At 39.3% G+C, this 57,671-nt stretch carries 41 protein-coding genes (2 of these 41 running past the window's edge); 37 read left to right on the forward strand and 4 right to left on the reverse strand.

Annotation, left to right across the window (positions count from 1 at the left end; translation table 11 throughout):
- The 30 genes from asnB to NTX44_07080 form a co-directional block, all read left to right on the forward strand.
- Nucleotides 1-1,156: the 3' portion of an asparagine synthase (glutamine-hydrolyzing) gene (asnB, locus tag NTX44_06935; protein ID MCX6121340.1), read on the forward strand. It extends 746 nt beyond the left edge of the window; 1,156 of the gene's 1,902 nt are visible here — the last part of the coding sequence; its start codon lies off the left edge, out of view; it ends in the stop codon at nt 1,154-1,156.
- A gap of 134 nt (nt 1,157-1,290) precedes the next feature.
- Nucleotides 1,291-2,874: a glycosyltransferase family 4 protein gene (locus NTX44_06940; GenBank protein ID MCX6121341.1), complete on the forward strand. Its 1,584-nt coding sequence runs from the start codon at nt 1,291-1,293 to the stop codon at nt 2,872-2,874.
- Nucleotides 2,861-5,065: a heparinase II/III family protein gene (locus NTX44_06945; GenBank protein MCX6121342.1), complete on the forward strand. Its 2,205-nt coding sequence runs from the start codon at nt 2,861-2,863 to the stop codon at nt 5,063-5,065. The genes NTX44_06940 and NTX44_06945 overlap by 14 nt, the downstream gene beginning before the upstream one ends.
- Before the next feature lie 18 nt (nt 5,066-5,083).
- On the forward strand, nt 5,084-6,511 hold the full coding sequence (locus NTX44_06950; GenBank protein ID MCX6121343.1) for an O-antigen ligase family protein: 1,428 nt from the start codon (nt 5,084-5,086) through the stop codon (nt 6,509-6,511).
- A gap of 29 nt (nt 6,512-6,540) precedes the next feature.
- Complete coding sequence (locus tag NTX44_06955; protein MCX6121344.1) at nt 6,541-7,821, forward strand: glycosyltransferase; 1,281 nt, start codon at nt 6,541-6,543, stop codon at nt 7,819-7,821.
- Complete coding sequence (locus tag NTX44_06960; protein ID MCX6121345.1) at nt 7,818-8,945, forward strand: glycosyltransferase family 1 protein; 1,128 nt, start codon at nt 7,818-7,820, stop codon at nt 8,943-8,945. The genes NTX44_06955 and NTX44_06960 overlap by 4 nt, the downstream gene beginning before the upstream one ends.
- Nucleotides 8,946-9,117: 172 nt before the next feature.
- Nucleotides 9,118-10,446, forward strand: coding sequence for a right-handed parallel beta-helix repeat-containing protein (locus tag NTX44_06965; protein MCX6121346.1), 1,329 nt, complete (start codon nt 9,118-9,120; stop codon nt 10,444-10,446).
- Between the two features lie 34 nt (nt 10,447-10,480).
- The gene (locus tag NTX44_06970; GenBank protein ID MCX6121347.1) at nt 10,481-11,581 is read left to right on the forward strand and encodes a DUF1972 domain-containing protein; all 1,101 of its coding nucleotides are present in this window, start codon (nt 10,481-10,483) and stop codon (nt 11,579-11,581) included.
- 417 nt (nt 11,582-11,998) lie between these two features.
- Nucleotides 11,999-15,325 carry a putative Ig domain-containing protein gene (locus NTX44_06975; GenBank protein ID MCX6121348.1) on the forward strand — a complete coding sequence of 1,109 codons (3,327 nt, stop codon included), beginning with the start codon at nt 11,999-12,001 and terminating at the stop codon, nt 15,323-15,325.
- Nucleotides 15,326-15,608: 283 nt separating this feature from the next.
- A complete protein-coding gene (locus tag NTX44_06980; GenBank protein MCX6121349.1) occupies nt 15,609-17,051 on the forward strand; it encodes a sugar transferase in 1,443 nt (480 codons plus the stop codon).
- Between the two features lie 747 nt (nt 17,052-17,798).
- Nucleotides 17,799-19,106: a UDP-glucose/GDP-mannose dehydrogenase family protein gene (locus tag NTX44_06985; protein MCX6121350.1), complete on the forward strand. Its 1,308-nt coding sequence runs from the start codon at nt 17,799-17,801 to the stop codon at nt 19,104-19,106.
- Between the two features lie 163 nt (nt 19,107-19,269).
- Nucleotides 19,270-20,235: an NAD-dependent epimerase/dehydratase family protein gene (locus NTX44_06990; GenBank protein MCX6121351.1), complete on the forward strand. Its 966-nt coding sequence runs from the start codon at nt 19,270-19,272 to the stop codon at nt 20,233-20,235.
- Nucleotides 20,236-20,373: 138 nt separating this feature from the next.
- Complete coding sequence (locus NTX44_06995) at nt 20,374-21,522, forward strand: adenylyltransferase/cytidyltransferase family protein (protein ID MCX6121352.1); 1,149 nt, start codon at nt 20,374-20,376, stop codon at nt 21,520-21,522.
- Between the two features lie 93 nt (nt 21,523-21,615).
- Complete coding sequence (gene gmd, locus NTX44_07000) at nt 21,616-22,662, forward strand: GDP-mannose 4,6-dehydratase (GenBank protein MCX6121353.1); 1,047 nt, start codon at nt 21,616-21,618, stop codon at nt 22,660-22,662.
- A 1-nt stretch (nt 22,663) separates the two neighbouring features.
- Nucleotides 22,664-23,590, forward strand: a complete 927-nt coding sequence (locus tag NTX44_07005; GenBank protein ID MCX6121354.1) for a GDP-L-fucose synthase — start codon at nt 22,664-22,666, stop codon at nt 23,588-23,590.
- Nucleotides 23,587-24,525 carry an SDR family oxidoreductase gene (locus NTX44_07010; protein ID MCX6121355.1) on the forward strand — a complete coding sequence of 313 codons (939 nt, stop codon included), beginning with the start codon at nt 23,587-23,589 and terminating at the stop codon, nt 24,523-24,525. The genes NTX44_07005 and NTX44_07010 overlap by 4 nt, the downstream gene beginning before the upstream one ends.
- Nucleotides 24,522-25,340, forward strand: a complete 819-nt coding sequence (locus tag NTX44_07015; GenBank protein MCX6121356.1) for a WecB/TagA/CpsF family glycosyltransferase — start codon at nt 24,522-24,524, stop codon at nt 25,338-25,340. Before NTX44_07010 ends, NTX44_07015 begins: the two co-directional genes overlap by 4 nt.
- Before the next feature lie 23 nt (nt 25,341-25,363).
- Entirely contained in the window at nt 25,364-26,728 is a 1,365-nt protein-coding gene (locus tag NTX44_07020; GenBank protein ID MCX6121357.1) for a flippase, read from the forward strand.
- A 25-nt stretch (nt 26,729-26,753) separates the two neighbouring features.
- The gene (locus NTX44_07025) at nt 26,754-27,830 is read left to right on the forward strand and encodes an SGNH/GDSL hydrolase family protein (protein ID MCX6121358.1); all 1,077 of its coding nucleotides are present in this window, start codon (nt 26,754-26,756) and stop codon (nt 27,828-27,830) included.
- Between the two features lie 30 nt (nt 27,831-27,860).
- Nucleotides 27,861-28,955 carry a UDP-galactopyranose mutase gene (glf, locus tag NTX44_07030; GenBank protein ID MCX6121359.1) on the forward strand — a complete coding sequence of 365 codons (1,095 nt, stop codon included), beginning with the start codon at nt 27,861-27,863 and terminating at the stop codon, nt 28,953-28,955.
- A gap of 1 nt (nt 28,956) precedes the next feature.
- Nucleotides 28,957-29,880, forward strand: coding sequence for a glycosyltransferase family 2 protein (locus tag NTX44_07035; protein MCX6121360.1), 924 nt, complete (start codon nt 28,957-28,959; stop codon nt 29,878-29,880).
- An 11-nt stretch (nt 29,881-29,891) separates the two neighbouring features.
- On the forward strand, nt 29,892-31,220 hold the full coding sequence (locus tag NTX44_07040) for a hypothetical protein (GenBank protein ID MCX6121361.1): 1,329 nt from the start codon (nt 29,892-29,894) through the stop codon (nt 31,218-31,220).
- 253 nt (nt 31,221-31,473) lie between these two features.
- Nucleotides 31,474-32,793 carry a glycosyltransferase gene (locus tag NTX44_07045; GenBank protein ID MCX6121362.1) on the forward strand — a complete coding sequence of 440 codons (1,320 nt, stop codon included), beginning with the start codon at nt 31,474-31,476 and terminating at the stop codon, nt 32,791-32,793.
- A complete protein-coding gene (locus NTX44_07050) occupies nt 32,790-33,890 on the forward strand; it encodes a glycosyltransferase family 4 protein (GenBank protein ID MCX6121363.1) in 1,101 nt (366 codons plus the stop codon). Before NTX44_07045 ends, NTX44_07050 begins: the two co-directional genes overlap by 4 nt.
- Nucleotides 33,891-34,195: 305 nt before the next feature.
- Nucleotides 34,196-39,391: a C25 family cysteine peptidase gene (locus tag NTX44_07055; GenBank protein ID MCX6121364.1), complete on the forward strand. Its 5,196-nt coding sequence runs from the start codon at nt 34,196-34,198 to the stop codon at nt 39,389-39,391.
- 9 nt (nt 39,392-39,400) lie between these two features.
- On the forward strand, nt 39,401-40,135 hold the full coding sequence (locus tag NTX44_07060; protein MCX6121365.1) for a glycosyltransferase family 2 protein: 735 nt from the start codon (nt 39,401-39,403) through the stop codon (nt 40,133-40,135).
- Entirely contained in the window at nt 40,120-41,859 is a 1,740-nt protein-coding gene (locus tag NTX44_07065; protein ID MCX6121366.1) for a hypothetical protein, read from the forward strand. Before NTX44_07060 ends, NTX44_07065 begins: the two co-directional genes overlap by 16 nt.
- A 74-nt stretch (nt 41,860-41,933) precedes the next feature.
- Nucleotides 41,934-42,491 (forward strand): sigma-70 family RNA polymerase sigma factor, encoded by a 558-nt coding sequence (locus NTX44_07070; GenBank protein MCX6121367.1) that lies wholly within the window; start codon nt 41,934-41,936, stop codon nt 42,489-42,491.
- A complete protein-coding gene (locus NTX44_07075) occupies nt 42,463-43,107 on the forward strand; it encodes a zf-HC2 domain-containing protein (GenBank protein MCX6121368.1) in 645 nt (214 codons plus the stop codon). Before NTX44_07070 ends, NTX44_07075 begins: the two co-directional genes overlap by 29 nt.
- Nucleotides 43,104-43,592, forward strand: a complete 489-nt coding sequence (locus NTX44_07080; GenBank protein MCX6121369.1) for a hypothetical protein — start codon at nt 43,104-43,106, stop codon at nt 43,590-43,592. The genes NTX44_07075 and NTX44_07080 overlap by 4 nt, the downstream gene beginning before the upstream one ends.
- A gap of 6 nt (nt 43,593-43,598) precedes the next feature.
- Here the strand turns inward: NTX44_07080 and NTX44_07085 are convergent, their stop codons facing one another.
- From NTX44_07085 to dacB, 4 genes are read right to left on the reverse strand one after another with little or no spacing between them, the layout of a single operon-like run.
- The gene (locus NTX44_07085; GenBank protein MCX6121370.1) at nt 43,599-44,567 is read right to left on the reverse strand and encodes a Ppx/GppA phosphatase family protein; all 969 of its coding nucleotides are present in this window, start codon (nt 44,565-44,567) and stop codon (nt 43,599-43,601) included.
- On the reverse strand, nt 44,537-45,400 hold the full coding sequence (gene prmA, locus NTX44_07090) for a 50S ribosomal protein L11 methyltransferase (GenBank protein ID MCX6121371.1): 864 nt from the start codon (nt 45,398-45,400) through the stop codon (nt 44,537-44,539). Before prmA ends, NTX44_07085 begins: the two co-directional genes overlap by 31 nt.
- A complete protein-coding gene (locus NTX44_07095; GenBank protein MCX6121372.1) occupies nt 45,397-46,074 on the reverse strand; it encodes a hypothetical protein in 678 nt (225 codons plus the stop codon). Before NTX44_07095 ends, prmA begins: the two co-directional genes overlap by 4 nt.
- 40 nt (nt 46,075-46,114) lie before the next feature.
- A complete protein-coding gene (gene dacB / locus NTX44_07100; GenBank protein MCX6121373.1) occupies nt 46,115-47,617 on the reverse strand; it encodes a D-alanyl-D-alanine carboxypeptidase/D-alanyl-D-alanine-endopeptidase in 1,503 nt (500 codons plus the stop codon).
- 126 nt (nt 47,618-47,743) lie between these two features.
- On the opposite strand from dacB, the gene secA reads away from it, so the two are divergent.
- From secA to NTX44_07135, 7 genes are all read left to right on the forward strand, one after another.
- The gene (secA, locus tag NTX44_07105) at nt 47,744-50,827 is read left to right on the forward strand and encodes a preprotein translocase subunit SecA (protein ID MCX6121374.1); all 3,084 of its coding nucleotides are present in this window, start codon (nt 47,744-47,746) and stop codon (nt 50,825-50,827) included.
- Nucleotides 50,828-50,855: 28 nt separating this feature from the next.
- Nucleotides 50,856-51,194: a P-II family nitrogen regulator gene (locus NTX44_07110; protein MCX6121375.1), complete on the forward strand. Its 339-nt coding sequence runs from the start codon at nt 50,856-50,858 to the stop codon at nt 51,192-51,194.
- An 82-nt stretch (nt 51,195-51,276) separates the two neighbouring features.
- Nucleotides 51,277-52,188, forward strand: coding sequence for a GTPase Era (gene era / locus NTX44_07115; protein MCX6121376.1), 912 nt, complete (start codon nt 51,277-51,279; stop codon nt 52,186-52,188).
- Nucleotides 52,189-53,118, forward strand: a complete 930-nt coding sequence (locus NTX44_07120; protein MCX6121377.1) for an EamA family transporter — start codon at nt 52,189-52,191, stop codon at nt 53,116-53,118.
- A 63-nt stretch (nt 53,119-53,181) separates the two neighbouring features.
- A complete protein-coding gene (uvrC, locus tag NTX44_07125) occupies nt 53,182-55,083 on the forward strand; it encodes an excinuclease ABC subunit UvrC (protein MCX6121378.1) in 1,902 nt (633 codons plus the stop codon).
- Between the two features lie 131 nt (nt 55,084-55,214).
- Nucleotides 55,215-56,972, forward strand: coding sequence for an ABC transporter ATP-binding protein (locus NTX44_07130; GenBank protein MCX6121379.1), 1,758 nt, complete (start codon nt 55,215-55,217; stop codon nt 56,970-56,972).
- On the forward strand, nt 56,973-57,671 hold the 5' portion of the coding sequence (locus tag NTX44_07135) for a glycosyltransferase family 9 protein (GenBank protein MCX6121380.1). The gene runs 405 nt beyond the window's last position; only the first 699 of its 1,104 coding nucleotides appear in the window; it begins with the start codon at nt 56,973-56,975; the stop codon falls past the right edge of the window.

Here is a 57,671-nt window from a genome sequence, read left to right on the forward strand (position 1 = left end):
TCTTGATGAACTTAGTACATCAGTCAAACTTCGCAAGGTAAGTGATGTACCGGTAGGTGTGTTTCTTTCAGGAGGCATCGATTCCAGCACTAATGCAGCTCTTTTTTCTGAAGGTGAAAAGAGTGAAATAAAAACATTTACTATTGGATACGACGGCAATTATGAAACCGCACGCAATGAAACGGAATATGCCAAAACGATGGCATATCGAGTCGGCGCACAGTACTACGAACATCTATTAACAGTTAAAGATCTTATCGATTTTATACCAACTATGGTGTATTTGCAGGATGAACCGATCGCTGATCCGATCTGTGTACCGATTTATTACGTTTCCAAATTAGCAAGAACTAATGGAGTCATTGTTTGTCAATTAGGCGAAGGAGCCGACGAATTATTTATAGGATATTCTGGTTGGAAAAAGATATTGTTTTTACAAAAGTGTGTTTCGCGGTTTTCGAAGATTATAAAGAAATTGCTTATGTTAGGGATACAGTTATTCGGAAAGCAAGATACTTTATATTATGAATTTCTCCGTCGCGATTGCGAAAACATACCGATGTTTTGGAGCGGTGCGGAAGCATTTTCTGAAACACACAAAAAACGAATCATTTCCATGCGCCTGCAAAAAAAGTTTGAACATCGTACTTCCTGGGAAGCTATACAGCCAATATGGAATGTCTTTAAGGAAAAATCGAAGGACAAATCCAATTGTCAATGGATGAGTTACATAGATCTCAATTTGCGATTACCTGAACTACTTTTGATGAGAGTAGACAAAATGGCTATGGGCGTCAGTCTTGAGGGTAGGGTGCCTTTCCTCGATCATAAATTTGTCGAACTGGCCATGAGTATTCCGGATTCCTTGAAGATGAAGAATGGAATACTGAAGTATATGCTGAAAAAAGCCGTAAAGGGTCTGATCCCGGAGGAGTTGATATCTAGAAAAAAACAAGGTTTCAGCGTACCAATTTATGAATGGATGTCCCAGCAGCTTGGCGAGAAGGCTAAAAAAGAATTAACTGAATTTTGCGATCAGACTGATTTTCTCGATAAAGCAGAAGTTATGCAGTTGCTTGAACATGGAAAAGAAACAGAGATATGGTGTTTGCTAAATTTTGCACTCTGGTGGAAACAGTATATTCATAATTCTTAGTCAGGTGTATCGAAGAGTTCGGTGCAAAGCAAATGCGAATATGATTTGGAATATTCGAAGCTTCGCATGGATGTGAATAGTATTCTTGAGAATACAATTATTAAAAAGTGTGAAAGACAGATAAATTGAGAAGATTGGTCATACTAAAAGGAACATCGAAGCCCTACCATAAGCTTGACAATGAAATACTGATCCTATTCAAAGATCTCAAGAATGAAATTAAAGAAGGTCACTTCATTACACATATTGTACATTATCGAAGTGTCCAATTAATTACATACAAAAAAGAGACATTGACGAATCCTCTCTTGACTATGATTTTGCTGAGGGCGCTTAGTATCGGTTCATGCAGTATTGCTGATGAGTTCGGCCGACGTGAGGATGTGACGTGGTGGAGAATTACTAGACAAGCTAAAACTGCGTTTATCGAATATTTCAAAATCAGAACGTATTTACGAGGGATCAAACAAGAGATCAGTTCCTTAGAGGTGACGCCTGAGAAAGCAATCAAGGTTTCCTTAGATCTTAGAAGAAACCCAATCTATTTGAGGACCGATCTTTGGTTCGGAGTACATTCCGGCGGTTCAGTAGGCCATATTGCTGGAGTTTTAAATCGACTGAATCTTTTTTCTGGAAAACCATTATTCTTCTCTACAGATACCATACCTACTGTTGATAAAAGCATTGAGACACATATCGTTCTTCCGCAGAAAATATTTTGGGATTATTCTGAAATGCCCAGCTTTACTCTGACAAAAGAAGTAGTGAGCGCAATAGAGAAGAAATGTCCGGAAAATAGTATTTCATTTATTTACCAGAGATACAGCCTCAATAATTATGCAGGCGTTAAACTATCGAACACTTTTCGCATTCCATTTGTGCTTGAGTATAATGGCTCAGAAATATGGATAAGCCGAAATTGGTTGAAATCATTGAAGTATGAAACGCTCTCAGAGAGAATAGAAATGTTAAATTTGAAGAGCGCCGATATTATTGTTGTTGTCAGCGATGTCATGAAAAAAGAACTGAAACAGCGAGGGATCAATGATACAAAGATATTGGTGAATCCTAATGGAGTTGATCCTGATAAGTATTCTCCCAACATTGACGGCGGTGCTGTGCGTACGACATTTGGATTGATGGATAAATTCGTAGTAGGATTCATTGGTACCTTTGGCCCATGGCACGGTGCGGAAATATTGGTGGATGCGGGAAACGAATTGTTAACTATGAATCCCGAGTATTGCCGAAAAGTTCATTTTCTCTTTATAGGCGACGGAAGTTCCCGAAGACAATGTGAAAATATGGTGAATACCGCATATAGGAATAATTTTACCTTTACCGGCTTGGTTCCTCAGGATCAAGGTCCGCAGTATCTTGCAGCTTGTAATGTTCTGGTCGCCCCTCATGTGCAAAATCCCGACGGTACAAAATTTTTTGGAAGTCCTACAAAACTTTTTGAATATATGTCAATGGGTAAGCCCATTATTGCAAGCAGATTAGAACAGATCGGTGAAGTACTCGAGCATAATAAAACGGCAATATTAATAGAATCAGGAAATATAAGCCAACTTGTTCATGGATTGGAATTGCTTATGTGTCAGCCCGAGTTATGCAGAATTCTGGGAATGAATGCACGAGAAGAAGCTCTATTGCATTACACATGGGATAAACATGTAAAAAAGACCATTGATGCGCTTACGTATGTTCTACACTAAGAAATATTTTAAAAATATTATTTCTACTCCTCCTCACCTTCTTTTTCAACGGGCAGCTTTAAAATATAATAGATTTGTTCAGCAGAAAAAGGTGAGGGAAAGAGATTTACATTTCGCGACAAGAGTTCAAACAGATCTATTACCAGCACAACCACTTCTTTTAAAGACTGCTGAACTGGATACATCTTTACTAGACAAAAATGTATGTTTGTATTTGGCAAGTATGTACTCCAAACACAAATTTGATCTTTTGGGAAGCGGATGGGTAAAAAATAGTTACACATCTCAAGCAGCCGGACTTGAAGGATATCGTTATGAAATGAATGTACCCATCGATGATTTTGATCCAAGCGGTGCATGGTTGAGCAAGATTCTCTTGCAGCCTCATGTGGATTCCGGTAAGAAGATATGGAACTATATCGAAGGCACTTATGAACCTATCGATTGGCAAAAAGATTATAAAAGCGGCTATCGTTGGAATAACAAAAGATGGTATAAAGATGTTCGGTACGGCAACATTATGGGGGCAGATGTGAAGGTTCCATGGGAACTGGCACGACTACAGCACTTACCTCAAATGGCAATCTTTGCAATGGCGCTGCCAGAAAGACGAGATCAACTATTAAGGGAATTCAAAAATCAAATCTTAGATTTTGTTGCTACAAATCCTCCACGGATGGGCGTTAACTGGGTAAGCACCATGGATGTAAGTATCAGAGCCGCCAATATGCTGATATCGTTTGAAATGTTTTCTCAGCTTGCTCCTGCGGGAATGATTGATTTAGAGTTTAACAAAATATTTGTTAATTCAATCTATGAACACGGCCTGTTTATTGCGAGTAATCTAGAATGGTCGAGACATATTACATCTAATCACTATCTATCCAATATTGTCGGCTTATTATTTATCGCTGCATTTCTGGACCGGAGTCCACTCGTTGATTGTTGGTTAGGTTTCTCTATTCAAGAAATAATTTCCGAATACAAAAAGCAGTTTTACACCGATGGCGGAAATTATGAGTCATCGACATCCTATCATCGGCTCAGTGGAGAAATGATCGTCTATGCTACCGCACTTATTCTTGGATTGAGCGCAGAAAAGAAAAGGGCTCTTCAGGAATATGATTCACACTTGTGGAATTCTATTCCAAAACTCAATGACTCTCAGTGCCAAAGTTATTTTACGGAGAGAGAAGAGTTGTTACCTGAATGGTATTGCCATAAATTATTCCGTACACTTAATTTTACATTAGATATAACAAAGCCTAATGGCAATATCCCTCAAATAGGAGATAATGACAGCGGAAGATTTTTTCGATTGTCGCCCAATGGATCTCTGTTGAAAGAACATGAAGCAAAGAAGAAATACAAAAACTTAAGCGCTGTATCTTTAACAGACAAAAGCTATTGGGATGAAAACGATCTAAATCATGCAACTTTTATTTCAGCGGGCAGCGCTCTCTACAGGACGGAAATATTTCAATCAGCCGAATCTAAATATCCATTGGAATATTCAATAGTGAGTTCATTAGCGAAGCATAATTTTTTTAAAGATATTGATCAGGAACCAAAACAACATTCAAGGATCTACAACGCGAATGACTCCTTCATCTCATCAGCGACAATGCCTTGCGTATCCCAAGAAATCATTAAGCCTACACGGAAAAGCAAAACCTCTTTAATTTCACAATTACGATTGATTTGTTATAAAGATTCTGGAATATATATTTATAAGGCCGATAGATTATATCTTTGTATCTATCTTGTTCCAAAGGGACAGGAGGGATTCGCTGGGCACAATCATAATGATATTGGATCATTTGAACTCAGCATTGACGATGAAGATATTAACATAGATCCCGGTACGTATATTTATACACCTTTGCCGATTAAAAGGAATCTTTTTCGGTCGATTCGATATCATAGTGTGCCGGTAGTTGAGGGAAGAGAACAATATATTTTCGACAATGATAATGTTTTTCTAATGAGAGGGAATGTCTCGGTCCAAATATTGCGGTCTGATGAAACAGAATTTTCATTTATAATATCATACGCTTCGATACACATCGTACGTTCATTTATATTTAAGGATGATTGCCTTAAAATTACGGATAGATGTAATAAACCTTTTTGCAGTCAGATGAATAAATTCCAATTGTATTCCAACGGATATGGGAAAAGAATTAATTGATTTAATAGAACAACGAAAATGAATTTTATTTTGGCGCTTATATTGTTGATAGTGATTATCTTTGCCTACAGACAGAATACCGTTCGATCTCTTTTTTTATTTATAGTTCTTTTATTGCTGCTTCCATTGGCATCACGGCTTAGTTTTCTCACTTCCTGGCAGATTGGCCAATCTGATTATGTCTTATCATTGTATAGCTGGCTCGGATTAGCTTTTTTCCTGCTCTATTTTAAACGTTTGCTATCACATCTGAAACGTTTTAACAACTTTCTTTACTCGATATTTATCTTATATAGTATCATTTTATTTCTCCAGTTTGTTAATCCCCTCAATTATACAATTCAAGAAAGAGTCTGGGGTTTGAGAGATATTGCAGCGTGGATAGGCTTTGTCAGCGCCTATATCGTGTGGATTGAAAAAAGGCCGATTTATCAGATTGACCAAGATAATATTTTTAAAGGCATATTCATATTAGCAATTATTGCAACTCTTTATTCAATGTATCAGGTGTTCTTTGGATTCACTTCTATGGATGAAACATTTCTCAAATATCATGGATTTGCCATTGATAACGAAGCACAACCATTCAACTGGTCCATTATGCTTGATGGCCGCCCGCGTTTTCTTCAGACGAGTTTTCTTTCAAACAAATATCTTATTCAGGTGTATCTATTATTATACCTTGTCGTTTTCCGGAAGACAATGAAGTATAAAATCTTGGGATATATTTTCGGCGTAATTCTTATTCTCGGTTTAACCATAAATCTTGAACGCTCTCCCATCATGTTGATTATTATTTCTATAGTTTTAACCAATATTTTAACGTATCTAATATCAGAAAATAAAATGAAGAAGGTGCTTGTTTCAGTCGCAAGTATTGTCGTAGTGGTTTCGATCTTTCTTTCATTGGTTAGTGGTCCATGGCTCAATGAATTGGCAGAATCAAATATTATTACAAAAAGATTCGTTAATATAACAAATTATGAAAGTGACCCAGCGTTTTACGGTAGGATTGTTTGGTGGATAGAAATATATATTCCTAGAATTATTTCCAATCCTCTGGGATATGGTTTAGGATCAACGAGTGACCGAGATCCGGAAATTATAGCAGACCTTCGTCCACCTCCGCACAATTTCTATATTTATTATGCCTATGAAATCGGACTCATAGGATTGTTCATTTTTCTTCTTATTATCTTTTATATGATCTATCATTCTCTGAAAATGAAGAAGGGAAAACCCATAGGTGAACAATTAATTATCACATATTTTGTTTCAGTGGTTATCGTAAATCTCGCAGAAGGAGTCGCTAATATTCCATTTTATGAGAACGATATCGTTCTCTCAAGTTATATAATCGCAATGTATTTGGCTTATCAGTTCAAATTAATAAATAGAGGCAATGAAGATGCATCGATTCTTCATAAGACTCCTGTGTTAATATAATATATCGTTCATGGTTCGTATTCAGTATTATGAAAAAATTGTTTTTTATCTCTTACAATTTTCCTCCGTTTTCTTCTGGAGGTGTTATTCGGGCGCATTCATTTGTTAAATATCTCCCCAAAAACGGGATCATACCATTTGTATTATCTGCAAGCTTAGATGATGTTCCTGAAGGTAGAAAGGATAATTCATTTCTTCCGCAATATGATCCGTCAGTCCAGATATTTCGAACAAAAGGGCAACATTTTTTCGAGAAATTTATATTTAATCCTTACGCCTTCCGTCCTGGTCTGACAAATAAAGGATCCTTAAAAGGCAAATTACTTAAAATAGTTAAAAAGATGATTTTCCCGGATCCGGAAATATACTGGCTGTTGCCAGCCATGGTTTTGGGGAACCGGATTATAAAAAAATATAAATGTTCAATCATATTCGTTACTGCTCCACCGCATAGTACAATGATCGCTGCGTACCTTCTCTCTGTTTTCCATCGTATTCCCCTCATTATTGATTTACGGGATGATTGGGTTGGGAATCCATTTTATACGAGAACAGTTGTTGGTAAATTAGTTGCGGAGCTGTTGGAAAAAGTAATAGTACGCCGAGCACAATCTGTTATAACGGTCACAAAAATATCGTACGATTTATTGGTGCAAAGACATAACAAATATCAAAAAAAGATCGAACTGATACCAAACGGATATGATCCAGAATATATCAAACCAGTTCAACCACGAAGAAGAAAAAATATTGTCTTTCATTATGGCGGCACTTTAACAAGAAACAGAGATCCCCGTACGTTTTTAAGAGCTGCAAGTGAATATTGTGCCGAACACAAACTAAATTCCGATGACATTAGTTTTGAATTTGTTGGTAATGTGGTGGATCCTGAATTCTTGCCATCACTTCAAAGCTCCGAATTATTCCGAATAATTCCAAATATGGAATATGTGACCTATCAGAGACATATCTCAGAAAATGTTGATATTATCCTCATCTTTCAGAGTAAAACAGACGGCGGGGAGACTGCTATCCCAGGTAAACTGTACGATGCGATTATACGTCAGAAACCGATTCTCAGCATAACGGAAGGCGGAGCGGTCGATGATTTTTTAAAAACATATCCAACAGCAGCAACAACTTCTATTACAGATATACAGGAAATTAAAAATTCAATCGACCTTGTAATCGGTTATTGTGGAACAAAAGGACAAATGGATACATTGCCGAGTAAGGAATTTTCACGGATAGAACAAACCAAAAGACTGGCTCATTTAGTCATGATGAATCCTCAAACGAGGAAACTTTGATAATCGGTTTTGATGCGAAATGGTTTTTTGATGGACATCCAAGTGGTAAGCGTATCACTCAGAATATTGTTGCGGCATTTGCCGAGCTAAATCTTATCCATGAGGTGGTGATATTTTTAGATAAGAAATATCAACGTTGTTCCATCCGTAATCCAAAACCGAATATTCGATATGTTTATATTTGGGCAGGGAATAATTTGTTATCGAATCTATTCATTTTACCTTTTCATGCAAAAAAAGAAAGAATTGATGTATTATTTTCCAATAATTTTTCTCCGATTAGTGGAAGATATATGCGTGTGACTTGGATATTGGATGTCATCTTTAAATCGCATCCTAATTACTTTACACTGAAGGAACGGTTTTATTTTTCCTTTATCAAACCCCTTGCCTTAGCCGCAGATCATCTTTGTACTATCTCTTTTTCAGAAAAAAAAAGGATGCTCAAATATGGGTTTAGTTCGACATCAGATAATATTGATGTAATTTATTTAGGCATAGAGAATAAATTTAAATCAAAAGAAAATCATGACCGCGCTTATTTAGAATTTGTAAAAAAAGAATATGGATTACCTGAACGATTTTTGCTTTATGTCGGACGACTTAATCAGCGGAAAAACCTTGATAGTCTCTTAAAAGCTTATGCTTTTCTTGAAAACTCACCGGAGCTAATTCCGCTTGTTCTTGCTGGGTCTCCTGATTGGAAAATGTTCGATATCAACAAGATTTTAGAAGAATTGAATATTAAAAACAAAGTAATACTCACCGGATTTGTTGATGACGAGTATCTTCCGGCTATCTATGCTCTAGCTACGGTGTTTTGTTATGTTTCCTATGAAGAAGGATTTGGTTTACCACCGTTGGAATCGATGGCCTCTGGCATTCCGGTGATAGCCTCGAATTCTTCTTCATTGCCTGAAATCTGTGGTGATGCAGCAATATATGTTGATCCGCATGATGTAAAAGATATTGCTCGTGGTATTAAAGAATATTTAACGAATCAAAATTTATGCGATGAGATGAAGAAACGAGGATTGTTTCAAGCATCAAAATATAAATGGGAATATTCTGCTTTGAAAATTATTGAGTTAGCGAATAGCATATTTAAGAAGAAGCTGCATTAATACGATTGTAAACATTTTTGTACACTAAAGGTTGCGGCAATTCATGGCGGACAATTCAAGCATAGATATCCCTATCTATCGTATTTTGACGCGATGTCTGTATTTGGACAACAGATTCTCCCATCCATTACGCAAAATGAATAAAATACTAATATTCATGTCGATATTGCTTATGCGGGGGTCTGCGTCCGCTGATTGGATTAATGTTACTCAAGCTCCTTATTTTGTACGACCTAATGATTCCGTATCATGTGAAAGAGCAATACAAAGCGCTATTGACACTGCTTACAGTAAAGGGGGAGGGTTTGTATATATCCCAAAAGGATATTATTTGATCTCTGCCAAGATTATTGTAAAGGAAAATGTCTCATTATTAGGTGATGGTGAATTATCTGAACTTAGGGTGAAAGACGGTACGTCCTTATCTAATTTCGGGCCCTATCCCCGCATGATTGAACTAGAACAAAAAACATCCCTTGAAAAGCTATACTTCAATGGGAATAAAGCATCTTCATCTCCTCCTGCGATTTGGGGTATTCTTGCATATGGTCCCGGACTTGGATATGTTCAAATACGAAATTGCAGAGTTAGCAATTTTAAGCTTGCTGCCGTGGTAGTTGCAAATACGGAATATTTTACGTTAGATAATAATATTATTTCCGATAATGATCGTGATGCATTTTACGGTTCAGGAAATTATATGACAATTACAAATAATGTAATAAAAAACAATATCGAGGATTACGGCATTGCAATTGAAACTAATGAAGCATATTCAGCCCCACATCATGATATTCTCATTTCCGGGAACGTTATTGAGAATTGCAAAGTCGGAGTTGGATTATCTCAAAAGTACGATGACAAGACTCCTGTAGGTTATAGATATGGCCCAACGAAAACAGTCATTTATAATAATAGAATTTCCAACACCTATGAAAATGGAATATTTATTGGTGATGCAAGCCCAAATGATATTCCAAAGGAATATTCAGCAAATGGTATTTTAGTAGATGGAAATATTTTATATGATTGCGGCGGTTGTAATCAACTTGTTGGGGCAGGCATTGTCTGCTCAAGGTCCTACAAAATAACAATTAGTAATAATACTATAGATCGAAGTAATTCTGAAGTACATACTAAATGGGGGATTATAATATCAAATTCAGATACAATATCGTTATCAAACAATAATGTTTCAAGGGCTCAACAGCATGACATATTTGTCATAAATGGCAAATTCATTTCTATCGTATATAATACTATTAAGGATGCCTTATCCGCAGGTTTGTATTTTATAAATAGTACCCATGTTACTATGATCGGGAACAACGTCAAGAGCAATACTACTGCAATGATGTTTGAATCCGGTTCAAACTTTGTAATTTTTGATAATTCGTTCAGCCTAAACAAACATATTATTTACCCAGCCATATCTTGGCCGGAATTTAGCCAACCATCAAAAAGTACGGAACTAAGTTTAAATAATTATATAGGCAATTAGAATTCCATTTAAAGTTGACCAATATAACGACAATATGAAAATAGCAATTCTTGGAACTCGCGGTTATCCTTATGTCTATAGTGGTTATGAAACATTTGTAGCAGAATTAGCTCCAAGACTTGTAGCGCGAGGACATACTTTGACAGTTTATTGTCATCGTGGGCTATTTAAGAGTTTTCCAAAAATTGTCCATGGAGTACGATTGCTATATATTCCTTCTGTTAATTCAAAAATACTAAGTCAATTAACAAATTCATTTCTTTCTACTCTTGACGCATGTTGCAGAAACAATGATGTTCTATTTTATGTCAACTCGGCCAATGGTCCTTTTGGCATCATAACCAAAATATTTAAGAAGCGAACAGCAATAAATGTCGATGGTTTAGAATGGCTGCGTCCTAAATGGAAAGGGCTTGGCGCTAAGTACTTCTACACAGCATCCAAACTTGCCACAAAGTATTTTGATGTTGTTGTCTCAGATTCAGAGCGGATGGCAGAAATTTATGAAAAGGAATTTGGGGCGGCAAGCGTTGTCATTGCATATGGTGAAAATCTCTCCAACAGCCAGAAACCGGAATTACTGCAAAAATATGGTTTAGCTTCTGGTGATTATTATCTTATTGTGGGAAGATTGATCCCTGATAACAATTCAGCTATTATTGCCGAAGGATTTAAACAATCTAAGACGAAAAGAAAACTTGTAATTGTTGGTGATGTCCCATACAAAGATATATATGCAGAGTCAGTAAAACAAATAAAGGATTCCCGGATTGTTTTTACCGGCTACGTGCGAGATGCAGAGATGCTTAGTGAGTTGTATTGCAATGCTTACGCCTATATACACGGCCACGAATTTGGCGGAACAAATCCGACGCTTCTCAAAGCTCTTGCTAGTGGTTGTTGTGTGTTTGCCTTAGATACTGTTTTTAGTCGTGAAGTGTTAAACAACACGGAACATGGAATTTATTTTTCAAAAGATACGGTTGAAATATCTCAGCTTATCGACAAAATAGATAATGATGAATCAACTGTTCAGGTGTTCCGCGATAAGGCAAGAAGGCGAATAACAGAACGATATACATGGGAGAAGATTACGGATCAATACGAATCCTTGTTTAAAAAAATGGTTGATTAAAGCGAAGACAATCTGCTTAACTACAAGAAAGGGGTTTTCTTCCCCAGCAATACAGTAGCAGGTTTGTAATGACGAAAAAGAAGGAGAACACAATACTGCACATCCATTTTTCAGTGCGAGGAGACTACCTGCACAAGGAAAAGAGAGATTGCTTTTCTCAACTACGTCGGGAGAAGCAATGGCGAGCGTGAAATAAAGGGATATTAAATCCTGCCCTTGAGGGTAACTTCATGTGTTTTGTTACTGTCGGAAAAATTAGCGGTAGAAATTATTTCCTGATGCTAACAAACATAGTCTCCTAAAGCCCTACGGTAATATTTGCTATGTCCGCTAATGACTATTACAAATACTATAATGAAAAATAATATCGGTGATCAATCATGCTTTTGAATATTTATTTTTGATATTATACTTAGAATGTCATCAGTATTAAGAATTGCTATATGTCTCCTCTTTGTTTTGGGCACTGCTAAGTCGCAAGAAATTACTCTGCTTCAACCAACGGACGGATTAAAACACCAGAATTCACGATCAGTGACATTTCGATGGGAAGGCAACTACGAATACTATCGTCTTTTAATAGGAAAGAATATTGAGTCTTTAAGTTTACACGGCGATAAAATTACCATCCCTGAATACACTGTATCCGAATTAGATACAAATCAGATTTACTATTGGCGGATTATTGGTTTTAATAATGCCCAAATTGACACAAGTATGGTAATTAGTTTCTCAACGGACGATGCAATACTGAAAATAACAAAATCATACATTACTGATAATACCGTAAAGATAGATTCCGCACTTATCGACCTACTTCCCAGTAAAACTGCAATAGTACTTGTCGATTTTGTGAAACAAACGCTCCCTCCTGACAGCATTCTAAGTCCCGCTATGCAAAATGCGATAGAGTTAATAGAATCCTCTCGGCGTCATGGAATATTAGTGATACATGTGATTCATGATTACGATTATTATGTGAAGCCTAAAAAAGGTGAGATTGTTGTTAAGAGTGATCCGATTCATTGGAAAGGTCAAGTATTTAAAGTTATTGATGATAATGTAAATTTACAGTTACTATATGATGATCCTGGAATTGAATCATATTTAAAGAGTGTTGGTATTAATAATCTGTTATACTTTGGATTTTCACCCTCAGAATGTGTTCTGTGGTCTCGTTACAATAGTGTTTATAATGTTCATAAAAGGAATCCTGATATTTTCAACACTGTTTTGGTGTCTGATTGCAGCGAAACAGATAGCTCTCAATATGAGTGGACTCTGGACATCTTTAGAGAACGATATAGTCTGACCAATCTGTCCGAAGTAGCAAAAGCTCTTGGTGATTCGATTAATGTTAAAAAACTTATATTAGAAAATAAAAGTGATTACAACAATAATTTTAATGGAAACATCGGTTCCGATATCAGAAAAAACACGGCAATAATAGTATTGAACTTGTCCAATGAATATCTGGAAAAAAATTCTGCTTCAACTCAGAGGTACGAAGCATCTATTCAATTAACAAAAGGCCTTATCAGCTTTGCACGGGTTTATCAATTGCCGATCGTATTCATAAATAATTATTCGCAAGGCAATTTAGGCATTACTCCTGAACCAGGTGATATTTCTATCTTTGGTAATTCTTTTAAAGATGAACAATTATTATGGAATTATCTTAATGACTTTGGTATTCAAGATATGATTGTTACCGGAGTGATATCAGACAAATCTTCACTATTTCCAATGTCTGACCCAGGCTCCTTAACATTTCACCGGAACGGCGGGTATTTCGCAGAAGATAAGAGTTGGAGAACATTTTTTCTTGAGGATTGTATTTACGCTGATACTATACAATTCAATTTATCGAGTGATACTATAAAGGCGATTTATTTACATCTTGCCACCGGAGATGGATTATCTGTTGATCAATATAAAACCTCAATGTTCTCAATCCTAAGACATAACACTAATAAGCTTCCTTCGATTATACCCATTCCAAATCAAGTTGCTGTTGAAGATAATATTTTTGAATATCATGTTAGTGCTTTTGATCCAGACAGTGCTCAAGATAATGATTATGTTACTTTTAGACTGGTCCACAAACCAAGTTGGCTCAGCATTGACAGAATTACGGGAACCATTAGTGGTACTCCACTAATATATAATCTCTATGATACAGTGGTTGTAGTAGAAGCGCTTGATCAATATAGTGGTGTCACATATCAACAATTTTCAATTTCAATTACTCATGTAAACCATATTCCCGAGATTGTCTCAATCGGAAGTTTTGTTGCACAAGAAGACTCGCTCTATACTTATCAGGTGAGGACTGAAGACCCTGATACACTCGTTGGAGATGTGCTTACCTATTCGCTGACTAAAAAGCCAAGCTGGTTGAGTATTCATAGCGGCACAGGGTTGATCAGTGGAATACCGCGCGGACACAATGTTGGAGATACATTGGTGACGGTACGTGTGGCCGACGGTAAAGGTGGAATTGCTAGTCAGGCGTATCCTATTTCTGTCCGCCATACTAATCACGCACCGGTGTTTGTGACCCAAGTGGACACGACAGCAATAGAAGATTCACTCTATGTCTACACAGTCAGAGCCAGCGATCAGGATAGTGTGTTATTTGGAGATATCGTTCGATATCGTTTATCCGTGAAACCGAAGTGGCTGCGGATTGATAGTGTAAGCGGAGTGATCACGGGTACACCTGCAGGGATGCAGGCGCGAGACACTGTTGTAGATATTCAGGCTATTGATAACAAGGGAGGAATAGGAGAGCAGAGCTTTACATTGCATGTGCAGCACGTGAATCATCCACCGGTTATCACAAGTTTGCCCGATACGGTTGCCTCTGAAGATTCTCTGTACACATATCATATAAAAGCATCTGATCCTGATGTAGTATTTTTCGGAGATTCACTTCGGATTAAAAATATCATTCTTCCATTATGGCTAAAAATTTACGGGGATAGTTTGGTTGCGGGAACACCCGGATGGCTAAATGTCGGAGATACACTTGCAGCATTTGTACTGAGTGACGGCCGGGGAGGAGAGATTTTACAAAATTGGGTAATACGTATCTTTCATATAAATCACAAGCCAATAGTCGGCAGCCTCCTTTTCCCACAGCCTGAGGATACAATTATATTGAAGGAACCGCCAGTTCCAATTAAGTTTGTTTGGAACAGTGCAAAAGATAAAGATATCGTCGATACGTTACACTACATCATTACCATTCAAGGGCCTGGATTAGATACAACAATTGCAGGTATCAAAGATACTATGGTATCGATGACATTTATGAAGAGATTAAAACAATCATCGCGATATAGATGGTGGATCGAGGTCAACGACGGTTATGCGACTGTTGCTTCTTATGACACCAATAAGTTCAAGACAAGTGATAAAATAACTTCTGTGTTTGTAAAAGGTTCTGCAATACCTAAAATGTATGCTCTTGCTCAAAACTATCCTAATCCTTTCAATCCAACAACGATGGTCCAATATGATCTCCCGGAAGAATCTCAGATCCGATTAACAGTCCATAATCTCCTCGGTCAAATTGTGGGAGTAATTTTTGATGGTATACAGCATGCTGGACGTTATGAAATCAATTGGAGGCCAGCGTCTGCCTCGAGTGGTATTTATTTTCTCATTATGGAAGCAAAAGGTCAAACAGAAAACCAAACGCACTTTCGCGCTGTGATTCGGATGTTACTTCTGCGTTGATATTTCATTGTTTATAAGCCCTCCTTCTAGGTGTGATAAAACGCACTTAATCTAAAGAAAAGACCTTGATACATTGCTTTTCAAGAAGTTTTTTATCAAATTCAAAATGTATATTGTTCGCCTTAATCTCTTGCCAGATATACAAAGATTTAAGTTTTAAATAATAGAGACTGCTAAAAGCCATAATGATGATACCTATGAATTATGGAGAGTTTAAATATTATGGTTAAATTTGCTTTTCGATTAGCATCATAGTGGGGGAAAAGGGCTGGAGGCGTTTAGCATGATACGGAGAAATTGGCGGTCAATATTAATTATTACTGCAATTGTTACTGATATCGTTGCGATTGTCCTTTCTGGATTCGTAGCTTATTTCATCCGAAGTTTTATTAGCAATTTACCTATTCTTCCTTTTAATGTTTTTTTTCAGCATAGTATTCTTTTTGGGTCTGTTTTTATATTGCTTGCATTAATTCTTGGTATCTATCGAGCGACATTACATAGTAATTCCATTCTTCTGTATTTCATAGCAGCGAAGGCATATTTGTTTGCAGTTTTCTTTTCATTAGCAATTCTCTATATTTTCGAAACAACTGTATTCCCCCGCAAATTTACGCTTTTATTCTTTCTCATTTTTCCATTTTTATTCCTTCTCGGCCGGTTCATCTTTAATGGTTTTATACGTACGATGCAGCAATATGGATATGGAGTGCATAATGTCCTCATCGCCGGATATGATAATGGTGGAATGGCAATTATCAGACGTTTCAAGAATTTTCCTGAATTGGGATATGCTCTTAAAGGAATTATTACCAATCAGAAGCATCACTCTCTTGTACCCATGGAAATTCATGGAGTCCTCGTTCCGCGATATTCCCTTACTGAGCTTGAACGAGTTATTACAGAACATAATATTGATAGAACATTTGTCCCTTCGACTGACGTAATCACAAACGGTTATGCTTCAGTATTTGATATTTGCAAAAAAAAGAACGTTAAATTGAAAGTATTATCCGAAAATTCCGATTATCTTCTTCGGCACTCGCATATCAATGATATTGCGGGAATTACGTTGTATGCACCACCGAGAACTCGAGTTGATGTACTAAAACGAATCATGAAGCGAATATTTGATCTTGTTGTTGCCAGTGGAGTGCTGATTATCGTAAGCCCAATTCTTATTCTTACTGCATTAGCCATTTGGATCGAGTCAGGACGTCCGATATTCTTTATCCAAAAACGCGCTGCAATAAAAGGTGGAAAGACATTTAATTTCCACAAATTCCGCAGTATGGTAAAAGATGCCGATGAAATGAAAGAATCACTGTTTGATCTGAATGAGACGGATGGCGCACTTTTTAAAATTAAGGATGATCCACGCAATACCCGGGTTGGGAAATTCATCCGGCGATATAGCATTGATGAATTACCGCAACTTATTAATGTATTTAAGGGAGAGATGAGTATTGTGGGTCCCCGTCCATTGCCAATAGGAGATCTTCGAAAATTAAAGGAATCTAAAGAGTATTGGCATTCTATCCGAGATCGTGAAAGAATGAAACCTGGAATCACAGGATTGTGGCAAATTTCAGGCAGGAGTAATGTAGGATTTCGGGAAATGATATGGCTCGATCTATATTATATAGAAAATCAATCGTTGTTATTTGACATAGAAATACTCTTCGCAACAATTCCAACAGTGCTGTTTGGAAATGGAGCATATTGAAGAGAGAAGTAGATGCGATGTCGAGTCTATGAGTATTTGAGAGCTTTGATGAATTTTACAGGTTCAAGAAATTCATTGCAGGTAAGTTCAGCAACCGATTGAAAAAAACATTGTATGGTGTGTAGTCCATTGTTGACGTAAGATGGAGAGGGGAGAACAAGAAGTTTGAAAATTGATTAATACGTATTTTGAATATATCGACTCAAAAAGTGAGTTACCCTCCATATTTACTAGGGAAGTTTTAGCATCTTTCTTTAGGTAACCCCAAAAAAGGATGTTACAGTATAGGCACGTGAGCGGACGTGAATATTTGACAGCCATTCTGAAGTGTTATCACCGAGCAAATAATAAACTTAAGCAAAACATCTTAGAACAGATGAATTAGAAAATCAATTCACGTTTCGTTCTGGTAGATTCTCTGCTTCGCTATATCTTTAAACAACTGTAATCACAATAATTTCCAGTTCTCTTTATTGATAAGACAATATGTAGCTGAAAGCTGATTATGTGCGCTTGATTGCTACAACAATTAGTTGTAAGACACGAACATCTATAGTACTCCCCAAATCCCGTAAATAATTTATTGCCTTGGTATCAATGGAATACAGACTTGCTCTGTATCTTCAGTCTCGCTATTGCATTTTTTATCGTTTCTTTTCTCTACTTAATTTCTTATTCTTACATTGTACATAATTGAATTGGGAACGATCCAATAAAGATCAACCCTATAAAAAGAGGTGATTTGCAATGAAAATTTCAATAATCGGAACAGGGTATGTCGGACTTGTACAGGGAGCATGTTTTGCTGATTCAGGTAACAATGTTATCTGCATGGATGTGGATGAAAAGAAAATAAACAGCTTGAAGAAGGGCATTATCCCAATTTATGAACCAGGATTGAACGAAATAGTAAGGCGTAATTCTCAAGATGGGCGGTTGGTCTTCACGACGAACCTGAAGGTTGCAGTGGAGAACTCAAAAGTGATATTTCTTTGTCTGCCGACGCCGCAATCGGAAGATGACTCTGCGGATCTTTCTCGTGTTTTATCCGTCTCCGAGAATCTTGCTGAATTAATTAATGAATATAAGGTCATTGTGAGTAAAAGCACGGTGCCAGTAGGGACCGTCGATAGGATTAAACAAGTTATACGCAAAAAGAGCAAATATGAAGTGGAAGTTGTCTCAAATCCGGAATTTTTAAAGGAAGGTTCAGCGATACAAGATTCAATGAAACCAGACCGAATCATTATCGGCACTCGCAGTAAAAAAGCCATTGCAATACTCAAAGATTTGTATGCTCCTTTTGTGCGCACGGGGAATCCAATTCTCATTATGAATGAACGTAGTGCTGAAATGACAAAATACGCCGCAAATGCATTTCTTGCCACAAAGATTTCGTTTATGAATGAGTTATCAAATTTATGCGAAGAAGTGGGAGCAGATATAGACTGGGTACGGAAAGGTATTGGTAGCGATCCGCGGATCGGCAATCAATTTCTCTTTGCCGGGCTTGGTTATGGTGGATCATGTTTTCCGAAGGATGTAAAAGCGTTGGTGAAAACATCGCAGGAGAACGCGTGTGATTTAAAGATTCTTAGAGCAGTGGATGATGTTAATGAACGACAAAAAAAGACATTGGTGCGAAAGCTTGTGAATTATTATAAAGGTCAATTAAAAAATAAAGTTATTGTTTTGTGGGGATTGGCGTTTAAACCCCAAACAGACGATATGCGAGCGGCACCATCCATTGAAGTAATTAACGCATTATTAAAGTTGGGAGCGCGTGTGCGTGCGCATGATCCCATTGCGCTTGCAAGAGCCAAAATACTATATCCTACAGGTGTGGAATTTTTTGAGAACAGTTACGACGCATTAAAAGGCGGAGAAGCTTTGCTCATCATTACAGAGTGGAATGAATTTCGAAGACCCGACTTCCAGCGCATAAAATCTCTCATGAAATCACCGGTTATTTTTGACGGAAGAAACATTTATGATCCGAAAGAGTTAAAAGAAGCTGGATTTACGTACTTTGGCATGGGGAGAAAAACGGAATAACAGATAGCAATGAGCAATGATTCATGATGAAGGATGAAGGAGTACGTAAAAATATTGATATCAGAATCATTGACGTTTAAATTTGAATGCGGAAGGCTGATACAGAATTCTGACGATTGAAAACTATAATTTCTATTCGCTATTTAATAATTCAAGGTTCAATATGAAAAAAGCTTTAGTATGTGGTGCTGGTGGTTTTATAGCTTGTCATCTAGTGAAAAAACTTAAAAGCGAAGGATACTGGGTACGCGGTGTCGATATTAAAAAACATGAATGGTCTCCGAAAGCGGCTGATGAATTTCTCTTACTTGATCTTCGGATAGAAGAAAATTGTCGCAAAGCGTTAACGGTTAATGGCGGTACATTTGATGAAGTATATCAACTTGCCGCAGATATGGGGGGAATGGGTTTTATTCATTCTGCAGAGACTGAAATTATGCACAATAGTGCGCTTATCAATATCTATATGACAGATCTCTCTGCACGAATGGGAGTCCCGCGATATTTCTTTTCATCTTCCGTCTGTGTTTATCGCGATATGAAACAGGGCGAGCCAGAAATGAAGGAGGCCGAGGCGATTCCAGCACATCCAGACAACGAGTACGGATGGGAAAAACTTTACTCTGAACGAATAGCGATGGCGTATGAACGCCGATTTGGTATGCAAGTACGCATAGCTCGATTCCAAAATTGTTATGGCCCTGAAGGAACATGGACGGGCGGCAGAGAAAAAGCTCCGGCTGCAATATCGCGCAAAGTAGCGGAAGTTGAAACTGGCGGTACAATTGAAGTTTGGGGAGACGGCACAGCAGTTCGTTCTTACACCTACGTGAGCGATATGGTAGACGGCATTTATCTCTTGATGCATTCTGATTTGACGGGTGCCGTAAATATTGGATGCCCGCAGTACGTCACCGTAGACGAGTTAGCTAACACAGTCGCAAAAGTTTCAGGAAAGAAAATCAACATCAAACACGTGCCTGGACCGGTTGGTGTTCAATCACGGAATTTTTCCAACGAACGGGTTTATTCGCTTGGATGGAAACCAAAAGTATATCTTGAAGATGGGGTCAAGTTGACGTACCCTTGGATAGCAACTCAAGTGAAGGCAAATAATGCTCGGGAGTAATATTCGTTTTGAAAAAAATTTTCGTTGAGCAAAGAATATTTAATGTGGATGAAAAATACATTTTTAGATATTCTCTCGATCATCCTAACTTTATGAGAACATTTATTCTATCCTTATATATGTCTTTTATCGGCGGTTATGAGCAATAAGAAAAAAGTCTTTGTAACAGGATGCTTTGACATGCTCCATAGTGGTCATGTTGCTTTTTTCAAGGAATCAGCCAGCTATGGTGAAGTGTATGTTGGCTTAGGTTCCGATGAAACTGTTTTCAATCTTAAGGGACGTTATCCGATCAACAATCAAAATGAACGAAAATATATGATTGATGCATTGGCCTGTGTAAAAGAATGTTTAATCAATACAGGCTCTGGCATTATGGATTTCATAAAGGAAATTGATATTGTGAAGCCGGATATCTTTGTGGTGAATGAAGAGGGAAACACTCCGGCGAAAGAAGAACTGAGCAAAAAGCTTGGAATTGAATATTTAGTTTTAAAACGGCTCCCATTCGAAAATTTACCAATCCGGTCCTCAACAGCATTAAGAGAAGAGTTAACAATGCCGTTTAGGCTTGATTTGGCTGGCGGATGGCTAGACCAACCTTATGTCGGCAAAATTGCAGCTGGTCCCGTGCTCACTATTTCGATTGAACCAACTATTGAGTTTAACGAGAGAAGCGGAATGGCAACGAGTACGAGAAGAAAAGCAATCGAATTATGGCATACTGACGTTCCACCTGGTAATAAAGAGAAGCTTGCAAAAATTCTCTTTAGTTATGAAAACCCGCCTGGAACAAAAGTCATTTCAGGCTCTCAGGACGCAATTGGAATTGTTATGCCTTGCTTCAATAAACTCGATTATGATGGAGGATTTTGGCCGACAAAAATTACTTCAGTTCTTGACGAAGATATTTTATCATGGATCGAAAATCACCTGAGTCTAATTACTCTTGGTCCACGGGATGATCTTTATGATGTTCTAGAAAACACACAAATTAGCAAAGAGAATGCAGAAGCTCTCAGCTCTGCAGCAGAACAGTGTTGGGATTCGATACTAAGAAAAGATTTACAAGGATTTGGAAAATATTTTAAAAAATCATTTGAAGCACAAATAAAGATGTTCCCGAACATGGTCTATGATGATATTTTTAAAACAATCGAACGATATAAGAATTCTGCGTACGGTTGGAAATTATCTGGTGCAGGAGGAGGGGGATATTTGGTGTTTGTCACCGAACACACTTTGAGTGGAGCGATTCAATTAAAAATAAGAAGAAAGACATTGTAATTTTATTATAATTATTACTACGAAGGTCGCAAAGATTATTTTACACAATACACTTTTTAGCTTGTGTTTAATGAAGTCAAACGAAAGAAAAACATGACGATTAAAAAAGCTTTAATCACCGGAATAACCGGCCAGGATGGTTCTTATCTCTCGGAACTCTTACTTGAAAAAGGATATGAAGTTCACGGCATCATTCGAAGGAGCAGCTCTTTTAACACGGGAAGAATTGACCATTTATTTAATAATCCCGAGATTCAGGGAAAAACGATGTTTCTCCATTATGGCGATCTTACGGATACGAGTAATCTTAATCGTCTTCTCGAAAAAATTGAGCCTGTAGAAATTTATAACCTTGCTGCACAAAGCCACGTAAAAGTATCATTTGAAATGCCCGAATATACTGCTGAAGTAGATGCGGTAGGTACATTGCGCTTTTTGGATGCGATTCGAGAAACAGGACTTCGCACGAAATTCTATCAGGCATCGACAAGCGAATTATTTGGTAAAGCGCAGGAAGTTCCACAGACAGAAACAACTCCTTTTTATCCTCGCAGTCCGTATGGTGTTGCGAAATTGTATGGGTATTGGATTATTATTAATTATAGAGAAGCATACGGATTATATGCCTGTAACGGTATTCTCTTCAATCATGAATCACCGAGACGCGGGGAGACATTTGTTACAAGAAAAATATCACTTGCAGCAGCTCGTATCAAATTAGGATTGCAAGATAAGCTCACGGTAGGAAATTTGTATTCCAAGCGTGACTGGGGATACGCACCTGAATATTGCGAAGGGATGTGGCGTATGCTTCAACAGGAAAAACCGGATGATTTTATTCTTGCGACGGGAGAGACGCATACGATTAAAGAATTCGTTGACGCGGTATTCAACGAACTGGAAATGGATTTAACCTGGAAAGGCGAAAAAGAAAACGAAGTAGGATTATTAAAAAAAGACGGGCGCGTATGTGTAGAAGTGGATCCGCGATACTATCGTCCCACGGAAGTTGAATTACTGATTGGAAATCCTGCAAAAGCAAAAGAAAAATTGGGATGGATTCCGAAGACCACATTCCGTGAGTTAGCAAAAATGATGGCAAAAGCAGATTTTGAAAAGGTGAAAAGAAGAGGTTATTAAGATGAAAATAAATGCGAAGATATATGTTGCCGGTCATACAGGCTTAGTCGGATCGGCTATTATGCGTTCGCTCAAAGCGCAGGGATATTCCAACTTCTTGCTTCATACGATAGAAGAATTGGATTTAACGCGCCAGTCGGCGGTGGAAGATTTGTTTAAACAAGAACGTCCTGAGTACGTCATACTTGCCGCAGCAAAAGTAGGCGGCATACAGGCAAACAATACGTATCCGGCTGATTTCATCTATGTAAATCTGCAGTTAGAAAACAATATTATACATTCAGCATATCAGCAAGGTGTAAAAAAACTTTGCTTTTTAGGGAGCTCGTGTATCTATCCGAAGTATGCTCAACAGCCGATGAAGGAAGATTATTTGTTGGATGGTAAGTTAGAGCCCACAAACGAACCCTATGCGATTGCAAAAATCGCTGGAATAAAAATGTGTCAGGCATATAACAGGCAGTATGGAACGAATTTTATTTCTGTCATGCCGACCAATCTTTACGGACCTCACGATAACTTCGAACTGCAGAGTTCTCATGTGTTACCGGCGCTTATAAGAAAATTTGTGGATGCAAGGAAGGCATCAGCTGCTTCTGTGACTGTTTGGGGAACAGGTTCCCCAAAACGGGAATTTTTATTTGTGGATGATCTTGCAGATGCGGTTGTTTTCTTAATGAATCACTATGATGACGGCGAAATTGTGAATATAGGCACGGGAAAAGATATTTCAATCCTCGAGCTTGCCCATGTCATCAAAGAAGAAGTTGGTTTTACCGGCTCCATTGAATTCGATGCAACGAAACCCGATGGCACACCGAGAAAATTACTTAATGTCTCGAAAATTAACGCACTTGGCTGGACAGCCAAAACCCCGCTGCGCGAAGGTATTAGAAAAACAATTCAGTGGTATTTGGAGAACAAATGAAGCGATCATTAGTCACAGGCGGCGCAGGATTCCTTGGCTCGCATTTATGCGACCGTCTGCTTGCTGAAGGGCACGAGGTTGTTTGTCTCGACAATCTTATTACGGGTGATATAAATAATATAGCTCATTTGATGGGAAATAAAAAATTCAGTTTTATCAACTATGATGTAACGAATTATCTTTTCGTGGATGGAAAGATAGATTACATTTTTCACTTTGCATCTCCGGCAAGTCCAATTGATTATCTCAAGCTGCCGATCCAAACGCTCAAGGTTGGTTCATTGGGAACACACAAGGCGCTTGGTCTTGCAAAAGCAAAAGGCGCACGCTTTTTTATTGCTTCGACATCCGAAGTCTATGGCGATCCGCTGATTCATCCTCAGACAGAGAATTACTGGGGCAACGTAAATCCTGTCGGTCCGCGTGGTGTCTATGACGAAGCCAAGCGCTTTGCAGAAGCTATGACAATGGCATATCATAAATATCATGGAGTAGAAACGCGCATTATACGTATCTTTAACACGTATGGCGAACGAATGCGGATGAATGACGGCAGAGCAATACCGGCGTTTATGTCTCAGGCACTTCACAATGAAGATGTCACTGTGTTCGGAGACGGCAGTCAAACAAGGAGTGTCTGTTATGTTTCAGATCTCATTGAAGGTATTTTCCGATTAATGATGTCTGAGTATGACGCACCGATGAATATCGGGAATCCAGAAGAAGTAACGATACTGAACCTTGCAAAAGAAATTATCCAATTAGCCGGAAGCCGCAGTAAAATAGTTTTCAAAAGCCTTCCACAAGATGATCCAAAAGTACGCCAGCCAGATATCACGAAAGCGCAAACAATTCTTCACTGGAAACCTGAAGTGCATAGAGATGACGGCTTGCGAAAAACGCTCAATTATTTTAAAGCGAAATTAGGCGTGTGAGACAATCTGTGGGTGAATATCAAATCAAAACGCCATCAGCTGTGAAACAAAATGATACACAGAACCCCGGTCTCGAAGTCAAAACGGTGAACGTTTTAGGAGTGTCTGTTGATGGCTATACTAAAGCGGAACTGACAGCTTCTTTCCTGGCGATATTGAAAAGTCACCAGCGCGGCTGGGTCAGTTATGTCAATGTGCATACTATTGATATTGCAAATCACTTGCCTTGGTACAAGCAGTTCATATTGGATGCGCTCATTCGATATTGCGATGGAGAGGGAGTTCGTTTTGGTGCTTATTTATTGGGAGAACATATTCCAGAGCGAATTACTTTATCATATTACATCAACGACCTTGCCAGTGCGGCCGTTGCACATAATTTGAACATATTCTTGCTTGGCGGTACGCAGGCTGTTGCAGAACTCGCGGCAAAACGACTCAAAGAATTATATCCTACTATAAAACTCTCCGGATATCATCATGGCTATTTTTCCGAGCGAGAAAATAATTCTGTGATCAATATGATCAATGCCACCCAGCCGGATATCCTGCTGCTTGGCATGGGAGTTCCCAAGCAAGAAGAATGGACAAAAGAAAACTTTGACAAATTGAATGCAAAAATTATCTGGATGGGTGGCGGCTTTCTTGATACGCTCTCAGGTAAAATAAAACGATGTCCACAATGGCTGAGTGAAATTGGATTTGAATGGTTGTTCCGATTTATACAAGAACCAAGGAGATTATGGAAACGATATTTAATTGGAAATCCATTGTTTCTTATGCGTATTCTCCAAGCTCGAATACATAAACGCTAGAGCGAATTGTATTCACCGACTACATGCGAAGTGCCGCAAAGAATTTTATTCTTTTATCTTCTTCCGAAATTATTTCGAAGGCATTAGGATTTCTCACGACTGTTCTCATCGCTCGAAGAGTGGGGGTCGACGGATTAGGTGATATTGGATTCGTTTTGGCTGTGTATACCTATTTTACATTTCTGGCAAATCCCGGGTACGACACTATCGGAGCACGTGAAATTGTCCGGAAGGACATTGATTCAAGTCGTATTATCAACTCAATCTTCATTTTAAAATTCTGGTCTTCCATTCTTGCATTTCTTTTTTTATTAGTTGTCTGCTTTCTGATTCCGTTTTCTCCTTCTGTGAAACAATTATTGATGCTTCAAGGATTGTCCCTTTTAACAATACCGTTTGCGTTCCAATTCTTTTTCCGCGGTGGGAATCAAATGCAAGTTGTGGCATTTAGCCGCTTGCTACAAAGCGGCATGTATTTTATTACTGTTTTTATCGGAGTACACGGGATAAGCGATTTGATACGGGTACCTATTGCTTTCGGTATTTCCACAGTAACTGGATTCCTTCCGATGTTCGGGCTAATCCGACAGCATTGTTCATTGCATCTCAAAGTGAAGGTGGAGCAGTTACGGTCAATATTTATTGCAGCACTCACGGTCGGTGCGGCCTCAATTTGCGTTCAGGTCTATTTGAATATGGACACGGTACTGCTCGGATTTTTTAAAACAAGCAGGGAAGTGGGCCTCTATATCAGTGCTTATAAGATCGTTACGCTCGCTTCAGTAATTCCTAGTCTTGTTTTTGCTTCGTATTTGCCGTATCTCGTTTCATTAAAAAACACAACGGCAAAAGAATGGAGGACGTTTGTTTTAACAATGTTTATCATCGGATTGCCTACCGGTATCTTTATAGGCATCTATGCACCCGAATTAATTGCAATGCTTTATGGCTCGACGTATAACGATGCGGTACTTCCGCTTCGCCTTCTCTCACTAGATATAATAGCTGTTTTCCTCAGTGTTACATTTGCCCAACCGCTCCTTTTGCTGGGCAAGGAAAAAAAATACTTATCGATTGTTGCCTGGAGTGCTGGACTGAATCTTCTTCTCAACCTGTTCCTCATTCCACTCTACGGAATGACCGGAGCAGCTCTGACAACAATCTTTGCCGAGACAATGGTTGCAGTGCGTTCGTGGAGGGCGCTCACACTTGAAGTTCCAATGACTTTCATGAAAGAAGTATTTAACATTCTAAGGATCACGGTCATTGGGCTTATGGTTATGGTGCTCTGCGTATTCCTTTTTTCTTTCAGTTTAAGATTATCAGGTATAGCTTTTATCGCCGTATATGGTATCTTGATGACGAGATGGTATCGGAATTTAAAGTAAAGAAACGAGAAGCAATGGATCCTAAATGTCCAATAGTTTAATTATTAAAAAAATATTCTCAATAATCTTTGGTTGTTGTATTGGACTGTTTTTAGCAGAAACGGCAACGAGAATTCTACTTCCGACTTCTCATCCTTCAAAAGGCTTATTACGGTCTGTTCCGAACGATGCTATTGCCTTTGAATATATTCCTAATATAGAAATTGGCGATGTGAAAATTAATGACCTCGGTTTTCGAGACGATCCGTTTCCTTTACAAAAAGATGCTTCTGAAGTAAGGATACTTTGGTTAGGTGATAGTATCGTTATGGGATGGGGAGTTGCTAAAGAAGAGAGGTTCACCGATATATTGAATTTTAAATTGAAAGAACAAAACCCTAAAATACGAACAATAAATATGGCGGTAGAATCTTATAGTAATTATCAGGAATTATTAGTGCTACACCGAAGGGGAATAACGGCAAATCCTAATGTAGTTATCCTTGGTTTTTGTTGGAATGATATATTGAAGTATGAACACTTTGTGGATACATCTGGTACTAATAGGTTTGTTTTACAAAATGATTCTAAAGGTATTGAAAATGGTAATTTACTAAGAGTACGATCCTTTCAATATATTTTTAAATATAGCAGATTCTTAGATTTGGCAAGAAATTCAATCTCTAAATTAGTTCGCAATCTACATCACAGTGATAATAAAGATAAGAATAAAGCAACATTTTCTGAATTTTTAGATTGGTATTTAAATGCATGGGAATCTCAACAATTAGATACGCTTCACACGCAAATACTTACAATGAAGAAAATTGCATCAACGATAAATGCAAAATTTATTATCGTAATAATACCATTAAGTATTCAAGTCGAACAAGATTTAGAGTATGAAAAATATTTAGCGAGAATAGACAACATTCAAGAAAATTTTTATCAATATTGTTTATTACATGATATTAATGTTTACGATTTAAAACCAGGATTATTGCAAATGTCAAGAACAGATCATCGGAGCTTATTTTTAGATATATGGCATCTCAACAAAACTGGTCATAAGATTGCAGCAGATCTTATTTATACTGATTTGAAAAAAAAGAATATATTTTGATATACTATTGAAAAACCCTTTGCTGATCATATGAAGTACGACTACCTCATCGTTGGCGCCGGATTTGCTGGCTGTGTTCTTGCGGAGCGGCTCGCGACTCAACTTGGAAAAAAAATTCTCCTTATTGATAAACGCAGCCATATAGCCGGTAATGCCTTTGATGGTGTGGATGAACATGGAATACGCATTCATTATTATGGCCCTCATTTGTTTCATACGAACGATAAAAATATTATTAAGTATTTATCGCAATTTACTTCTTGGCATTCGTATGAACACAGGGTTCTGGCGTTAGTAAACGGTATGCTCGTTCCTATGCCGATCAATAGAACAACGGTAAACGTTCTTTTGAATTTAAAATTATCGACGGATACTGAGGTACAGGAATTATATGAACGGGAAAAAGAATCGATTCCGCTTATTCGGAACTCGGAAGAAATAGTTGTATCGAAAGTCGGAAGACGTTTGTTTGATTTGTTGTACAAAGGATACACAAAAAAGCATTGGGGTGTAGAACCATCGCATCTTGCACCATCCGTGTGCAGTCGATTACCGATCCGGACAAATACGAATGACCGATATTTTGACGACCTGTACCAGATGATGCCCCAAAATGGATATACCGAAATGTTTAAAAAAATGATCGCCCATCCATCGATTTCGCTGGAATTGAATACTGAATATACAGATATACCTCAGGGCACTTTTAACCGATTGATTTTCACCGGTCCGATTGACGAGTATTTTCATCATTCCCATGGCGCTTTGCCGTATCGTTCCTTGATATTCGAATTTGAAACGCACGAACAAGAATTTGTCCAACCGGTTGCGCAGATAAATTACCCTAATGATTTCGCTTATACCCGTAGTATAGAATTCAAGCATATTACAGGGCAGCGGCATATCAAGACGACACTTGCCAAGGAATATCCATGCGAAACAGGCGAACCATATTACCCTGTGCCAAATGATGAAAATGCACAGTTATATAAATTATATGCTGCTGAAGCTGAAAAATTGAAAACAGTGCATTTTGTCGGACGGTTGGCAACTTATCGTTATTACAATATGGATCAGGTTGTTGCGCAGGCCTTAACAACTTTTAAGAACATTGCCCAATCTTAATATGCAGCCGCTTGTTACAGTCAATATTCTTTCATACAACAGGAAAGACGATTTGCGGAACACTCTCCAAAAAGTATTTGAACAGGAATACAAAAATATAGAGGTGATTGTTGTAGACAATAATTCTCAAGATGGCTCTGTCGAAATGGTAAAGTCAGAGTTTCCTTCTGTGCATTTGCTCGAGTTACAGAAAAACATTGGCATAGCAGGATGGAATGAAGGAGCAATAATTGCAAAAGGAAAATATCTGTTGTTTTTGGATGACGATAGTTATCCAGAAAAGGATGCGTTACATAAATGTGTACCAACAATGGAACAACATCCAAATTGTGCGGTATTAGCATTAAATGTGTACAATGACCTGCTTAACAGAGATGAAATGATATACGAAGACAGGGTGACATTCCCGAGCTTTGTAGGATGTGGAGTAATTGTCCGCAGGGAGTTGTTTCATTCGATAGGTATGTTTAATAAGATATTATTTCTCTATGAGCATGAAATTGATTTTTCGATTAGAACAATTCAGAATGGATACGATATTCTTTTTTCACCTGACTCAATCGTGCATCATGTTTATTCTTCAATCCATCGACATAAACAACAGGATGAAAAAAATGATCTACGAAAACAATTTTTCAAAAATAGAAATATGATCTTGATTTTGTTAACTTATTTTCCTTTGCCAATAGTATTTTGGAGAATAGGACGATTTATTATTGGTCATATATTGTTTGGTCTGGTTGAAGGGTGCTTGTGGCCAGTTATAAAAGGAATTGCAAGTGGATTATGGGTTTCTTCCAAAAATTGGCATTCGAGGAAAATAGTGTCTGTTGAAGTGCAAAAAAGATATGGATATGGAAAATTTGTAGGTGGTTTTTTCCATGCTGGTCAATATGCTTTTCGAAGACCTCGTTGGTTATCGTGAGTTAAAAAAACATGAATATTGCGATCTGCGGCCTTATTTCTAACCATTTCCATCTTTTCAATGGGTTGGAATCTTATTTACACAAGAACGGACATACGGTATACTATTTCGAACCTGATTATACGGGAGGAGTGTGTTTATTCAATAGTGGCAAACCGTATACAACATCACAATGCTATCCCCAAAAGGGAAGCTATACTCCATCATCCTTGGAAGATATGTTGGGATATGAATTGTCTCTCATCCAATACGAAACCAAGGACTCGAATAAGCGAATAAAAAGAACAAAAATATTACAAATAAATGCTAGACAGAAAGCCTTCTTTTATAAATCGGTGTTCACGCGGTTTAAAATTGATTTGATCATCGTATGGGGTGGCATCAACTTTAACACTGCCGTTGCTGTTTCTGTTGCTCGAGAAATGAATAAAAAAACTATCCTACTAGAAAAAGGACTCTATCCACGAACATTGCAAGTCGATACAGAGGGCGTAAATACATTAAATTCCCAGAAATATAAATTTCGAGAATTTATTCAATGTCCGAATAACTATTCATTGGAATATTACCAAAATAGAGTGCTTGAAAAATGGGAATTTCAACAGCCATTGGATTCGGTCTCTTGGAAAAACAAAGTTTTGTATTTACTGAAAGAAGAACAGTATAAAGATTTATTGTCGCGTATAGCTGATCGAATTATTTTTTCTAAAAAAGAAAAAATATTTTCATTTAAACCTGAATACCATCTGACAGATCCCACAAACACTCATTCGGATAATCATTTTCCGTCGCAATTTCTATTTGTTCCTATGCAAGTCTCAGATGATTCGCAGGTGCTATCTCACGGAAAATGGATTATGAATAATGAAGGGCTCATCGATGCCGTTCTAAATGCTGTTTGTAGAACTGGCCTGGATATACCAATTGTCGTTAAACCACATCCCTCGGAATATCGGAGAATAGACTATCAACACTTAAAAGAAAAGTATTCTACAATCTATTTTAGTAATGCCGGTACGGTGGATATAATAAAAAAATCAAGTATGGTTGTCACTATCAATTCTACTGTCGGATTTGAAGCGACTCTGTTTCGGAAACCAGTTGTTGTTTTAGGTGATGCGCTGTATTCAATGTCTGATATTATCAACAAGGCAGCAAATGAAAGTGAACTCGCTGTTCAAATTCAGAAGAATAATGGCGTCATGTTGCCTGCCCAAGATGTAGAACGATTCGCTGCTTGTGCTATGAATATTAATGTTCCTTGCGATTTTGTAGATCCTCAATTGGAACAGATCGAATTCCTATGGCGATATATTGTTAATCTTATATCAGGAAGTTAAGACTTCATGCTTACTTGTATTTATGAAAACTAGGTATTATTGACACATATCCAGTATCTAATAATGTTTTTTCCATCTTCAACAGATTGGCGTGAACAAAATATGCAATAAGAGGATTACTTCCATTAAAGGCGGATAACATCTTAGAAATTGCATCGACTCCCTAAGAATATTTAGAAATAATAAAAATAATGATTGCAGCAAACAATAAATCCTTTGAAGCTATTCGAAGAACAATAGCCAAGCAATACTCATGGCCCCTTCTTTTCGAAAAGTATTCGTCAATCTCTCTCAACAACTTAAGAATAATAATATCCAGTATTATGTAAAAATGATGGTAAAAGATGTAAGTAGTAGAAAAATACTTGTTCTTGTTGATCGATTTCCGCTTGCTCCTGAATATTCTCCTTCCACATGGATGATCGGAAGTCTCACGGAACTTTCGGCTATTGCCGAAATCGATGTTGCCTCTGTAGTGAATTTACTGCCGCGCATGCGAAATCTCGTACATTCAAAACGCGAACGGGCATCGACAAAAGCAGCATGGTGCAGCGCTATGGAAAATACAACGGTGTATCCCTTTCCGGTTCGTCATTTCCACTACCTCGGTCTGCCGGCAAGGTTTTCATGGAAACTGCTGCCAAGATTGATGACATGGCAGGTTCTTCAGAGAATCGTGAAGACCTACAAAGCAAATCATTATGATGCGGTTATGATTCATGGTACGTATCCCGTCGGGCATCTCGGCATTGAACTTGCCAAGCGATTCAGGGCGCCTTCGTTTGTTATCAATCATGAAGGGTATCGTCTCTATCAACAATATTTTTCATCCGCTGCTGCGTTGGAACTTTTCAATGTGCTGAACAATGCCGATATCATAGCAGGTTTATCGCCGAACCATGTCCGTGAACTGCAGTATGAATTTCCGTCAAAAATGATTCAAATGCTTTGCCACGGGATATCGATTCCTTATGACGCGACACGAACGAATCAGAAGAACAAAGAAGAACCATTTCGGATCCTTACTGTTGCACGATTAGATGGTGTGGAAAAACAAATATCGGTACTGATTGAGGGATTCATTCAATTTGTTCAAGTCAACAAAATTCGAGCGCAATTAACGATTGCCGGAGACGGTTCAGATATTCCTGTACTAAGACAAATTGTTTTGAAGTATCATGCAGAAGGGATTGTCCATTTTTGTGGTTGGGTGGGAGCAAATAAATTACCCGACTTGCTCAGAAGTCATGATGTATTTGTTTGTGCTTCCACGCATGAAACATTTTGCTATGCAATTTTAGAAGCGATTGCGTATGGAATACCAGTCATCGGACTTCCTGAGGTTGGTATTCTCTCTGAATTTGTTTCTTTGTTTCCAGAAGAGACAGCACTTTCTGAATTAACCTCTTCACAAATTGCAGAAAAATTATCGTTGTTCTACAATGCAAAGAATAAATGGCCTCAGATTGCCAATGCGATGGTTCATGTAGTAAAAAAGCGATTTACATGGACTGTGCACCGAAATTCCTTGCATGACATATTGAATCAATTAATCCGAATTCATAAATCATGAATATTCTGCTTTGTGCCGAAGATTTTGTGCTCAATGGTGTCACACGCCACATCATCGATTTAGCGAACGGGTTGGTGAAACACGGACATGGCGTTGTTGTTGCGGCAACGCCAAGCGGTGAAGAACGACGTCTTGATGCAGCAGTGATATTTGTTCCCCTATCGCTCTGCCGAGAGTCAAGTTACAAAAAAAAGTATTATGGTATTTTTTCATCAATCCTTACACTCCTTCGTACAATACGGACACATCAAATTCAAATTCTTCATACGCATAAACGGTATGCAGATGCAATCGGAAGAATTGTCGCACGGATAACCGGCATTCTTCACATCTCGACCTGTCATAATGAATTTGCTACATATACACGGTACTCTTTTTTTGGTATCATAACGATTGCGCCATGCGAGACCATCGCGTGGATGTTGATTGAAAAATTCCACCGTTCTCCCGGAAGCATCCGGATTATTCCATACGGGATACAGGAACTTGAGCGATATTCCTCTTCGGCAATGTCAGAGATAAAATGTACGTATGGCATCGCTCTGACCGATACGATTGTTCTCAGTGTCGGGCATCTCAATCGCCAAAAAGACCGGCAGACACTTGTGGGGGCGATACAGCTTGTTCGGGAAGCATGGAAAGGGAAGAGTGTCGTATTCCTGATCGTCGGTGAAGGAGAAGATGAATCTCGTGTGCGTTCCATGATACGAAAGTATCATCTGGAACATATGGTAAAAATATTATCTGCACGATCAAATATTTCCGCATTGAATAACATTGCGGATTTCTGCGTTCTTTCTTCCATTCATGAAACATGGTCGTACGTATTGCTTGAAGCCGCAAGTGTGGGGAAACCGTTCATTGCAACGAGTGTGGGATGTATACCTTCATTTATAGCGGATAATACAACGGGCATTTGTGTTCCTCCAAAAAATCCGGCACGACTTTCAGAAGCTATCATAGATTTTTTGGAACATCCGGAAATCATTCGTCAGAAAGGGGAATGCGCTCGAAAACGGTTTGAGCAATATCATTCTTATGATGTTTTTATCGCTCGTATGACTGAGCTCTATGAGAAAACTCTTTACGAAAAATAGTTTGTCTTTTTTTAAAAAGATTTTCATAAGAATTGAAAATAATCTCTGTTTGCAATATTTGGATAAACAGTACAATAACAAAACCTAAGCTCGATCAAATGGTTGATGAAATCATCGCTGTTGATAAAAAAATGTGCTGAAGAATAAAAACAACAACAAATAATTCGTGCTTCTATCGATTATTGGTAATCTCTTCATATATTAACGATATACAATGGGCTCTATATACGCAATTGAAGATGAAAAGCAATAACCCTTATCTCATTTTAAAGGTGTTCCTTTTATGCAGTTTCCTAGAGGGAGGGATGTTCGTTGGATATGCTCAACAACATCACTTTTTGTGGGGCAGTGTTCATTTGCAGTCCAAGGGCAATGGAATAAACCTGCAAATTATTTTGCGTCCTACGGAAACAGATACTGTGGCTGTTGCGACGCGCACCTTTTATTATGCAGTAGCTCCGAAAACGAATATTCGTCTGCAATTACAGCGTCATATCACACATGCTCTTTTAGGGAGAAACATTCAATATTTATCCTCGTTGGAACAAATACGCCAGCATATTCCAAAGACAGGAAGTTCTTTCGTTAACCTTACCGGGTATCGTTGGTTTCGCGGAAAACGGTTTGCTGTACTGTCTGTGGCTTCGTTGATACAAAACGGTTCAGCGATACAAACGGTGGATACGATTGACATTGCCATCAGTGGTGTTACTGCTTCGGCAACTTCCGCCAGTTCAAAGGATAAATACTTCCAGTCTGTCCTACAGGAGTTGGACGCTAACTCTGAAACTGCAACGTCCGAAACAGAAGCATTGTCATGGGTGGATTCAACTAAAATATGGATACCGCTCAACGGAAAAACGATAAAGATGACGATTCCCTGTGATGGTGTCTATCGGTTGACGTATGCTCAGTTAATGAGCCTCGTGCCCGAATTGACAAGCGTCGATCCGTCAACATTTCAACTGTTCAACAAAGGACTCGAACTGCCCATGACAGTCAAGAGCGAGACGAATGGAATATTTTCCTCCGGTGATTATCTCGAATTTGTTGGACTGAAAAATTACAATCCCGATACTCTCTATCGTACTGTGACCGCTGGGCAAGAAGAATATCCAGAATATATGAATCGCTATACGGACACATCGTATTATTGGTTGGTGTGGGGGAATTCCACGGGAGTCAGATACACAACAAATGATACAAATATTTCTTCGACCGATTCTCTTCAGTGGTACACTGAAACTGTTCACATTGAAAAAAACACTGTGTATGCTTATTGTGGCAGCGATGAACTCGAGCAACAAAATCCTTATTGGACATCAGCAGATATTTGGGGATGGGGATACATTTATGCTGGTGGAAGGTTGGATCCCACTTTTACTGCGACTCAGCTGCAATCGAATGCGTTTTCTCCCCGTATTTATATGAAAATTGCCGGGTCGGCCTCTGGCAGTTCAGCGGCAAATGCACATCTTTTACAAATTGGGATTAACTCAACTCTCTTGCCGGATACGACGGCACTTGGACCATTCGAACAAAAAGTACTGAGACGGACCGTCGATATTTCAAAACTGAACGAAGGAAATAACACACTGCATTTTTTTTCGTACCCTACTACTTCCTTAACTAACTCAGTCCTGTTTGATTGGGCTGAAGTTGAATATCCTCGTTCATTAAAAGTTACAAACGATAGTCTCTGGTTCGGATTTAGAGATGTGGGCAGTACGGCAGTTCGAAAAGTTATTCTTACCGGATTAACTTCAAATAATCTCGTTGTCTATAAAATAGGGATACATGCAAAACGAATAGTCGGTACAATCAGCGGAACAGGCAGCTACACACTGTCCTTTGTCGATAGCGTTTGTAATGGTGACCGCTATGTTCTTGTAACAACAGATCATAGTGTTACACCCGTTCTTGCATATAAAAACAGTTTCGCCGGTTTGCGTAATCCATTACGTCGCGCAGATTATCTTTTAATAACCGATTCCATATTTTACAACACCGCCGTCAGTTATGCATCCTTTATTCAGTCGACGTATGGACTCCTCACCGCGATTATTAATATCAAAGATATTTATGATGAATTCGGATATGGTTATCCAGTGCCGGAAGCAGAGAGAGAATTTCTTAAAGCAACGACCAATTGGAATGCTCCGATGCCTTCCTATGTGCTCTTGGTAGGAGAAGCGAATTATGATTTTAAAAATTATATCGGTGTCCCTGCCGAAACTTACGTTCGAAATATCGTGCCGGTTTACGGTATGCCGGTGACAGATCAATGGATTGCCAAGTTGGATGATTCTTTAGATGTTCCTCAAATGTATGTCGGTCGATTGACAGCTGCTACGGTGGAAGAATTTCAACGGTACTTTACACGACTCGAAACGTATGTACATCAATCCTTCGATGTGTGGAATAAACGTTATCTGTTTTTTGCCGGTGGTTCAAGCAGCAGCGAAAATTCAACCTTTCATACCGTTAATCAATCCATCATGGACAATATCGTCAAACCGAGACCGATTGGCGGGATTGCAATCGATTTTTATAAAACCGTTAATCCGGTGTCGAGTTTTGGACCGTACACCGTTACACAAATTTCAAATGCAATTGATAGCAGTGCGGTGATGATTACTTACATCGGACATAGCGGAACGGAAACATGGGATAATGATATCAATAGTGTGACGGATCTGGCAAATAATGTCGGGCGTTATCCGCTTATTTCTGATTTTGGATGTTCTACAGCAAAATTTGCTGAACCTAATATTCGTTCTTTTAGTGAACAATTTGTGGTTGGTACAAATGGCTCTGCGATTGGATATATCGGAAATTCATCCTTAGGATTTGTTTCGATTGCTACCTCACTGCCGGAACATTTCTTTGAAAAAGTCATGTCAGATTCTACGCATACTATTGGAAAAGATCATCTCTTAGGAAAACTTCTTACGCTGAGCCAAAATGGATGGACGAATACTTCGATGGGAAGGCAGTTAATGTTGACTAATACATTGATTGGTGATCCTGCGGTTCGCTTGCCGATTCCGGCGTTACCGAATCTGGTTATTTCCAGCAGTCTGATTTCTTCTTTACCTGGCATTCCATCAGATGATAATGATGCAGTTTCCCTGGCGATTCCGTATCATAATTTAGGATCTGTGCCTACTGATACATTCAAAGTAAAAGTTACACATACATATCTCACGACGAACTCCGATACAATACTTTCCTTGCCAATTCCCTTGTATGCCGACACAATTCATCTTTCGTACATCGTAAGGAACTTGCCAGGAAAACATACCTTTGCCATACAATTAAACCCGGCTCATACAGTTTCGGAGTCAAATTATTCCGATAATTTCTGTGAATATTCTATTGTAGTACAAACGGCGGTATATAGAATTGCATATCCTGTTCCAGAGTTGAATTGCCCGTCGAAAAAATTTGTTCTTCTTAATCCGGTCAAAAAAACAAGCGATGCAAATACCGTGACAATTATGATTGATACGAGTGAGTCGTTCTTAACTGCGTCTTCCTATACAGCTCCTCTAGGACAGGTAGTAACATCCTTTGTGCCTATCGATACAGTAGTAAAACGATATTACTGGAAAACTTCCGGGAATTCAACTACCGCTTCCGGTTCCTTTATTCCTTCATCTGACTCTTTAACTCGCTGGACACAATCTACGTCATCAGAATGGACGGCGAATTCCTACCAATATACCGAACATACATCAAAGGGTGTATCCTTAATAGATTCAACGTATGCAATTGAAATTGTTTCATCTGGATGGAATACTTCTAGATACGGTGCTGTGAAAGTGAATGACAATAATTTAATCGGTACGACATTCAGTCGAGGAATAACAGTTGTACAACTTGATACTATGGATTTTCATGTTATTCAACAAAAGTCGTTCGATACCCATGCAGACACGATGAATGCTGCATCGTTAGCAGCTTACCTGAATGCGATGATAGATCGAAGTCTTGTTGCCATGGTTGTTATCGATGAAGCACAAAGTTTTTTAACGGAATCAGCATGCACCGCAATCAAAAAGTTTGGTAGCCGATATATAGATCACATACGGGCGGGGGAAGGATATAGGGCTGCGTGGGCTTTGTTCGGGCGAAAAGGATCTGCTATCGGAGAATCTCTCGAATCATGGCACCCTGCCGCCGATTCATTACGGGCAATTTTGGATACTACAATTACGAATATATCGTTTAACGGTTATGTGCTCAGTCCTTCTTTCGGTCCTGCAAGTCAATGGACAACGGTGAACATAACAAAGAACACTCCTTCAGGCAGTACGTTAGGAATGTATGTACTTGGGACAACGCTTACCGGCACGTTGGACACGCTTGTGAAAAACGATACCAGCAGCACGATAGACCTGACTTCTTTCAGTGCAAAGAAATATCGTTCGTTGCGTTTACTGGGAAAATTTATGGTAAATACATCTGGTGAAACTCCAATTTTAAAAGATTGGGAGGTGGTACTGAAATCTCCGCCGGAACTTGCCATTAATTATCAATGTGTTTCGATAACTGCCGATACATTATTGGAAGGGAAATCCTTAGGAATATCATCAAAAATATTCAATGCAGGCGAGCAACCCGTCGATAGCGTAAAAGTAGTCTTTACGTTGATGAATAGCGGCATTCGCCAAAAAGATACAGTATTAGTCCCAGTCGTTCCTGCTGATTCATTTGCAACCATTAATTATTCTCTCATGACTGCGGGACGTGCAGGTAGTAATACAGAAATTATTTCCATTGATCCCGACCAAACTATACCGGAGATTTATACCGTCAATAATTATTATTCATTTTCTTTTTATGTTCAGAGCGATACGACTAAACCAACCTTCGATATCACATTTGATGGGCGGCGCATTTATGATGGTGATTATATCCTGCCGCATCCTACAATCAGAATAGCGATTTATGATAACAGTCCGCTGCCGATACAAAATCCCTCTTTTGTGAATCTCACACTGGATGACCGAAGAATTACACTTGGAGAATATCCGGATAGTCTATTTGAAACCAAGTCAGGACCTGAAAAAGCAGTCGTAACATTTAAACCGGCATTAAGCGGTAAAAAAGATGCCTATAAGCTTATGCTGCAAGTTAAAGATTCGACCGGCAATGAGGTAGATTTAGGCAATCCAATATATTTTGTAGTTGACTCTGTTTGGGAGATAAGAAATGTGTTTAATTATCCCAATCCATTTGCCTCAGAAACATATTTTACGTTTTTACTGACCAATTATGCTGACGAAGTGGAGATCAAGATATATACCATCAGCGGAAGACTCATTCAAGATATACTCGTGCCTCCTCAATCAGAAAATGCGTACTATCAAGTGTACTGGAATGGCAGAGATCGCGATGGTGATGAAATAGCAAATGGAGTGTATTTCTATAAAATCATTGCGAAAAGTAATGGATTGACAAGGGAACTCATACAGAAATTAGCAAAGATTCGATAGAGTAAAGAAATGGAATTCTCAATTATTGTTCCAACATACCAAGAAGAAGGATGTATTGAACAATGTCTTCGCTCCATCGCACAGCAGAAATATGAACGTACAGAGTATGAAATTATTGTCTCTGATGCTCATTCAACAGATCGTACTGTTGAGAAGGCGAGACAGTACGCAGATAGGATTATTCATGATGATCGGAGAGGAATTGCATACGGAAGGAATGCAGGCGCATTGAGTGCGTGCGGAGACATTCTCGTGTTTGTAGACGCAGATGCGACTCTGTCATCAGATTTCCTTATTCAATCTCATCAGGTATTTCAAAATTCATCAGTTGTTGGAATGACGGGGATTCCAAAACCAAGCGATGGTGGATTTTTGCAGCGGTTTGTGTATAGAGGCACGTACTGGCTGGTTCGCATTTTTTATTTTTTTGGCGTCTCGTTATTTCCAGGAATTTGTGTAGCGTATCGTCGGGAACCATTCAAGAAGCTTGGAGGTTTCCGTGAAGATTTTGGTATTGTTGAAGATCTTGATTTGAGCAGACGAATATCGCGCATGGGTCGATGTAAAATAAATAAAAAGGCACGCGCTTTTGTCTCCACGCGGAGGTTAGAAAAGCATTTACTCTCGACAGTGACGTTTCATATCTATTCTGATATACGATATCTTTTCACTGGAAAAACATCAAAACATTATCCAAAAATTGAGGAAATGAATTCATGGAAAGATTTATGGCAGAATCATTGAACAATATAAAACAGGACAAAAATAAAAAAACAAAACGAACATTCATTGTTTTAACGATTGTCTTCTTCGCCACAAGTGTGATTCATGTTCAGGCTCAATCTATCGACGTGCCGGTGAACCATGAAGTATATGATTTCCTCAAAAGAATGGAGGCACGCCAATTAGTTACCGATTATAAGGATGCTGCTCTGCCTCTTTCTCGGATGCAGTTAGCAACTTATTTGGTAGTACTGGAACAAAAAGTAGATGCTATGACACGTGTAGAGCGCGAAACTTATGAATTCCTTAAAACAGAATTTAACTACGAAATACTTAAAATATCCGGAGACATTCAACCAAGCGAAACACGATGGCATATCTATTCACACGACCTGAATCAAGGAATGTTGAATTTTGATATTGATTATAGCCTATCCCAAATATCTGCAAAAGATCAATCAACCTTCATGCGTTCGCAGGGGTTGAAGATGTATGGATATATGTATAATTCTATCGGTTTCTATTTCAATTATGTTGATAATCGTGAAAGTGGTAATAACATTGACTATAGTCGACTGAATGATAAAGATTTACCGCAGGCTTCTTGGCTCTCCAGTGCAGATATGAATTATTATAGTCGAATAAAAACACGCCAAAGAGGTGTTGTACCTTCTCAGCTCACCGGAACAAACAATTTTCAATTTGATGAAATGAATGCACAATTTAGCTGGCAAATTGGATCGTTTACACTGTCACTAGAAAAGATGAACAATGTTTGGGGATATGGAAGAAACGGCACAGTCATATTTTCCGATAATGCACCATCATATCCGCAAATTAAACTGCGTATTCCTATCTCTGAAAATATCGATTTCATTTATTTCCATGGAGAATTAAATTCAAACGTTGTTGATTCATCACTTTCCTATTTAGTCACTTATCCCAATCAGAGATATTCGACATTCCGCGCGGTGGACCATTCAAAATATATTGCTGCACATCAATTGGAAATATCATTATGGCATGGTGTTGATTTTTCTATTGGCGAATCTATTGTGTACAGCGATCGAGGACCATTGTTGATGTATTTAATTCCTATCATGTTTTTCAAGGCTGGTGAACATTACAATGACAATAAAGATAATTGCCAATTATTCGGCAGCATTGATCTCAATGTCATTAAAAATGTGAATGCCTATGTATCATTGTTTATTGATGAGCTAAACACTGACAAATTGTTTGATCCAAATCTTTCGCATAGACAAGTCGCATTTACTTCTGGGCTTCGAGTCTTTGATATTCCAGCAACAAATTTCGATATGACGGTTGAGTATACAAGAGTGAATCCAGCGACGTATAATCATCAATATCCTTCGACAACGTTTACAAATAATGGGTTTGTGTTAGGAAACTGGATGGGTCAGAATGCTGACGATTTATTTCTGGAAGTAGGATTGACTCCGATGCATTCATTGCGGTTATCAACTTTTGGTGAAATTTATCGAAAAGGAGGTATGCTCTCATTATTTGATCAATATAGTACTGATCAAGGAAATTGGACATTTCTGTTTGGTCCTTTGCACATAGAACGCTCTTTCGGTATTACTGCAAAATACCAACCACTTCGCGATGTTTTTATTAATCTCAGTGCACGATTACATAAAATTGAAGATGAAGTAGATCCAGCGCAGAACCGCGCACATCAGTTTGAATTTACTCTCGGGGCGGGTATCGGGTTATGGTAATAATCAGCTTTTTGCATATTTCACTTAAACTTTGAACCGATAGAGTTGTCAAATAATAAAATGATTTGGTATAGATGATTGACTCCACTGACCTTGAACTTGTCACATTGTTCCAGAATGGCAATGAGACATCTTTTAACGAGTTGGTAAGACGATATCAAGAAAAGATATATTGGATTGCACGCAGGTTTGTAAACGATCATGATCAGGCAGATGATATCGTTCAAGAAGTATTTGTAAAAGTATATAGCGCATTAAAAAAATTCCGTGGAGAATCAAGTGTGTATACATGGTTGTACCGGATCACAGTTAATGTAGCACTCAACGCTCTTCGGAAACAACGCATCAGGGATTTTGTCCGCATCGATGAATACTTTGAAAAAGCCGACGATGAAAATGAACAACCTGATGTTCTCTTCGAAAAAGAGGAAGAGCAGAAACTTATAGAAGAAGCAATAACAAAACTTCCAGAGAAACAAAAAGCTGTCTTTATCCTCAGGTACCATGAGGAATTATCATACGAGGAAATATCACTCATTCTAAAAACATCGACAGGCGGACTCAAAGCAAATTATTTCCATGCCGTAAAGAAAATTGGAGAGTATGTTAATCGTGCACACAGAACACGTTAAATATGATTTGATGGATTATATTACAAACAGATTAAATACAGAAGAACGCATTCGGGTTGAACAGCATTTACAACTATGTTCTTCTTGCAGGGCTGAATACAAGGAATTGCTGGCGGTAGATACAGCTTTAACACGAATGCATACTATATCGCCAGTATCTGTATATTATTCTACCATTCTTCCGAGGGTTAGAAAGCGTCTTGTTTCTCAAAAACGATTTATCTGGGATTATGGCTATGGTGCGGCGAAGATTGTTCTTCCACTTGCGGTGTCAGTCTTGCTTGTCGTTCTTTTCATGAAAGTACCCACAGATTCTGCATCTGAGTCTGTACAGACAGAAGCTCTGCATCAAGCAATGATGGATTTCAATGAAGAAGAAGTACTGCAAGCTGTTGAAAAGGAATATGAAGGATTATCTTTATCGCCTAATCAGGAAATTGCCGCTGCTGGTGTTGCAGAGCATCTGCAGGGAGATCGATTCCTGAAATCGGCTGTATCAAAACAAATCGAGAACGAAGAAACTGCAGAGATGGATGTTGAAGGGATGATTTCTGATTTAGACGGAGAGCAAGTTGACCTGGTATTATCCGGCCTTTCTGAAAGGAATATACTATGAAATGGATGCAAATAGCTTCTTTTGTTATCATCTCTACTTTGATGATATCCACAAACCTCGTTGCTCAAGATCAACTTCCAACACGTGGTCCTGCCGCTGAACGCATCGAACAATTCAAGAAAGTGCGTCTTATGGAAGTGCTGAAGATGGATGAAGAAACTTCTATCCGATTTTTTGCTCGGTATAATAAATACGAGGAAACTCTGCGCACGATTCAGAAAGATCATAATGCACTCATTGACCAGCTTCAAGACTTAACTAAATCAAATGCGAATAATTCAGATATTGAGCAGGCAATAAAAGATATCGGAATGAGCGAAGAAAAAATTGCCGAGACGCGTTCAAAATTCCTTGAAGAGCTTAAGGGTGTCCTTTCGTTAAAACAGATTGCGGAATACGTGGTATTTGAGCGTAACTTCAATAAGAATCTTCGAGAGATAATGCGGGACATCGCAAAAGAACGCTGGAATTATCGACAGAGGTAAAATAAATTATTGAGAATCGCTGAAAAGCGTTTGTGCGGTTTTTATCACGATGCCATAACGCAATCCGCGATCACTTACCGTTATTTCCGATAAATGTACCTTCTTCATTATTTCCCTGAGGATAATAATTCCTGCCAGAAGAATATCAGCGCGCGATGGATGTATTTGCGGATAATTTCGCAATTGATCCAGTGACAGCGGTCTAAGCTCTTGAAATATTTTATCGATTGTTTCAAGTGTGATTACATGCCGGTTAACAAGATTTCTATCAAACTGTGGAATCCGAAGGTCAAGCGCAGCCAATGTTGTCAATGTGCCGGCAACGCCGAGTATATGCGTCGTTGGTGTAAGAGGAAAAATATTTTGGAGATGATCTCGAACAAACTGAACTGCGTTTTCAAGGGCGGTACTGCTGGGTGGGCTTATTTTTAAAAATCGTTCAGTAAGTCGCACACTTCCAATGTCTATACTGCTCGATGATGTGACAAGCGCTTCCGAACCAACGACAATCTCTGTACTGCCTCCTCCGATATCGAGTACGGCATACCGAGTAGAATCCGCTTTTGACAAATATTCAGAAACGGCGCCAAGATATGTTAGTTCTGCTTCTTCATTTCCGGAAAGTATTCGTATTTCGAGTGCGAGGCTTTCTTTCATAAAATCAATAAACTCTTGACGGTTTTCAGCATCACGAAGTGCACTTGTTCCACATGCTAAGAGATGCTTCACTCCCAGCGAGTCGGCAATGTCTTTAAGCTGGGAAAGAATATCGAGAATGCGCTGGAAAGTTTCCTTTTGAATGATGCCATGTTCATCGACACCTTTGCCGAGCCGGCCGATGAAATGTTCGTCTCTCACGACATGAAGTGAACCATTGCTCTGAACATCAGCAACAAGCATCAAAACAGTATTCGTTCCTATATCGATGGAAGCGAGACGCATTGTTATAAACGCTGCAGCGCGACAGCCGTCCATTCGTTTTCATTAACAAGTTCTACAGGAACAAGCGCATTCTTCGCAAATAATTTAAGCAGCACGGGCATATCGATAGTCAGAATGCCGGAAAGAATGATAATTCCTTGCTTTCGTGTTCGCGAAGCAAGCGATAAGATGAATCGAGAGATGGTACGGAAATCTATATTTGCTACAATAAGATCGAATTTGCGTCTTGGAATACTGCTGACGCTTCCCAACCGAACGGTTATGCGTTTATGAACACCATTCCTCTTTACATTTTCTTTTGTGTTTTCAATTGACCACTCATCGTTGTCAATTGCGAACACTGAATGTGCTCCCATCTTGATGCAGGCAATGCCGAGAACGCCGGTACCTGTGCCGAAATCGAGAACCTTCATTTCCGGATCGAGAAAGCGCTCAAGCAAACTTAGACTTAATCGTGTTGTTTCATGATGTCCCGTTCCAAAAGACATTTTTGGATCAATGTGAAGAATCACTTTGTTGAGATGACGCTTTGGTAATTTCTTCCATGACGGCTTTATAATAATATGAGGTGTTGCCTCCACGATGCCGGTTTGCTTTTCCCATTTTTTGTTCCAGTTTTGTTCATGGACGAGTGAACAGGAATAGGAAAGATCGAGAGAAGGAAATTCGATTTGAAACTTTGCAAGTGCCGTCTCGAACTTATTTTTAAGAGCATCGTTCCATTTTTCTTTAGGAATAATGCATGTCAGAAACATTTCTTCCTGAACAAAGCCCGTAAAGCCAATAAGGGCCAGCAGTCCAATAAGTAAATCTTGATATCGTTCATCAATCAGAATAACAGCTTGAATCCACGTGTGTGTTTTCATGAAATAGTACTTTTCTTTGAAAGCTGATATTTCTTAAAAAGGTCCTGAAGCAAATCTTCGTTCATTTGGAGCCAGAATATTTGATCCCGATAATTTTCCTGCATTTTCCTGTCTGCTTTGTTGTATTTGACATTGAGCAGATAAATCAACGAGATAAGTATGCAGAAAGAAATCAATCCTTGTTGTTCCATAAGAGTTGTGCCTGTGGCGGTTTGAACTGCAAGGCAGATAAGAGAAAGAATGGCAAACAAAAATGACGTTCGGCGTATTTGAATCATAATGTGATAGACTGTGCCGAAGAAAAACACTTTTTCATGAAACGCAGATGGAATAAAATGATTCAAAATATAAAAATACATTTGGCGAGCTTCCGTTTCGTTCAACATTTGCGTACCGGAGTGTCGGCGGGCAATATCTTGAAGAAATGCACTTGGCTGGTTTTCGACAAAAGCACGTCGTCGTTTCGTGGTTTCCTTTGCATACATTGTTAATCCGGAGACAATGACAAGGAATAAAAACAGTATAACAAAATAACCATGATCGGCAGGAAGAGGAATATACCGGGACACAAAAGCGAAGAAAAATAAAGCACAAAGCGATACAAAGTAGAAACCTGGAATCAGAATACGGGTTGCTTCATACAGCCCAAAGGAAGATGCGTTTGAATGATTCATATCATTACTCATGGTGGGAAAATGGATGGATGGGAAAAAATTATTGTGTGTTTTGTTTTGTCGAAATATTTTGAGAACTATTTCTACTGAAGCCGGCAAGCAAGGCTCCAATTCTATCCTGTGCTTCACGATAATCGTATGGGGAAGAAATAAAATTCTGCATCATCATTACAAAAGCCAGCATTTCACCATCACGGGTTTGAACATATCCAGATAAACAACTGACACCATTGAGAGTTCCCGTTTTTGCATGCAGATTGCAGGCAACTGGATAGGTACTCATGCGATCTGCCAATGTTCCGTCAACGCCGGCGACTGGCAGAGAATTATAGAACATCTGAAACAAGCGTGGCTGTTTGCTCATTGCCACAAGAAATTGGACAAGTTGATCGGCACTGAACAAGTTATATCGAGAAACACCCGATCCATCAGCAAGAGAAAACTTTGTGGTGTCCATTCCTAAGTTGAAAAGGAATTCTTTTTCTCTAAACACTCCATTCTTTGCAGAACCGGGGATGCCATTCTTTAAAGCTCCTATTACTTTGAGTGTGTTTTCCGCGGAAAGATTATCACTTGGCTTGTTTATGCTTTCAATGACCTTTTCTATCGGCTGGAAGTGCTGTGCAATTTCATAAGTACCGTCTGGAACTACACCGCTCACAACATCTCCGAACACCGAAATACCAGCACGACTGAGGGATTCTTTAAAAAGTACACCCGCATAAAATTCCGGACGGCGGAGAGATACTTTCCGTGTCGCTTGACTGTACCGGTACATATCTCCTTCGATGAGTATCGTATTCGCATTGCTCAACGTGAGACGCCTGGCTTTCAAAGGCATGCGAATACTATCAAGAACAATCTCCGCTTTATTTATGATTGTGACAAAATTTGTGTTTGGTTCAAGCGAAACTGAAACGCTATTTATATCTGCTGTCACATGTATGATGATGCAATTCTTGTTGACGGAAAGCGCATTAATATACGGTGCATCAGGATCAGATTCATCATCCCAAGTCCAGCCGGATCCCCAATAATTTTCATCAAAATAAGAATCATCCACGATAATGTTACCTGCAATGGTTTTGATGCCAGATTGACGCACTGCAAAAGCCAGGGTATCTAAATCTGAAGTTACCAAATTCGGATCTCCATATCCTTTCAGATAAATATTTTGAATGGCATTGCCATCTCTTGTCTTGTCATCAATAAACACGGAGGTTATAAACTGATATCCTGTATCGAGCACGGACAACGCTGCAGCAGATGTAATCAGTTTAATGTTTGACGCTGGATTCATCAGCGCTTTGCTTTCGTGTTCATAGAAAACCTTTCCGCTATCGAGTGATACAACCTTGATGCTGGCACGTGCAGGTATGAACAGCGAATCTGAAAGAAGAGAATTGATATTGTTGTGCAGGAGCTTTAATGGATCCGGGGGAGATATAGCTCGAGGAGAGATAACTGGGCGAGTTGTTACACAACCACCCAGTGTCCCCGCAAGAATAAATATGGAAAAAATAATTTGATTTCTGGTGTTCATAGACTGAGTGAATTTCATCTTAAAACGTTTAAAATGCAAGAACTCCTGCAATTTAGGTCATCTTGCTATCTCATCGAAAAAAGAATATATTGACTATGAAATCAGTATAAATCGCAGGATGAAAACATGCTTCAATTCTTCAAAAACCTATTTGGTTCTAAACATGAACGAGATGTAGAGGATTTATATCCGTTAGTTGATGAAATCAACTCACATACAGCTTCACTGCAATCGCTTACAGACGAAGAACTTCGAGAAAAAACTACAGAGTTTCGCCAAAGAATACACGATCGCACCAAAGATATTGAAGATGAAATTGCACAGATCAAGGTGACGTTGACACAATCGCAATCCTTTGAAGAACATGAGGCACTGTATTCCAAAATTGAAGAACTGAACAAACGGCTTGACGAAGAGATCGAAGCAGTCCTGAATGAAATCCTCCCGGAAGCTTTCGCAGTCGTCAAAGACGTATGCCGAAGGCTTGTAGGGCAAACCTGGGATGTCGCGGGCAATAAAGTTGTCTGGGATATGGTGCCATTTGATGTTCAACTGATGGGCGGTGTTGCCCTGCATAGAGGAAAAATTGCAGAAATGGCAACAGGCGAAGGTAAGACGCTTGTAGCCACCATGCCGACATATCTCAATGCACTCCCAGGGCGCGGCGTTCATATTGTGACCGTGAACGATTACCTTGCGCTTCGAGATAGCTTGTGGATGGGCAAGGTGTTTGAGTTTTTAGGATTGAAAGTCGCCTGCATTCTTCAAAATATGGATCCCCACCAGCGGCGGATTCAATATGCCGCTGATATTACTTACGGCACAAATAATGAATTCGGCTTTGATTATCTGCGTGACAATATGGTTGTGAATGCTGAAGAAATGGTTCAGCGGCCATATAACTACGCCATCGTGGATGAAGTGGATTCGGTGCTGATAGACGAAGCAAGAACGCCTCTTATTATTAGCGGACCCGTGGCGACCGAAGATCACAAGTTTGATGAAATGAAACCGTATATCGAAAAGTTGGTCAGGGCACAGCAGAATTATGTCGCAAAGATTACATCTGATGCAGAATTGTTTTTGCAGCAAAACAGAGTTGAAGAGGCTGGTGTTCAAATGCTGCGCGCGCAGCGAGGTTTGCCGAAGAACAAAAAACTTTTAAAACTTTTTGCTGAGCCATCGAACAAAACGCTCACTCAAAAAACTGAGCGTGAATATATGCAGGATCAAAGTGCAAGAATGCACGAGATTGATGATGAATTGTATTTCAGCATAGATGAAAAATCGCACCTTGTCGATTTGACAGAAAAAGGCAGGGAATTTCTTGCAAAGGAGTTTCCGGGCAACAATAAAGAGTTGTTTATCATACCGGATATAGGAACTGAATTAAGCATGATAGAAGGCGATGCATCGCTTTCTATCGAAGAAAAACAAAAACGGAAAGATGACGCAAACAAATTATTTGCAGATCGGAATGACCGAATTCATACTATTCACCAACTTCTAAAAGCATACGCGCTGTATGAGAAAGATGTTGAATATGTCGTTTCCGATGACGGCAAGATTATGATTGTGGATGAATTCACAGGCCGTCTTTTATCCGGGAGAAGATATTCCGAAGGATTGCATCAAGCTATTGAAGCAAAAGAAGGCGTCAAAGTAGAACGCGACACTCAGACACTGGCAACAGTGACACTTCAAAACTATTTTAGAATGTACAAAAAACTTGCCGGTATGACTGGCACTGCCGAAACGGAAGCAGGTGAGTTCTTTGACATCTACAAGCTTGATGTCGTTGTCATACCAACGAATCAGCCTATGATCCGCGAAGATCATGATGATCAAGTCTACAAAACGAGACGAGAAAAGTATAATGCCGTCATCGCTGAAATTGAAGAAATGCGAAAAATTCAGAGGCCTATATTGGTTGGCACGACAAGCGTTGATGTTTCAGAAACCATCAGCAGAATGCTTAAGCGTAAAGGCATTCCTCACAATGTGCTGAATGCAAAACAGCACCAGCGTGAAGCAGAAGTTGTGGCGCATGCCGGATTACCGGGTGCTGTCACAATTTCTACAAACATGGCTGGACGCGGCACAGACATCAAACTTGGTCCGGGAGTTAAAGATATCGGCGGATTGCACATTTTAGGGACTGAACGTCACGAAGCGCGGCGCATCGATCGGCAATTACGCGGACGTGCAGGACGTCAGGGCGATCCGGGATCATCGCGATTTTATCTTTCGCTGGAAGACGACCTCATGCGTTTATTCGGCAGCGAGCGGATTGCTAAAATTATGGAACGGATGGGCTTAAAGGAAGGTGAAGTTATCCAGCATCCGATGATCACACGGTCTGTAGAACGTGCACAGCGAAAAGTTGAAGAGAACAACTACGGTATCCGTAAACGCTTGTTGGAATATGACAACGTGATGAACCAGCAGCGTGAAGTAATTTATGCCCGTAGGCGTCATGCATTGTTAGGTGAACATTTACGGGACGATATTTTTGATATGCTGCGTGATTCTATCGACAAATTGGTGCAAGCATATTATTCCGAAGGTGACGTTGAGGGGCTTCGGAATGAAATTCGTGCGCGTTTTCTTACTGATTTGAGTCTGACACCGGAACAGTTCCAAACACTTGGAGAAACAGGCGTTGCAGATGAAATTATAAAAGCGACCGAGGATTTTTATCGCCGTAAAGAGCAGCAAATTGGTTCCGAATTCATGACGATGCTCGAAAAGATGGCAATGCTTCAAGTCATTGACAACAAATGGCGGGATCACCTTCGCGAGATGGATGATCTCAAGGAAGGCATACACTTACGCGGTTATGGACAGAAAGATCCGTTGGTTGAGTACAAAAGTGAAGCTTTCAAAATGTTTATCGAGCTGATGGAATTGATTGCAACTGATGTGCTCAATATGGTTTTTAAATTATATCCTGAACGACCAGAACAAATGCCCATGCAGCGAGGGCGCCGGCAAACGCGCCATGAAGATATGGTATTGACTCACGACTCTGCAACAGGCTCTGGATTTACGGCAAATAAAGAACCTATTACTTCCGGAGATGGTCAGCAAAGAGCGCAGCAGCCAAGCGGTCAAAGAGTTCAGCAAATACGCGTTGGTCCTAAAACAGGAAGAAACGAACCGTGCCCATGCGGAAGCGGCAAGAAATATAAAAATTGTCATGGCGGATAATTGAATACCGATTTGTGGAACATTCATAATGAAAAAAATTGAAGCTATAATTCGCCCCTTCAAGGTAGAAGATGTACACGAAGCGTTGTCTGAGATAGGCATCAAAGGTATGACGTTAACAGAAGTAAAGGGCTACGGAAGGCAAAAGGGGCATACCGAAGTCTATCGCGGCGCAGAATACAACGTTGACTTCCTTCCAAAGGTCAAAATAGAAGTTATCGTAAAGGATTCGATGCTGGAACAAGTTCTTTCCGCGATCATCAACGTAACGAAGACCGGAAAGGTGGGAGATGGGAAAATATTTATCTCACCTGTGTTAGATGCCATTAGAATTAGAACTGAAGAATCCGGCGAAGACGCTGTGTGATTGGGAACAATAGACTCATATGAATATGTATCATTTGAGCGTTCCGGCAGCAAATTGACGGGGCGCTTTTTTGTCAGGAAAGATGGAACAAATAAAATCAAATTATAAAGCCGGCTATGTTGCTATTGTTGGTGAACCGAATGTTGGAAAATCCACGCTGCTGAATGCATTGTTGGAGCAAAAGATCTCAATCGTTACAAATAAACCACAAACCACTCGCCAGCGTGTACTCGGAATTTTGAGCAGGGAGGATGCGCAAATTATTTTTTTGGATACGCCGGGATTGCTCAAACCCAAGTATCTTCTGCATAAGGAAATGGTGAAGAGTGCTGAGAGCGCTCTCGCAGACGCAGATGTTGTTCTCGTTATGACCCAGGCATCACGCGGAACCGAATTACCAATCGAAGTAAGCGAACGCATTCTGCCGTTGTGCACGACAAAACCCGTGCTTCTTTTAATTAACAAAGCAGATACCATCAATAAAACGGATTTATTACCAGTCATTGGAACGTTCGCCCGACTCAACTGTTTCAAAGAAATTATTCCCATCTCGGCTTTGCGACACGATAATTTGGATGCAATTATACAATCGCTCATTCAATACTTGCCGGAGCATGAGGCTTTTTATCCTCCCGATATAGTCAGCGAATCACCTGAACGGTTCTTCGTGGCAGAATTTATAAGAGAGCAATTGTTTGAAAAGTTCAGCGAAGAGATTCCGTACTCCACAGCGGTAGAAATTCGCGAATTCAAAGAACGGGATAGCGGGAAAACTCTCATCAGTGCAGACATTATTGTAGAACGTGATTCACAAAAAGGAATCATCATCGGTAAAAAGGGGGAAGCGCTTAAGAGTGTAGGAACATCTGCACGATTCCAGATTGAGGAATTTCTACAACATCCGGTATTCCTTGAACTTCATGTGAAGGTGCGGGAAAAGTGGCGAGAGAGTGAAGCCATGCTGCGCCAGCTCGGTTATGACAGCAAGAAATAATTGAATCAACCAATGTCACTTCGTCTGAAAGTATTTCTTGGCTTTGCTATTATCTGCCTTATTTGGGGATCATCTTGGGCGGCAGTGAAAATCGGTATTGAGTCAATCCCACCGCTTCTTTCTCTTGGAATTCGATTTACGCTTGCAAGTCTTATCCTCGGATTTATTGTTTTCATGAAACGACTTACAATACCAGCGGAAAAAAAGTTTTGGATGCTGGTACTTATTATGTGTGGTACATCGTTTATAGTTCCATTTGTGCTTATCTATTGGGGACAGCTTAAAGTAGATTCCGGACTTGCCTCTGTTCTCTTTGCTACATATCCTTTTTGGGTTGCAATAATTTCACATTTTCTGCTTCCAAACGAAAAAATCAGCCTTCTGAGAATCATTGGTATAGTGATCGGGTTTCTTGGTGTGATCTTTATCTTCAACAATGGATTTTCTCATGTAAGCATCAGAATGTTTTATGGGATGGCAGCTATCATTGCGGGGGCAATTATTCAAGCGTTTGGTTTAGTATTCCTTCGGCGGCTGGGCGAACATGCGCATCCTGTAACGCTCAATTTCTGTTCGATGTCGTTAAGTGCAGTACCGTTATTTGCGGTAAGTGTTGTCGTTGAGGATTATTCAAATCTGCACTTCAATGCACAATCTCTTGGATCCATCGTATATCTTTCCATTTTCTGTACTGTCGTCACATTTGTGATTTACTTCTGGTTAGTGAAACACGTTGAAGCTGTTATTCTCTCTCTTTCAGCATTCATCACACCGGTCATTGCCGTTGTCATTGGTGTTATAGGAATGGGAGAAAGAATCACCAACGATGTGTACATTGGATCAGCACTTGTACTGATCGGAGTTGCTTTTGCATCGATAGGAGATCTCTTTGCTCTTTCTCGTCGAAGAGATTCAAAAGGATATCTCTGAACTATTCATCCGTTGATGGTATGAATCGTGATATCTTGTTCATAAAATAATCAAATTCTATTTATGTCTGACACATCGGATATACGAGCCCAATCGATAATCACGCTTTCTGGGACAGATCTTTCGTTACTCGAAAAGATCGAAGCACTTCCAACGAAACCAGGTGTATATCAATTTAAGAATGTCGATGGCAAGGTTATCTATGTCGGCAAAGCGCAAAACTTACGCAATCGAGTACGACAATACTTCCACAAATCTCGACCAGTTGATTTGCGAATCGATGCGATGATTTCAAAAATCGTCGATGTCGAGCTTACCGTGACAGACAGCGAAATTGAAGCGCTCATTCTCGAAGCAAACCTTATTAAGCAGCTCAAACCGCGTTATAATGTCCTTCTCAAAGACGATAAGAGTTATCCTTACATTGCTATTACCAAAGAGCCATTCCCTCGTATGTATGTAACACGCCGCAAGACTTCTGGTGCTCGTTACTTTGGTCCTTATACTGATGTAAAATCTATGCGGCATGCCCTCAAGACAATGCGGAACCTCTTTATGGTTCGCAGCTGCAGCCTTGATTTAACTGAAGATTCAATCAAGAAGAAAAAATTTCGAGTGTGTCTCGACTTTCATATCAAAAAATGTGAGGGACCGTGTGAGGCGTTTGTCTCACAAGAGCATTACAATGCGCTGATTGATCAGGCGTCACAAGTTCTTCGCGGAAAAACAAAAATTGTCATTGAATCGCTGAAAAAAGAAATGGATGCACATGCCGATGCATCACGATTTGAAGAAGCGGCGATCATTCGAGATCGGTTGAATACACTAAGTGTCTATTCAGAAAAGCAAAAGATTGTGGATGCGACAGAAACAGATCGTGATATTATTGCGCTTGTTTCCAAGGAAGATGATGCGTGTGCTGTGATTTTCAAGATCCGAGAGGGCAAAATGATCGGGAGTCAGCATCTATATCTCGCAAATGCCTCTGGAAAGCCCTTTAGCGAGCTATTAGAGGCTGTCCTTGAGCGTTATTATCTTGAACAGGAGGATATTCCACCTGAATTGTTTTTATCCGATGAGATGAGTAATACGGAGATTATTCAAAATTGGTTGGAAAATAAAAGCGGTCATTCTGTGAATATACAATTCCCTAAATCAGGAGATAAAGTAAAACTTGTCGCCCTTGTGCGCACAAACGCACAGTTCTGGTTGGATGAGTTGGAATTATTAAGACTCAAGCGTGGAGAGATTATTCCTCATTCAGTCATAGCGCTCCAGCGAGATCTTCGGTTGCCTGCGCCGCCGCGAAGAATTGAATGTTTCGATATTTCGAATATTCAAGGATCGGACACTGTCGCTTCACTTGTGGTATTTGAAGATGGTAAACCAAAGAAAAGCGAATATCGAAAATTTAGAATCCGTACAGTTGAGGGTCCAAATGATTTCGCCAGTATGCATGAAGTTGTTGAACGAAGATATACAAGAATTCTTCAGGAGAAGCGCATCCTTCCGGACCTCATCATGGTTGATGGGGGAAAAGGGCAACTCTCCAGTGCAATCGAAGTGCTGCACAAATTAGAACTTACGGCTGTACCAATTATTGGTTTGGCGAAGCGGCTCGAAGAAGTATTTCTGCCCAACCAAGATGAATCTCTTCAGTTACCTCGAACTTCCTCTGGACTTCGGCTGATGCAGCAAATGAGGGACGAGGCGCATCGATTCGCTATCACATTTCATCGCTCTGTACGCAGCAAAAGAATAATTCAGACAGAACTTGATATGATTCAAGGTGTTGGGAAAAAAAGAGCCGAAAAACTGCTGGAAACATTGGGCTCACTACAAGGCGTTCGTGTTGCGACGGAAGAACAACTCACAGAAATTGTAGGAAAATTAGCTGCCAGGAATATTCTAAAATACTTTACTGATTCAGAAAGCAATACATCTGTCGATTCTATACAGCATTAAAATCAGCTTTTCAACAAATTGCGATTCGGACGATTTTATTGTACGTTAAAAATAATATGAGTCCATCAGGTACCTTTTATCGGCTTCTTAAATATTTTTTAAAGTACAAGTGGCGAATCATAGCAGGTCTTGTGTCTGTTGGCATCATGAGTATCGCAGAAACTGCGTCTGCGTATTTGATTGCCCGCCTCTTTGAGATTCTGCAGACCATTAGCCAGCAAGTACGTTTAGGTCAAGAGATATTGGTAGCGGTACCATTGAAGCTCTTCAATACACTGCTCTATTCATTCACCATCCATGGACAACAGGAGAGTTTTGAGCTCATTTATAAATTTGCGCTTATAGTTATTGTCATCATTCTAATAAAAGTAACTTTCGTGTATGTGCGCGAATATGTTATGAGTTCTGTTCAACAGAAGATTATGATGCGGTTTAGGATTGAATTGTTCGACCGTATTGTTGTCCTGCCCATTAAGTATTTCGACGAGAATAAAACAGGATACATCATGTCGCGCATCACAAACGACGTGAACAATATTGAACAATCAATCAACCTTATCGTCGAAATGGCGCAAAATTTTGTCTATACTTTCGTCTATGCGGCGGCATTATTCTACACAAATTGGCAGTTAGCTATTGTAACAATTCTTATTTTTGCTTTTTCCGGAGAAATATCACGCAAATTCGGCGATAAGATTCGTTCCTACAGCCATGCACTCACAAACACATTGGCAGAAATCTCCGCATTTATCCAAGAACGTATATCGGCAATACGCATTGTGAAATCATTCACGCGAGAGGAAAAAGAAAAGAAATCGTTCAAGCAGAAGGTGGAATCCAATTATCATTATTCAATGAAAATAGTCCGTGTGACTGCCTTGCTGAGTCCAACAAATGAATTATTCAATACAGCTGCTGCCTCCTTGCTCGTTATCTTTTGCGGATATCTTTTTATTAAAGGTTCGATGACAATCGAGACTATGCTCTTCTTCCTCATCTTGATGATTAGTTTAGCAAAGCCAGTGAAAGCATTAGGCGAGAGTGCGGCAAGGATTCAAAAAACACTTGTTTCTGCCGGTTACATTTTTGAGATACTCGACCATCCAAAAGAAGCGAACATTCATCCAGATCGTTCCATCACAATTGCGAATGGAACTGTAGAATATCGCCATGTGTCATTTTCCTATAACAACGATATTCAAGCATTAAAAGACATCAATGTGCAGGTGAGAGGAGGCGAAAAGATAGCCCTTGTCGGACCAAGTGGAGGAGGGAAAAGCACATTTGTTAATATGATACCACGGTTCTATGAAGCTCAAAAAGGAAATATTTATATCGATGGAATGAATACACAAGAAGTAGATCTGTATTCATTGAGAAGTCAAATAGCCATTGTTCCGCAAGAGGTCATTCTTTTCTCAGGCACTGTCTTTACTAATATACAGTACGGCCGGCTCGAAGCGACGAGAGAAGAAGTTCTCCAGTCTGCAAGAGATGCAAATGCATATGAGTTTATCGAGAAACTTGAAAAGGGGTATGATACGGAGGTTGGTGAGAGAGGACTACAGCTTTCTGGAGGTCAGCGGCAGCGTATTGCTATTGCGAGGGCAATCCTTCGTAATCCCCGCATCTTGCTTCTGGATGAAGCAACATCTGCGTTAGATACAGAATCTGAACTCATGGTGAAGGAAGCCCTGGATCGACTTATGGAAGGGCGGACATCTTTTATCATTGCGCATAGACTTTCCACGATAGCTCACTGTGATAGAATTATTGTGCTCGACGCTGGCAGTATTGTTGAAATAGGAACGCACGAAGAGCTCCTTTCAAAAGAAAGCGGATTATATCGGCGTCTCCATGCACTCCAATTTGATGAAAATCCATCTTGAATGAGAGATTCATTTTTAAAACGCTTTGAAATATATTTGCGCCGTTTTTTAATTTATGCGTTCGGATTCTTCGTCAGCAGACGAAATCGACTATCGGATACTATCGATTTTAATTCCAGCAAAATTCTCTTCATCAGACAAGATAGAATTGGTGACGTCCTCGTTTCCACTCCGATATTCACGTCAGTCAAAACGCATTATCCTTCAGCCATTGTAGATGTTCTTCTCAGTGAGAACAATCATTTCGTCCTTATGAATGATTCGTTAGTACGCAAACGCTGGATCTACCAAAAAAGGATTGGTAAAGTAATCTCATTGGCGAGATCTCTTCGAAAAGAAAAATATGACTTTGCCGTGGACATGATGGACAACCCATCGGTGACATCAACTTTTCTTTGCTTGTTATCTGGCGCTCGCTGGAATATCGGTATTGTCAAGGATAATAACTATGTTTATGACATCAAAGTGCCTATGCTTTCTCGAAGTGAAACACATATTGTAGATCGAATTGCTCAATTATTGATACCGTTTCATATTGATCCCACAGCTGAAAACCTTTCCATCCGATATTTTACTTCACCAGAATCTGATGACTTTGCGGAAAGATTTCTTTCAGCGAATCAGTTGACTAAACGCCAACTCATTGGTATTAATATCTCTGCTGGCGGAGAAACTCGTTTTTGGGGTATTAAGAATTAT

Source organism: Ignavibacteriales bacterium, from assembly GCA_026390575.1.
Lineage (GTDB): Bacteria > Bacteroidota > Ignavibacteria > UBA10030 > UBA10030 > Fen-1298.

Bases quoted from the DNA above. Each gene is read 5' to 3' on its own strand.
- NTX44_06945 (MCX6121342.1), top strand. From the start codon at position 2,861: ATGTTCTACACTAAGAAATATTTTAAAAATATTATTTCTACTCCTCCT.
- NTX44_06950 (MCX6121343.1), top strand. From the start codon at position 5,084: ATGAATTTTATTTTGGCGCTTATATTGTTGATAGTGATTATCTTTGCC.
- NTX44_06955 (MCX6121344.1), top strand. From the start codon at position 6,541: ATGAAAAAATTGTTTTTTATCTCTTACAATTTTCCTCCGTTTTCTTCT.
- NTX44_06965 (MCX6121346.1), top strand. From the start codon at position 9,118: ATGCGGGGGTCTGCGTCCGCTGATTGGATTAATGTTACTCAAGCTCCT.
- NTX44_06970 (MCX6121347.1), top strand. From the start codon at position 10,481: ATGAAAATAGCAATTCTTGGAACTCGCGGTTATCCTTATGTCTATAGT.
- NTX44_06975 (MCX6121348.1), top strand. From the start codon at position 11,999: ATGTCATCAGTATTAAGAATTGCTATATGTCTCCTCTTTGTTTTGGGC.
- NTX44_06980 (MCX6121349.1), top strand. From the start codon at position 15,609: ATGATACGGAGAAATTGGCGGTCAATATTAATTATTACTGCAATTGTT.
- NTX44_06985 (MCX6121350.1), top strand. From the start codon at position 17,799: ATGAAAATTTCAATAATCGGAACAGGGTATGTCGGACTTGTACAGGGA.
- NTX44_06990 (MCX6121351.1), top strand. From the start codon at position 19,270: ATGAAAAAAGCTTTAGTATGTGGTGCTGGTGGTTTTATAGCTTGTCAT.
- NTX44_06995 (MCX6121352.1), top strand. From the start codon at position 20,374: ATGAGCAATAAGAAAAAAGTCTTTGTAACAGGATGCTTTGACATGCTC.
- gmd (MCX6121353.1), top strand. From the start codon at position 21,616: ATGACGATTAAAAAAGCTTTAATCACCGGAATAACCGGCCAGGATGGT.
- NTX44_07005 (MCX6121354.1), top strand. From the start codon at position 22,664: ATGAAAATAAATGCGAAGATATATGTTGCCGGTCATACAGGCTTAGTC.
- NTX44_07010 (MCX6121355.1), top strand. From the start codon at position 23,587: ATGAAGCGATCATTAGTCACAGGCGGCGCAGGATTCCTTGGCTCGCAT.
- NTX44_07020 (MCX6121357.1), top strand. From the start codon at position 25,364: ATGCGAAGTGCCGCAAAGAATTTTATTCTTTTATCTTCTTCCGAAATT.
- NTX44_07025 (MCX6121358.1), top strand. From the start codon at position 26,754: ATGTCCAATAGTTTAATTATTAAAAAAATATTCTCAATAATCTTTGGT.
- glf (MCX6121359.1), top strand. From the start codon at position 27,861: ATGAAGTACGACTACCTCATCGTTGGCGCCGGATTTGCTGGCTGTGTT.
- NTX44_07035 (MCX6121360.1), top strand. From the start codon at position 28,957: ATGCAGCCGCTTGTTACAGTCAATATTCTTTCATACAACAGGAAAGAC.
- NTX44_07040 (MCX6121361.1), top strand. From the start codon at position 29,892: ATGAATATTGCGATCTGCGGCCTTATTTCTAACCATTTCCATCTTTTC.
- NTX44_07045 (MCX6121362.1), top strand. From the start codon at position 31,474: ATGGCCCCTTCTTTTCGAAAAGTATTCGTCAATCTCTCTCAACAACTT.
- NTX44_07050 (MCX6121363.1), top strand. From the start codon at position 32,790: ATGAATATTCTGCTTTGTGCCGAAGATTTTGTGCTCAATGGTGTCACA.
- NTX44_07055 (MCX6121364.1), top strand. From the start codon at position 34,196: ATGTTCGTTGGATATGCTCAACAACATCACTTTTTGTGGGGCAGTGTT.
- NTX44_07060 (MCX6121365.1), top strand. From the start codon at position 39,401: ATGGAATTCTCAATTATTGTTCCAACATACCAAGAAGAAGGATGTATT.
- NTX44_07065 (MCX6121366.1), top strand. From the start codon at position 40,120: ATGGCAGAATCATTGAACAATATAAAACAGGACAAAAATAAAAAAACA.
- NTX44_07070 (MCX6121367.1), top strand. From the start codon at position 41,934: ATGATTGACTCCACTGACCTTGAACTTGTCACATTGTTCCAGAATGGC.
- NTX44_07075 (MCX6121368.1), top strand. From the start codon at position 42,463: ATGTTAATCGTGCACACAGAACACGTTAAATATGATTTGATGGATTAT.
- NTX44_07080 (MCX6121369.1), top strand. From the start codon at position 43,104: ATGAAATGGATGCAAATAGCTTCTTTTGTTATCATCTCTACTTTGATG.
- NTX44_07085 (MCX6121370.1), bottom strand. From the start codon at position 44,567: ATGGACGGCTGTCGCGCTGCAGCGTTTATAACAATGCGTCTCGCTTCC.
- prmA (MCX6121371.1), bottom strand. From the start codon at position 45,400: ATGAAAACACACACGTGGATTCAAGCTGTTATTCTGATTGATGAACGA.
- NTX44_07095 (MCX6121372.1), bottom strand. From the start codon at position 46,074: ATGAATCATTCAAACGCATCTTCCTTTGGGCTGTATGAAGCAACCCGT.
- dacB (MCX6121373.1), bottom strand. From the start codon at position 47,617: ATGAACACCAGAAATCAAATTATTTTTTCCATATTTATTCTTGCGGGG.
- secA (MCX6121374.1), top strand. From the start codon at position 47,744: ATGCTTCAATTCTTCAAAAACCTATTTGGTTCTAAACATGAACGAGAT.
- NTX44_07110 (MCX6121375.1), top strand. From the start codon at position 50,856: ATGAAAAAAATTGAAGCTATAATTCGCCCCTTCAAGGTAGAAGATGTA.
- era (MCX6121376.1), top strand. From the start codon at position 51,277: ATGGAACAAATAAAATCAAATTATAAAGCCGGCTATGTTGCTATTGTT.
- uvrC (MCX6121378.1), top strand. From the start codon at position 53,182: ATGTCTGACACATCGGATATACGAGCCCAATCGATAATCACGCTTTCT.